Annotated in this window: 50 protein-coding genes and 1 pseudogene (1 of these 51 running past the window's edge); 31 read left to right on the top strand and 20 right to left on the bottom strand. The window is 59.2% G+C overall.

Translation table 11 applies throughout. The features are described 5' to 3' along the window. The 3 genes in view from gsiB to iaaA are tightly spaced (at most 32 nt apart) and all read right to left on the bottom strand, a layout consistent with a single transcriptional unit that may run on beyond the window. Positions 1-1,012, bottom strand: partial view of a glutathione ABC transporter substrate-binding protein GsiB gene (gsiB, locus tag ABLV54_RS16575; RefSeq protein ID WP_050532937.1) — the 5' portion only. The gene continues 530 nt to the left of window position 1, outside the view; the window shows 1,012 of its 1,542 coding nt (coding positions 1-1,012); its start codon is at positions 1,010-1,012; the stop codon falls past the left edge of the window. A 32-nt stretch (positions 1,013-1,044) separates the two neighbouring features. Next, complete coding sequence (gene gsiA, locus ABLV54_RS16570; RefSeq protein ID WP_050532938.1) at positions 1,045-2,904, bottom strand: glutathione ABC transporter ATP-binding protein GsiA; 1,860 nt, start codon at positions 2,902-2,904, stop codon at positions 1,045-1,047. Between the two features lie 16 nt (positions 2,905-2,920). Further along, a complete protein-coding gene (gene iaaA / locus ABLV54_RS16565) occupies positions 2,921-3,862 on the bottom strand; it encodes a beta-aspartyl-peptidase (RefSeq protein WP_023288966.1) in 942 nt (313 codons plus the stop codon). A 235-nt stretch (positions 3,863-4,097) separates the two neighbouring features. On the opposite strand from iaaA, the gene moeA reads away from it, so the two are divergent. From moeA to ABLV54_RS16535, 6 genes are all read left to right on the top strand, one after another. After that, complete coding sequence (gene moeA / locus ABLV54_RS16560) at positions 4,098-5,333, top strand: molybdopterin molybdotransferase MoeA (protein WP_050532939.1); 1,236 nt, start codon at positions 4,098-4,100, stop codon at positions 5,331-5,333. Further along, positions 5,333-6,088 (top strand): molybdopterin-synthase adenylyltransferase MoeB, encoded by a 756-nt coding sequence (gene moeB / locus ABLV54_RS16555; protein WP_050532940.1) that lies wholly within the window; start codon positions 5,333-5,335, stop codon positions 6,086-6,088. Before moeA ends, moeB begins: the two co-directional genes overlap by 1 nt. Before the next feature lie 156 nt (positions 6,089-6,244). Then, positions 6,245-7,144 (top strand): glycyl-radical enzyme activating protein, encoded by a 900-nt coding sequence (locus ABLV54_RS16550; RefSeq protein WP_101881548.1) that lies wholly within the window; start codon positions 6,245-6,247, stop codon positions 7,142-7,144. A gap of 5 nt (positions 7,145-7,149) precedes the next feature. Then, complete coding sequence (locus ABLV54_RS16545; protein ID WP_050532942.1) at positions 7,150-9,582, top strand: formate C-acetyltransferase/glycerol dehydratase family glycyl radical enzyme; 2,433 nt, start codon at positions 7,150-7,152, stop codon at positions 9,580-9,582. 179 nt (positions 9,583-9,761) lie between these two features. After that, positions 9,762-10,577 carry a Cof-type HAD-IIB family hydrolase gene (locus ABLV54_RS16540; RefSeq protein WP_023288961.1) on the top strand — a complete coding sequence of 272 codons (816 nt, stop codon included), beginning with the start codon at positions 9,762-9,764 and terminating at the stop codon, positions 10,575-10,577. Between the two features lie 140 nt (positions 10,578-10,717). Beyond that, a complete protein-coding gene (locus ABLV54_RS16535; RefSeq protein ID WP_044521849.1) occupies positions 10,718-11,983 on the top strand; it encodes a DUF1479 domain-containing protein in 1,266 nt (421 codons plus the stop codon). Here the strand turns inward: ABLV54_RS16535 and ABLV54_RS16530 are convergent. Next, a complete protein-coding gene (locus ABLV54_RS16530) occupies positions 11,980-13,053 on the bottom strand; it encodes a LacI family DNA-binding transcriptional regulator (protein ID WP_050533138.1) in 1,074 nt (357 codons plus the stop codon). The two genes, ABLV54_RS16535 and ABLV54_RS16530, sit on opposite strands and share 4 nt — an antisense overlap. A 300-nt stretch (positions 13,054-13,353) precedes the next feature. Here ABLV54_RS16530 and ABLV54_RS16525 point away from each other — a divergent pair, with 300 nt between their 5' ends. Continuing rightward, entirely contained in the window at positions 13,354-14,655 is a 1,302-nt protein-coding gene (locus ABLV54_RS16525) for an MFS transporter (protein ID WP_050532943.1), read from the top strand. Positions 14,656-14,670: 15 nt separating this feature from the next. After that, a complete protein-coding gene (locus ABLV54_RS16520) occupies positions 14,671-17,034 on the top strand; it encodes a glycoside hydrolase family 31 protein (RefSeq protein WP_101881546.1) in 2,364 nt (787 codons plus the stop codon). A gap of 375 nt (positions 17,035-17,409) precedes the next feature. Here ABLV54_RS16520 and ABLV54_RS16515 read toward each other — a convergent pair whose 3' ends face one another. After that, positions 17,410-19,002 (bottom strand): ABC-F family ATPase, encoded by a 1,593-nt coding sequence (locus tag ABLV54_RS16515; protein ID WP_023288955.1) that lies wholly within the window; start codon positions 19,000-19,002, stop codon positions 17,410-17,412. A 48-nt stretch (positions 19,003-19,050) separates the two neighbouring features. Here ABLV54_RS16515 and ABLV54_RS16510 point away from each other — a divergent pair. After that, a pseudogene (locus tag ABLV54_RS16510) lies at positions 19,051-19,966 on the top strand (tyrosine-protein phosphatase). A 177-nt stretch (positions 19,967-20,143) separates the two neighbouring features. Further along, positions 20,144-21,058: a L,D-transpeptidase gene (gene ldtB, locus ABLV54_RS16505; RefSeq protein ID WP_032428696.1), complete on the top strand. Its 915-nt coding sequence runs from the start codon at positions 20,144-20,146 to the stop codon at positions 21,056-21,058. 147 nt (positions 21,059-21,205) lie between these two features. Here ldtB and ABLV54_RS16500 read toward each other — a convergent pair whose 3' ends face one another. The 4 genes from ABLV54_RS16500 to mntR all read right to left on the bottom strand — a co-directional run bounded on the left by ABLV54_RS16500 (position 21,206) and on the right by mntR (position 25,120). Continuing rightward, a complete protein-coding gene (locus tag ABLV54_RS16500; RefSeq protein WP_044521840.1) occupies positions 21,206-21,922 on the bottom strand; it encodes a GntR family transcriptional regulator in 717 nt (238 codons plus the stop codon). A gap of 68 nt (positions 21,923-21,990) precedes the next feature. Next, positions 21,991-23,367, bottom strand: a complete 1,377-nt coding sequence (locus ABLV54_RS16495) for a glycoside hydrolase family 1 protein (protein WP_348814195.1) — start codon at positions 23,365-23,367, stop codon at positions 21,991-21,993. 170 nt (positions 23,368-23,537) lie between these two features. Then, positions 23,538-24,650, bottom strand: coding sequence for an anion transporter (locus tag ABLV54_RS16490; protein WP_048297121.1), 1,113 nt, complete (start codon positions 24,648-24,650; stop codon positions 23,538-23,540). Further along, positions 24,647-25,120 (bottom strand): manganese-binding transcriptional regulator MntR, encoded by a 474-nt coding sequence (mntR, locus tag ABLV54_RS16485; RefSeq protein ID WP_004886216.1) that lies wholly within the window; start codon positions 25,118-25,120, stop codon positions 24,647-24,649. The genes ABLV54_RS16490 and mntR overlap by 4 nt, the downstream gene beginning before the upstream one ends. 185 nt (positions 25,121-25,305) lie before the next feature. Between mntR and mntS the strand changes: the two genes are divergently transcribed. Together mntS and ABLV54_RS16475 are read left to right on the top strand one after the other, a co-directional pair. Next, positions 25,306-25,431, top strand: a complete 126-nt coding sequence (mntS, locus tag ABLV54_RS16480; protein WP_023288948.1) for a manganase accumulation protein MntS — start codon at positions 25,306-25,308, stop codon at positions 25,429-25,431. A 268-nt stretch (positions 25,432-25,699) separates the two neighbouring features. Then, positions 25,700-27,280, top strand: coding sequence for a phosphoethanolamine transferase (locus ABLV54_RS16475; protein WP_023288947.1), 1,581 nt, complete (start codon positions 25,700-25,702; stop codon positions 27,278-27,280). A gap of 97 nt (positions 27,281-27,377) precedes the next feature. On the opposite strand, the gene ompX is transcribed toward ABLV54_RS16475, so the two are convergent. After that, a complete protein-coding gene (ompX, locus tag ABLV54_RS16470) occupies positions 27,378-27,890 on the bottom strand; it encodes an outer membrane protein OmpX (RefSeq protein WP_004886207.1) in 513 nt (170 codons plus the stop codon). 351 nt (positions 27,891-28,241) lie between these two features. Here ompX and rhtA point away from each other — a divergent pair, with 351 nt between their 5' ends. From rhtA to ybiO, 6 genes are all read left to right on the top strand, one after another. Next, positions 28,242-29,129 (top strand): threonine/homoserine exporter RhtA, encoded by an 888-nt coding sequence (gene rhtA, locus ABLV54_RS16465; RefSeq protein ID WP_023288946.1) that lies wholly within the window; start codon positions 28,242-28,244, stop codon positions 29,127-29,129. A 237-nt stretch (positions 29,130-29,366) separates the two neighbouring features. After that, positions 29,367-29,870, top strand: coding sequence for a DNA starvation/stationary phase protection protein Dps (gene dps / locus ABLV54_RS16460; protein WP_004886200.1), 504 nt, complete (start codon positions 29,367-29,369; stop codon positions 29,868-29,870). A gap of 416 nt (positions 29,871-30,286) precedes the next feature. After that, positions 30,287-31,033 carry a glutamine ABC transporter substrate-binding protein GlnH gene (glnH, locus tag ABLV54_RS16455; protein WP_004886198.1) on the top strand — a complete coding sequence of 249 codons (747 nt, stop codon included), beginning with the start codon at positions 30,287-30,289 and terminating at the stop codon, positions 31,031-31,033. A gap of 125 nt (positions 31,034-31,158) precedes the next feature. Further along, positions 31,159-31,818, top strand: a complete 660-nt coding sequence (gene glnP, locus ABLV54_RS16450) for a glutamine ABC transporter permease GlnP (protein ID WP_050532947.1) — start codon at positions 31,159-31,161, stop codon at positions 31,816-31,818. Continuing rightward, a complete protein-coding gene (gene glnQ, locus ABLV54_RS16445; protein ID WP_004212183.1) occupies positions 31,815-32,537 on the top strand; it encodes a glutamine ABC transporter ATP-binding protein GlnQ in 723 nt (240 codons plus the stop codon). Before glnP ends, glnQ begins: the two co-directional genes overlap by 4 nt. 110 nt (positions 32,538-32,647) lie before the next feature. After that, the gene (ybiO, locus tag ABLV54_RS16440; RefSeq protein ID WP_044521827.1) at positions 32,648-34,843 is read left to right on the top strand and encodes a mechanosensitive channel protein; all 2,196 of its coding nucleotides are present in this window, start codon (positions 32,648-32,650) and stop codon (positions 34,841-34,843) included. Here ybiO and rlmF read toward each other — a convergent pair whose 3' ends face one another. Continuing rightward, positions 34,844-35,758, bottom strand: coding sequence for a 23S rRNA (adenine(1618)-N(6))-methyltransferase RlmF (gene rlmF, locus ABLV54_RS16435; protein ID WP_050532948.1), 915 nt, complete (start codon positions 35,756-35,758; stop codon positions 34,844-34,846). It abuts the gene before it with no gap. A 96-nt stretch (positions 35,759-35,854) separates the two neighbouring features. On the opposite strand from rlmF, the gene ABLV54_RS16430 reads away from it, so the two are divergent. The 4 genes from ABLV54_RS16430 (at position 35,855) to ybiJ (ending at position 37,707) form a co-directional block, all read left to right on the top strand. Next, positions 35,855-36,469, top strand: a complete 615-nt coding sequence (locus ABLV54_RS16430) for a flavin reductase family protein (RefSeq protein ID WP_023288943.1) — start codon at positions 35,855-35,857, stop codon at positions 36,467-36,469. A gap of 141 nt (positions 36,470-36,610) precedes the next feature. Further along, the gene (locus ABLV54_RS16425; RefSeq protein ID WP_048298642.1) at positions 36,611-36,871 is read left to right on the top strand and encodes a DUF1471 domain-containing protein; all 261 of its coding nucleotides are present in this window, start codon (positions 36,611-36,613) and stop codon (positions 36,869-36,871) included. Positions 36,872-36,894: 23 nt separating this feature from the next. Beyond that, on the top strand, positions 36,895-37,161 hold the full coding sequence (locus ABLV54_RS16420; RefSeq protein ID WP_023288941.1) for a DksA/TraR family C4-type zinc finger protein: 267 nt from the start codon (positions 36,895-36,897) through the stop codon (positions 37,159-37,161). 285 nt (positions 37,162-37,446) lie between these two features. Continuing rightward, positions 37,447-37,707 (top strand): DUF1471 family protein YbiJ, encoded by a 261-nt coding sequence (gene ybiJ / locus ABLV54_RS16415; RefSeq protein ID WP_004176772.1) that lies wholly within the window; start codon positions 37,447-37,449, stop codon positions 37,705-37,707. Between the two features lie 108 nt (positions 37,708-37,815). On the opposite strand, the gene ybiB is transcribed toward ybiJ, so the two are convergent. From ybiB to ABLV54_RS16375, 8 genes are all read right to left on the bottom strand, one after another. Then, entirely contained in the window at positions 37,816-38,784 is a 969-nt protein-coding gene (gene ybiB, locus ABLV54_RS16410; RefSeq protein ID WP_050532949.1) for a DNA-binding protein YbiB, read from the bottom strand. 29 nt (positions 38,785-38,813) lie between these two features. Continuing rightward, positions 38,814-40,970, bottom strand: coding sequence for an ATP-dependent DNA helicase DinG (dinG, locus tag ABLV54_RS16405; RefSeq protein WP_050532950.1), 2,157 nt, complete (start codon positions 40,968-40,970; stop codon positions 38,814-38,816). A gap of 192 nt (positions 40,971-41,162) precedes the next feature. Further along, on the bottom strand, positions 41,163-42,512 hold the full coding sequence (rhlE, locus tag ABLV54_RS16400; RefSeq protein WP_023288938.1) for an ATP-dependent RNA helicase RhlE: 1,350 nt from the start codon (positions 42,510-42,512) through the stop codon (positions 41,163-41,165). A 215-nt stretch (positions 42,513-42,727) separates the two neighbouring features. Continuing rightward, entirely contained in the window at positions 42,728-43,720 is a 993-nt protein-coding gene (locus tag ABLV54_RS16395; protein ID WP_050532951.1) for a transketolase family protein, read from the bottom strand. Next, entirely contained in the window at positions 43,720-44,565 is an 846-nt protein-coding gene (locus ABLV54_RS16390; RefSeq protein ID WP_348814194.1) for a transketolase, read from the bottom strand. The genes ABLV54_RS16395 and ABLV54_RS16390 overlap by 1 nt, the downstream gene beginning before the upstream one ends. Positions 44,566-44,578: 13 nt before the next feature. Then, the gene (locus ABLV54_RS16385; RefSeq protein WP_044521813.1) at positions 44,579-45,328 is read right to left on the bottom strand and encodes a glucose 1-dehydrogenase; all 750 of its coding nucleotides are present in this window, start codon (positions 45,326-45,328) and stop codon (positions 44,579-44,581) included. A 50-nt stretch (positions 45,329-45,378) separates the two neighbouring features. Next, positions 45,379-46,713, bottom strand: coding sequence for an MFS transporter (locus ABLV54_RS16380; RefSeq protein WP_050532952.1), 1,335 nt, complete (start codon positions 46,711-46,713; stop codon positions 45,379-45,381). Between the two features lie 288 nt (positions 46,714-47,001). Next, positions 47,002-47,139, bottom strand: a complete 138-nt coding sequence (locus ABLV54_RS16375; RefSeq protein WP_032428692.1) for a hypothetical protein — start codon at positions 47,137-47,139, stop codon at positions 47,002-47,004. On the opposite strand from ABLV54_RS16375, the gene ABLV54_RS16370 reads away from it, so the two are divergent. The 6 genes from ABLV54_RS16370 to ABLV54_RS16345 all read left to right on the top strand — a co-directional run bounded on the left by ABLV54_RS16370 (position 47,131) and on the right by ABLV54_RS16345 (position 53,873). Next, on the top strand, positions 47,131-48,054 hold the full coding sequence (locus tag ABLV54_RS16370; RefSeq protein WP_044521808.1) for a LysR substrate-binding domain-containing protein: 924 nt from the start codon (positions 47,131-47,133) through the stop codon (positions 48,052-48,054). The genes ABLV54_RS16375 and ABLV54_RS16370 overlap by 9 nt on opposite strands. A gap of 73 nt (positions 48,055-48,127) precedes the next feature. Continuing rightward, the gene (cecR, locus tag ABLV54_RS16365; RefSeq protein ID WP_023288932.1) at positions 48,128-48,787 is read left to right on the top strand and encodes a transcriptional regulator CecR; all 660 of its coding nucleotides are present in this window, start codon (positions 48,128-48,130) and stop codon (positions 48,785-48,787) included. Next, entirely contained in the window at positions 48,787-49,782 is a 996-nt protein-coding gene (gene hlyD, locus ABLV54_RS16360) for a secretion protein HlyD (RefSeq protein WP_023288931.1), read from the top strand. The genes cecR and hlyD overlap by 1 nt, the downstream gene beginning before the upstream one ends. Then, positions 49,775-51,514, top strand: a complete 1,740-nt coding sequence (locus ABLV54_RS16355) for an ATP-binding cassette domain-containing protein (protein WP_023288930.1) — start codon at positions 49,775-49,777, stop codon at positions 51,512-51,514. The genes hlyD and ABLV54_RS16355 overlap by 8 nt, the downstream gene beginning before the upstream one ends. Continuing rightward, positions 51,504-52,637, top strand: a complete 1,134-nt coding sequence (locus tag ABLV54_RS16350; protein WP_050532953.1) for an ABC transporter permease — start codon at positions 51,504-51,506, stop codon at positions 52,635-52,637. The genes ABLV54_RS16355 and ABLV54_RS16350 overlap by 11 nt, the downstream gene beginning before the upstream one ends. A gap of 129 nt (positions 52,638-52,766) precedes the next feature. Further along, positions 52,767-53,873 (top strand): ABC transporter permease, encoded by a 1,107-nt coding sequence (locus tag ABLV54_RS16345; RefSeq protein ID WP_023288928.1) that lies wholly within the window; start codon positions 52,767-52,769, stop codon positions 53,871-53,873. On the opposite strand, the gene ABLV54_RS16340 is transcribed toward ABLV54_RS16345, so the two are convergent. After that, on the bottom strand, positions 53,835-54,245 hold the full coding sequence (locus tag ABLV54_RS16340) for a YbhQ family protein (RefSeq protein ID WP_012542390.1): 411 nt from the start codon (positions 54,243-54,245) through the stop codon (positions 53,835-53,837). The genes ABLV54_RS16345 and ABLV54_RS16340 overlap by 39 nt on opposite strands. Before the next feature lie 131 nt (positions 54,246-54,376). Here ABLV54_RS16340 and ABLV54_RS16335 point away from each other — a divergent pair, with 131 nt between their 5' ends. From ABLV54_RS16335 to ABLV54_RS16325, 3 genes are read left to right on the top strand one after another with little or no spacing between them, the layout of a single operon-like run. Continuing rightward, positions 54,377-55,138, top strand: a complete 762-nt coding sequence (locus tag ABLV54_RS16335) for an endonuclease/exonuclease/phosphatase family protein (RefSeq protein WP_023288927.1) — start codon at positions 54,377-54,379, stop codon at positions 55,136-55,138. After that, on the top strand, positions 55,135-56,379 hold the full coding sequence (gene clsB / locus ABLV54_RS16330; protein WP_032455208.1) for a cardiolipin synthase ClsB: 1,245 nt from the start codon (positions 55,135-55,137) through the stop codon (positions 56,377-56,379). The genes ABLV54_RS16335 and clsB overlap by 4 nt, the downstream gene beginning before the upstream one ends. After that, positions 56,376-57,341: a lysylphosphatidylglycerol synthase domain-containing protein gene (locus ABLV54_RS16325; protein ID WP_023288925.1), complete on the top strand. Its 966-nt coding sequence runs from the start codon at positions 56,376-56,378 to the stop codon at positions 57,339-57,341. Before clsB ends, ABLV54_RS16325 begins: the two co-directional genes overlap by 4 nt. Positions 57,342-57,671: the final 330 nt, after the last annotated feature.

Below are 57,671 nucleotides of genomic sequence, written 5' to 3'. Positions count from 1 at the left end.
GCAGCTGGCGCGCTTTCGCCGGATCGTAAGGCCACGCGGGATAGCTCTGGGCGTAGGCAATCGACGGCGGCACCACGCCGGTCGCCGGGGTGGCATAGCCGGCAAACGCCACCTTGACCAGCGCCTGGCGGTTGATGGCGTAGTTGATCGCTTCGCGCACCTTCGGATTATCGAACGGCTTCTGCGTCACGTTCATGCTGATGTAACGCTGCATGATCGACGGACTGGCCACCAGCTCCAGTTTGCTGTTTTTCGCCAGCAGCGGCGCCTGCTCATAGGGGATCGGGAAGGCGAACTGCGCCTCGCCGGTCTGCAGCATCGCCGCCCGGGTATTGTTATCGACCACCGGTCGCCAGGTAATGGAATCCAGCTTCGGCAGCCCCGGCTGCCAGTAGCCATCGAACTTGCTGACCTTCACGAAGTCGGTCTGGTTCCAGGTATCGAGCTTATACGGCCCGGTGCCGACCGGGTGGAAGCCGATGTCTTTGCCATATTTTTTCAGCGCCGCCGGCGAAATCATCGCCGTCGCCGGATGGGCGAGAATATTAATAAACGCCGAGAACGGCTGCTTGAGGGTAATTTTCACCGTGGTTGGATCGACCGCCTCGGTGCTGGCGATATTTTTATACAGGTTATAGCGCTTAAGATGGTTTTCCGGGTTGCTGGCGCGGTCGAGGTTAGCCTTGACCGCCTCGGCGTTAAAGTCGGTGCCATCCTGGAATTTCACCCCGCTGTGCAGCTTGATGGTGTACACCAGGCCATCCGGCGATACGGTGTAGCTCTCGGCAAGGACATTTTGCAGCTTCATCTCTTTATCAAGGCCGAACAGGCCTTGATAAAAGGACTTCGCCACCGCCTGCGACAGGGTATCGTTGGCATCATAGGGGTCGAGCGTCGTGAAGTTAGACCCGACCGCCACCACCACATCTTTGGCGGCAAAAGCGGGGGCGCTCGCCAGGGCCGCCGCGATACTCAGCGCCAGCCACCATTTGCGTGAAACAGGTTGTGTCATCGTGTTCTCCTGAAAAGGTGCGTTATGTGTTGTTATGCTCTGCCCAGCACATCGGCGGCGTCGCGGGCGACGAAGTGGCCCGGCCCAACCTGCTGCAATGGCGGGCTGGCGATCTCCTCGCCCCGCTTATAAATATTGCCCGGAACGTCATCTGACAGCAGGACCCGTTGCGGATGACGGTAGGCCGGGTCGGCCACCGGTACGGCGGCCATGAGCTTACGGGTATAGGGGTGCTGCGGGTTTTCAAACACCGCGCGGCGCGGGCCGATTTCGACAATCCGGCCGCGATACATCACCGCCACGCGGTGGCTGATGCGCTCCACTACCGCCATATCATGGGAAATAAACAGAAACGCGATGCCCATTTCGCGCTGCAGGTCGAGCATCAGATTGATAATCTGCGCCCGAATGGAGACATCCAGGGCCGACACCGACTCATCGGCAATCACCACCTTCGGATTAAGCGCCAGCGCGCGGGCAATGCAGATCCGCTGCCGCTGGCCGCCGGAAAAGGCGTGGGGGTAGCGCCAGGCATGCTCCGGCTGCAGCCCCACGCGCTTTAGCAGCCAGGCGACCCGCTCGCGCGCCGCCTCCCTGTCCAGCAGGCCATGCACCCGCAGCGGCTCCATAATCGAATCGCCGACTGTCTGGCGCGGATCGAGCGAGGCGTAAGGGTCCTGAAAAATAAACTGAATATTGCGCCGCAGGGACTGCAGCTTGCTGCCGGAGAGGGTATCGATCCGCTGACCATCGAAGGTAATGGTGCCCCCCTGGGTCTCAACCAGCCTCAGCAGCGCCCGGCCGGTGGTCGACTTGCCGCAGCCGGACTCCCCCACCAGCGACAGGGTCTCTCCCGGCCAGAGATCAAAACTCACCTTCTCCACCGCATGCACTTCGCGCGTCACGCGATTGAGAAGTCCGCCGCGCACCGGGAAACGGGCCACCAGATCGCGCACCTGCAGAATAGGCTCCCCCACCACCACCGTGTCTGGCGTGTCTGTCTCCGCCAGCGGCTGCCCCGGTAGCGGAAAGCGGCGAGGCAGATCCTGACCGCGCATCTCCCCCAGCCGGGGGACCGCCGCCAACAGCGACTGCGTATAAGGGTGCTGCGGGGAACGGAAAATCTCCTCGACGCTGCCGGTCTCCACCGCCTCGCCGCGATACATGACCAGCACCCGATCGGCGATATCGGCCACCACCCCCATGTCGTGGGTGATAAAGATTACCCCCATCGCCATCTCCTTTTGCAGGACGGCGATAAGTTGCAAAATTTGCGCCTGAATGGTGACATCCAGCGCCGTGGTCGGCTCGTCGGCAATCAGCACCGCCGGCCGACAGGAGAGCGCCATGGCGATCATCACCCGCTGGCGCATACCGCCGGAGAGCTGGTGCGGATAGCGTGAGAGCATCTCTTCCGCCTGGGGAATACGCACCTGGTCGAGCATCTTTTTCGCCGCGCGCAGCGCCTCTTCGCGCCCCAGCCCCTGGTGCAGGCGCAGGGATTCGGCGATCTGCTCGCCGATGGTGAATACCGGGTTCAGCGAGGTCATCGGCTCCTGAAAAATCATCGCCAGATCCGCGCCGCGTACCCGGCGCATTTCGGCCTCCGATTGCTCATTGAGCGCGATCACCTGCCGGTTGCGCCGTCGCAGCCACAGCCCCTCGCTGCTCACCTCGCTGCTGGCGGCGTCAAGCAGACGCATCAGCGCCAGCGCGGTGACCGATTTTCCCGAACCGGACTCCCCGACAATCGCCAGCGTCTCGCCGCGGCGCAGGCTGAAGGAAAGCTGACGCACGGCCTGCACCTCTGGCGCATCCTGCTGGCGGAACGCCACGTTCAGGTTGCGCACCACCAGTACTTCGCAGGTATCCGTTTCGTGAGTTTGCGGCACTCTCCTCTCCCTTGTTCTATTCGCGATAAATGCCAATGGTCGGCGTATCGCCGGCATAGCACCAGGCGCGGTACATGCCTTCGCTGTTAAACGGTAAAACGACGTTGCCTTCGCGATCGACGGCAATCAGCCCGCCGCTGCCGCCGAGGGCCGGCAGCTTCTCCATCACCACCCGCTCGCAGGCGGAATAGAGACTGAGCTGACCGTACTCCATCAGGGCGGCGATATCGTAGGCCGCCAGGGTACGCATAAAGACTTCGCCGGTGCCGGTGCAGGAGACCGCCACGCTGGCGTTGTTGGCGTAGCACCCCGCGCCCGGCAGCGGGCTGTCGCCGACGCGTCCGGGCAGTTTGTTGGTCATGCCGCCGGTGGAGGTCGCCGCCGCCAGATTGCCGGCCAGATCGAGCGCCACCGCCCCGACGGTGCCCATTTTCTGCCGTTCGTCGAGCGGAGCGGCGTGATGGTCAAGGATGATCTCCCCGCCCGCTTTCGCCTCCTGCAGCTGCAGCAGACGCTCGGGGGTGGAAAAGAGATCGTTATCGACGCGCGCCATTCCGTGGGAGAAGGCGAAATTTTCCGCCCCCTCGCCGATCAGCAGCACGTGCGGGCTCTCCTCCAGCACCAGACGCGCCGCCAGCACCGGATTACGTAGATGTTTGACCCCGGCCACCGCCCCCGCCTGCAGGCTGTAGCCGTCCATCACGCAGGCGTCCAGCTCGTGGGTTTGATCGTGGGTAAATACCGAGCCCATCCCGGCGTTAAACAGCGGACACTCTTCCAGCAGACGGACGGCCTCGGTCACGGCATCCAGCGCACTGGCGCCCGCAGCCAACATTTTCTGCCCGCTTTCGACGATAGCCGACAGCGCCGCCACGTACTCCCGCTCCCGCTCCGGCGTCATCTGCGCGCGAGAAATCGCCCCTGCGCCGCCGTGAATTGCTATAACCGCCTTGCCCATTTCGCCAGTCCTTAACGATGAAGTGGATAGCCCCCGCCCTGTCGTACCGCGTCGCGGCGCCGGTCACGTCAGGAATAAGGGTATTGATATCATTATATTGCTGAATGCCTTATACAATTTTTGAATATAGAAAGAGCGGCGGTCGATGTAAAGCCTCGTACCCAGGTGGCATACAGCCCGCGCCGCTTTTCTGCCATAATAGGCGTTTTCGCCGTTTTGCCCGCAGGAGTGACCCATGGATTTTACCGCCGGACTGATGCCGCTCGACACAGCCCTCACCCAGATGCTCGATCGTATTACGCCGCTGAGCGCGACGGAAACTGTACCGCTGTTGCAGGCCTTCGCGCGCGTCACCGCCCATGACATTATCTCCCCGCTGGATGTCCCCGGCTTTGATAACGCGGCGATGGATGGCTATGCCGTCCGGTTGAGCGACCTCAACGACGGCGCGGCCCTGCCGGTCGCCGGGAAGGCCTTTGCGGGCCAACCGTTTCACGACGCCTGGCCCACCGGCACCTGTATCCGCATCATGACCGGCGCGCCGGTGCCTGCGGGCTGCGACGCGGTGGTCATGCAGGAAGAGACCGAACAGACCGACGTCGGCGTGCGCTTTACCGCGCCGGTGAAAGCCGGGCAGCATATTCGCCGCCGCGGGGAAGATATCGCCCACGGCGCGGTGGTCTTCCCGGCGGGAACGCCGCTGACGGTAGCCGAGCTGCCGGTGCTGGCCTCGCTGGGCATTGCCGACGTCGAGGTGGTGCGCAAGGTTCGCGTCGCGGTCTTCTCGACCGGCGATGAGCTGCAGCTGCCGGGTCAACCGCTTGGCGACGGCCAGATTTACGATACCAACCGCCTGGCGGTGCATCTGATGCTCGAACAGCTGGGCTGCGAGGTCATTAACCTCGGCATTATTCCTGACGATCCGACGCAACTGCGTGAGGCCTTTATCGCCGCCGACCAGCAGGCCGACGTGGTCATCAGCTCCGGTGGCGTCTCGGTGGGCGAAGCCGACTACACCAAAACCATTCTTGAAGAGCTGGGGGAGATCGGCTTCTGGAAGCTGGCGATCAAGCCGGGCAAACCCTTCGCCTTCGGCAAGCTCAGCAGCAGCTGGTTCTGCGGCCTGCCGGGCAACCCGGTTTCCGCCACCGTCACCTTCTGTCAGCTGGTACAGCCGCTGCTGGCGAAGCTCTCCGGTAAGCACGGTCCGCTTCAGGCGACCCGCCTGCGGGTGCGGGCCGCCGCGCGGCTGAAAAAGTCCCCGGGCCGCCTCGATTTTCAGCGCGGTATTCTGCAGCGCAACCCGGACGGCGAGCTGGTGGTGACCACCACCGGTCATCAGGGCTCGCACATTTTCAGCTCTTTCAGCCTCGGCAACTGCTTTATCGTGCTGGAGCGCGAGCGCGGCCACGTTGAAGCGGGCGAATGGGTCGACGTCGAACCGTTCAGCCATCTGTTTGGGGGGCTGTAATGGCCGTGGAGCTGAGCGATGAAGAGATGCTGCGCTATAACCGGCAGATTGTTTTGCGCGGTTTTGATTTTGACGGCCAGGAGCGGCTAAAGGCCGCTCGCGTGCTGGTGGTCGGCCTCGGCGGACTTGGCTGCGCCGCCGCGCAGTATCTGGCCGCCGCCGGGGTGGGACAGCTCACCCTGCTCGATTTCGACACCGTCTCGCTCTCCAATCTGCAGCGCCAGACGCTGCACAGCGACGCCGCCATCGGCCAGCCGAAGGTGGACTCCGCCCGCGAGGCGCTGGCGCGCATTAATCCGCACGTTCATCTGGCGCCGCTCAATGCCTTACTGGACGAACCGGCGCTGGCGGCGCAGATTGCCGGGCACGATCTGGTGCTCGACTGCACCGACAACGTCGCCATTCGTAACCAGCTCAACGCCGGCTGCTTCCGCCACCAAACCCCGCTGGTTTCCGGGGCGGCGATCCGTATGGAGGGGCAGATCAGCGTCTTCACGTATCAGGAGGGCGAACCCTGCTACCGCTGCCTGAGCCGCCTGTTTGGCGAAAACGCCCTCACCTGCGTCGAAGCCGGCGTGATGGCCCCGCTGGTGGGCACTATCGGTTCCCTGCAGGCGATGGAGGCCATTAAGCTGTTGACCGGCTACGGCACGCCCGCCAGCGGGAAAATCGTAATGTACGACGCCATGACCTGCCAGTTTCGTGAAATGAAGCTGATGCGCCACCCGCAGTGCGAGGTATGCGGTACCCGCTAACGTTCAGCCGCCGGCGAGGGTCGTCGCCGGTGAAGTTGTGACCTCTGCCGTTATTCTATCCCCTGGCGATTATCGCCATCCCGCTTGTTGATTTGCGTCAATACAACTTTCATTCGAAAGTGTTTTTATATTCATACGCAAACAAGAGGGTAAGCCATGATCTTCAATATCCAGCGCTATTCCACCCATGACGGCCCAGGGATCCGCACCGTCGTCTTCCTGAAAGGCTGCTCGCTGGGCTGCCGCTGGTGCCAGAACCCGGAGAGCCGCGCCCGCAGCGAAGACCTGCTGTATGACCCGCGCCTGTGCCTGGCCGGCTGCGAGCTGTGCCAGCAGGCGGCGCCGGCGGTTATCACCCGCACCCTCGAGGGTCTGATCATTCACCGGCAACACGTTAACGACAGCCATATCGCCGCGCTGCGCGACTGCTGCCCCACCACCGCGCTCATGGTGTGCGGCGAGGAGAAGAGCGTCGAGGAGATCATGGCGACGGTGCTGCGCGACAAACCCTTTTACGATCGCAGCGGCGGCGGCATCACCCTTTCCGGCGGCGAACCCTTTATGAACCCGGCCCTGGCGCAGGCGCTGTTGGAGGCCAGCCATCAGGCGGGTATCCATACCGCTGTGGAAACCTGCCTGCACGTACCGTGGAAATACATTGAGCCGGCTTTACCCTTCATCGACCTGTTTCTCGCCGACCTGAAGCACGTCGACGAGGCCGTTTTCCGGCAGTGGACCGACGGCAGCGCCCGCCGGGTGCTGGACAACCTGCAGCGCCTGGCGCAGGCGGGGAAAAACATCATTATTCGCGTGCCGTTAATCCAGGGATTCAACGCCAGCGAAGCCGACATTACCGCCATCACTGATTTTGCCGCCGACCGCCTGCGGGTCAGCGAAATCCATTTCCTGCCCTACCACACGCTGGGAATGAATAAATACCAGTTACTCAGTCAGCCCTACACCGCACCGGATAAACCGCTGGATGCTCCCGAGCTGCTCGCCTTTGCGCAGGATTATGCGCGGAGCAAGGGGCTAACGGCGATCTTACGAGGATAACCCCTATGACTACCCTGAAACTCAACACCCTCAGCGCCCGTATCCAGGCCCATAAAATGGCGCTGGTGCATATCGTCAAGCCGCCGGTCTGTACCGAACGCGCCCGCCACTATACCGAGATGTATCAGCAGCATCTTGATAAGCCGATCCCGGTGCGCCGCGCCCTGGCCCTCGCTCACCACCTGGCAGAGCGCACCATCTGGATCAAGCACGATGAGCTGATCGTCGGCAACCAGGCCAGCGAAGTGCGCGCCGCGCCGATCTTCCCGGAATACACCGTCAGCTGGATCGAGAAAGAGATCGACGATCTCGCCGACCGCCCCGGCGCCGGCTTCGCGGTCAGCGAAGAGAACAAGCGCGTGCTGCACGAAGTGTGCCCGTGGTGGCGCGGCCAGACCGTGCAGGACCGCTGCTACGGCATGTTTACCGATGAGCAGAAAGCGCTCCTCGCCACCGGCATTATTAAGGCGGAGGGCAACATGACCTCCGGCGACGCCCACCTGGCGGTCAACTACCCGCTGCTGCTGGAGAAAGGACTGGACGGCATGCGCGCGAAAGTCGCCGAACGCCGGTCGCGCATCAACCTGACGGTGCTGGAAGACCTGCACGGCGAACAGTTCCTGAAAGCGATTGATATTGTGCTGGCGGCGGTCAGTGACCACAGCAAACGCTTTGCCGCGCTGGCGCGCGAGATGGCGACGGCAGAATCCCGTGACGCACGCCGCGATGAGCTGCTGGCGATTGCCGAAAACTGCGACATCATCGCCCATGAGCCGCCGAAGACCTTCTGGCAGGCGCTGCAGCTGTGCTACTTCATTCAGCTGATCCTGCAGATTGAATCCAATGGCCACTCGGTCTCCTTTGGCCGCATGGACCAGTACCTCTATCCGTACTACCGCCGCGACGTTGAGCTGCAGCAATCGTTGGATCGCGAACAGGCCATTGAGCTGCTGCACAGCTGCTGGCTGAAGCTGCTGGAGGTCAACAAGATCCGCTCCGGCTCCCACTCCAAGGCCTCAGCCGGCAGCCCGCTGTATCAGAACGTCACCATCGGCGGCCAGAACCTGGTGGACGGCCAGCCGCAGGACGCGATCAACCCGCTGTCGTACGCCATTCTGGAATCCTGCGGTCGTCTGCGCTCGACCCAGCCGAACCTCAGCGTGCGCTACCACGCCGGAATGAGCAACGACTTCCTCGACGCCTGCGTCCAGGTGATCCGCTGCGGCTTCGGCATGCCGGCGTTTAATAACGACGAAATCGTGATCCCGGAATTTATCAAGCTGGGAATCGAGCCGCAGGATGCCTACGATTATGCGGCCATCGGCTGCATCGAAACCGCGGTCGGCGGCAAATGGGGTTATCGCTGCACCGGCATGAGCTTTATCAACTTCGCGCGGGTGATGCTGGCGACGCTGGAAGGCGGCCGCGATGCCACCAGCGGCCAGGTGTTCCTGCCGCAGGAGCACGCCCTGTCGAAAGGCAACTTCACTAACTTCGACGAGGTGCTGGCCGACTGGGACCGCCAGATCCGCTACTACACCCGTAAGTCGATTGAGATTGAGTATGTGGTCGATACTATGCTGGAAGAGAACGTCCACGATATTCTCTGTTCGGCGCTGGTGGACGACTGCATCGAACGGGCGAAGAGCATTAAGCAGGGCGGCGCTAAGTATGACTGGGTGTCCGGCCTGCAGGTGGGCATCGCCAACCTCGGCAACAGCCTGGCGGCGGTGAAAAAGCTGGTCTTCGATCAGGGCGTTATCGGCCAGCAGGAACTGGCGAAGGCGCTGGCGGAAGATTTTGACGGCCTGACCCACGAGCAGCTGCGCCAGCGGTTGATCAACGGCGCGCCGAAGTACGGTAACGATGATGACAGCGTGGACGCGTTGCTGGCGCGGGCCTACCAGACCTATATCGACGAGCTGAAGCAGTATCACAACCCGCGCTATGGCCGCGGCCCGATCGGCGGCAACTATTACGCCGGCACGTCCTCTATCTCCGCCAACGTTCCGTTCGGCGCGCAGACCATGGCGACGCCGGATGGCCGTAAAGCGCACACTCCGCTGGCGGAAGGGGCCAGCCCGGCCTCCGGAACCGACCATCTGGGACCGACGGCGGTCATCAGTTCGGTGGGTAAACTGCCCACCGGGGCGATCCTCGGCGGCGTGCTGCTAAACCAGAAGCTGAATCCGTCCACTCTGGAAAACGCGTCCGACAAGCAGAAGCTGATGGTGCTGCTGCGCACCTTCTTCGAGGTGCATAAAGGCTGGCATATCCAGTACAACATTGTCTCGCGCGACACGCTGCTGGAGGCGAAGAAACATCCTGATCAGTACCGCGATTTGGTGGTGCGCGTCGCCGGGTACTCGGCGTTCTTTACCGCTCTGTCGCCGGATACCCAGGACGATATTATCGCCCGTACCGAGCATACGCTGTAGCCCTTCAGGCCCGCTGGCGCGACGCTTAGCGGGCCTCCCCTGTCCTGCTGGCCGGGAAAGGCAATGCCGCCTCCCGGCATTTTCTGAATGCGTGAACTTTCATTCGAAATAAATTTGTGCTCCCCATCACATTGTAATTAGAATGTTACTGGTCGAAGTTAAGCCAGGAGCATCCCCTTATGACCGTTAAAGTTATCGTCACCGATATGGACGGAACTTTTCTCAATGACGCCAAAACCTACGACCGCTCACGGTTTCTGGCGCAATTCGCCCAGCTGCAGCAGCGCGGCATTGAATTCGTTGTCGCCAGCGGCAACCAGTACTATCAGCTGATCTCCTTCTTCCCGGAGATCCGCGAGCAGATCTCGTTCGTCGCCGAAAACGGCGCGCTGGTCTTTGAGCATGGTAAGCAGCTGTTCCACGGCGAACTGACCCGCCACGAATCGCAGGTGGTGATTGGCGAATTACTCAAAGATCCGCAGCTGAACTTCGTCGCCTGCGGCCTGCACAGCGCCTACGTGAGCGATAACGCCCCGGACGCCTTCGTCGACCTGATGTCAAAGCACTACCACCGTCTGCAGCGGGTAAGCGACTATCACGCCATCGACGATACGCTGTTCAAATTTTCTCTGAACCTGCCGGACAGCGAGATCCCGCAGCTGATCGATAAACTGCACGTCTCGCTCGACGGCATTATGAAGCCGGTCACCAGCGGCTTTGGCTTTGTCGATTTGATTATTCCCGGTCTGCATAAAGCCAACGGCATCAGCCGCCTGCTCAAGCGCTGGAACCTGTCGCCGCAACAGTGCGTGGCCATCGGCGACAGCGGCAACGACGCCGAAATGCTGAAGCTGGTGAAATACGCTTTCGCCATGGGTAACGCCGCCGACAGCATCAAAGCTATCGCCGGATATGCGACCGACGATAATAATCATGACGGCGCGCTGAACGTCATTCAGGCCGTCCTTGATAACCGCGCTCCCTTCAACGCCTGACCGCTCTCCGGGGCTGCGCGCCCCGGCTTGTCCATTTTGTGCGCCACAGCAAGATTTTAAACTTGCATTAACTCCATTTTAACTTAAATTAACGTTTGTAAGATTTAATACTTTCGAATGAAAGATACAGCGAGGTTATTATGGCTGCTCTCCCGACCCACGAAACACTCCCCGCCGACCACAAAGCGGCGATTCGCCAGATGAAGCAGGCGCTGCGGGCGCAAATCGGCGACGTCCAGGCGGTGTTCGACAAGCTCTCAGCGCGCATCAGCGAGCGCCTGCAGGAGATTGAGACGCTGAAAGCCGCAGGCCAGGAGGTCTGGCCAACCATTCCGTTCCGCGATATCGCCGAGGGAACCGTGAGCGATGCCCAGCGCGCGGCCATTAAGCGCCGGGGCTGCGCGGTGATCAAAGGCCACTTTCCGCGCGAACAGGCGCTGGCCTGGGATACCGCGATGCTGGAATATCTGGATCTGAACCATTTCGACGAGGTCTACAAAGGGCCAGGCGACAGCTTCTTCGGTACGCTTGAGGCTTCGCGGCCGGAAATCTATCCCATCTACTGGTCGCCCTCGCAAATGCAGGCCCGCCAGAGCGATGAAATGGCGGCGGCGCAGTCCTTCCTTAACCGCCTGTGGCGCTTTGAGCAGGACGGCAAGCGCTGGTTCGATCCGGACGTCAGCGTCATTTACCCCGACCGCATTCGCCGCCGTCCGCCGGGAACCACCTCGAAAGGGCTGGGCGCGCATACCGATTCCGGTGCGCTGGAGCGCTGGCTACTCCCCGCCTACCAGCAGGTCTTCGCCAACGTCTTTAACGGTCATGTCGACGCTTACGATCCATGGGACGCCGCGCACCGTACTGAAGTGGAAGAGTACACTGTCGACAACACCACCAAGTGCTCGGTGTTCCGCACTTTCCAGGGCTGGACCGCGCTGTCGGATATGATCCCGGGTCAGGGACTGCTGCACGTGGTGCCGATCCCCGAGGCGATGGCCTATGTGCTGCTGCGCCCGCTGCTTGACGATGTGCCGGAGGATGAGCTGTGCGGCGTCGCGCCGGGCAGAGTGCTGCCGATCTCTGAGCAGTGGCACCCGCTGCTGATCAAAGCCCTCAGTTCGATCCCGGCGCTGAACGCTGGCGATTCCGTCTGGTGGCACTGCGACGTCATTCACTCGGTGGCGCCGGTGGAAAATCAGCAGGGCTGGGGCAATGTGATGTACATTCCGGCGGCGCCGATGTGCGAGAAGAACCTCGCCTACGCGCAGAAAGTGAAAATCGCTCTGGAAAAAGGGGCCTCGCCGGGTGATTTCCCGCGCGAGGACTATGAGGCCAGCTGGCAGGGGCGCTTCACCCTGGAGGATCTGAACATCCACGGCAAACGGGCGTTGGGTATCGCGGTTTAATCGTCATACAGCCCCTGCGGCTCCACAGCGGTATGGCCTTTGCCCGGCCGGATCCGCCGTACCGAATCACGCACCACCAGCGTGCCGTGCAGCAGCAGCGAACCGTGCGGCGCCTCCGGGCGCAGCAGGCGCTGCTGCAGGAGGTGCACCGCCTCGCTGCCCAGCTCATCCCGCGGCACATGCACTGCGGTCAGCGGCACCTCCTGGATCGCCGCCAGATTAAACCCGTCGATGCTCATCACCGAGACATCCTGCGGCACCCGCAGGCCGCGCTTTTGCAATGCGCTGACCGTGCCGGCGGCCATGAAATCGCCGCCCACCAGGAAAGCGGTGGGCAACGGCTTGCCCTGTAAGCCATCAAGCCAGGCCCCCACCTGCTCTTCGGTCTCTCTGGCGCTAAAGTTGGCGACGCTGATGAGATCCCGGCTGGCGGTAAAGCGCAAATTGCGCGCGCGCCACGCCTCCTGGATCCCCCCCAGCCGCAGCTCCATGGTATAGCGGCGCAGGCACATGACGTTCATCACCACGCGATGCCCCATATCAAACAGATAGCGGGCGGCGCACAGGCCAATCAGACGATGATCGGGGGCAATGGACGGCAGCCGCATCCCTTCATCCCGACAGTTGATCAATACGCAGGGTTTGCCCAGGTCCGCCGCCAGGCCATGAATATGCGGATCGTCGATCCCCAGCAGCACCGCGGCCTGGGTCTCCGCTTCGTTCATGCGGGCAAGAAACAGATTGGCGTCGCTGTCGTTCTCGTCCAGCGCGCAGTAGCGCAGGCGCACTTCATGCGCCGCCAGCGCGTTATTGATGCTCTGGATCACCCGGTAGTAGAAGATATCCGACCGCTCATCGAAGGCGCGCTGTGGGGCAAACACCAGCAGATTATTGAGCAACAGACGTCCGGCGGCCAGTCCCTGCATGACCCCCAGCTCGCGGGCGCACTCCAGCACCGCCCGGCGCGCCTTGTCGCTGGTATTCGCCTTCCCGGCCAGGACGCGCGAAACGGTACTGGCCGACAGCCCGGTGCGGGCGGCGATTTCGGCGACGCGCAGCTTTTTATCCATTTTGTGATCCAGCTCCGATTGGAAAATGAAAGAATTTTCATAATCGCCAAAGCGCTCCCTGTAAGCAAATGACAGCGCAAAATTTGAGATCCCGGTCATTTCATGAAAAAACTTGCATAAATAGCGCTTTGCCCGACGTTTTTTCTCCCTTAGCCTGAATTGGTCCAACATCTCCCATACTAGTTATACCAATGGTGTTGAGATAAAAAAATAGACTATTCAAATAGTTAACAACACTACGTGACCGCTCACGGATTGAGAACGTCACTTTCCCCCTACTAACGTCATGTGGAGTGTGCTATGAGTCAAGGCCTCAACAATGATATCGCGGTCAGCAAAACGCGCCGGGTGGTAAAAAACCTGCGCTGGTGGGTGCTGGTCCTGTTTTTACTTGGCGTCACCGTCAACTACATCACACGCAACTCGCTGGGGATTATCGCCCCGGAACTGAAAGCGACGCTCGGTATCACCACCGAACAATATTCCTGGATCGTCGGCGCGTTTCAGTTGGCTTACACGATTTTCCAACCGCTCTGTGGCTGGCTTATCGACGTCATCGGCCTGAAGCTCGGGTTTATGATCTGCGCCACCCTGTGGGCGCTGGCCTGCATCGCCCACGCCGCGGCCGGCAGCTGGCTGCACCTGGCTATATTGCGCTTCTTTATGGGCGGGGCCGAGGCGGCCGCCACCCCGGCCAACGCCAAGACCATCGGCGAGTGGTTCCCGAAGTCTGAACGGCCAATCGCCGCCGGCTGGGCTGGCGTCGGGTTCTCCATCGGCGCCATGCTCGCCCCGCCGATCATCTACTTCGCCCATGCCTCCTTCGGCTGGCAGGGGGCGTTTATGTTTACCGGCGCGCTGGCCCTGCTGTGGGTGGTGCTGTGGTGGGCCTTCTATCAGAACCCGGAAAAGCACCCCAATCTCAGCAAAAGCGAGCTCGAGTACATCAAGCAGGATAACGAAGCGCCGCCGGTGAAACAGCCCTTCTTTACCGCACTCAAAACCGTCTCGAAGAATAAACGTTTCTACGGGATCGCCATTCCCGCATTTATGGCCGAGCCCGCCTGGGCGGTGCTGAGCTTCTGGGTACCGCTGTACCTGGCCAAAGAGCACGGCATGGACCTCAAGCAGATTGCCATGTTCGCCTGGCTGCCGTTCCTTGCCGCCGACCTCGGCAGCGTGGTCAGCGGCTACCTCACCCGCCTGTACGTTCGCTGGTTCGGCTGTACGCGAGTCAACTCGGTGATCGCCAGCTCGGTGACCGGCGCGTTTCTGATGATCTCCCTGGCCCTCGTCGCTATCACCCGCGATCCCTATATCACCATCGTCCTGATCTCCATTGGCGGCTTCGGGCATCAGATCATCTCCTGCATGCTCAGCGCGCTGGTGGTGGAGTCGTTCGACAAGGGACAAATGGCGACGGTGAACGGTATGCGCGGATCCGCGGCGTGGATCGCCAGCTTCCTGTTCTCGTTATTAATCGGGGTGACCGCCGACAAAATTGGCTTCAACCCGCTGTTCATCGCCATGGGTTTCTTTGACCTGATTGGCGCCGTTTTCCTGGTGGCATTTATTGCTGAACGTCGCGCCAAGCGCGCCTGAGAGTGGATGTAAGATATGAAGACGTTGAAACACTGGAGTTTGCATCAACAGCTGGAGCATCACGTTGAACTGACGGTCGATGGCCAGCACACCCTGTGCCTGTACGTACTGGAAGAGAATCTATTCCGCGTGCTGCTGAAACGCCAGGGCCAGCTGGCGCTGGATCGCACCTGGAGCATCGCTCCGCAGCAGGATGTACCGTGGGAAGGCCGCGCCCGGGATGACCTCAGCGGTTTTAGTCTCCCGGCCTGGCAGCTGACCCAGGAGGGCGATACGCTGACCATCGCCACCCGTCAGCTGCGCGTCACCGTCCATCAGCCGCTGTGGCTGGAGTGGAGCTATCGCGACGATGCCGGGGAATGGCAGCTGCTTGCCAACGACCGTCCCACCAGCGCCTATCTGGCCAATGCCCACGGCGACGGCGTCGCCCACTATCTGAGCCGCCGCAAAGACGAGCGTTTCTATGGCCTGGGCGAAAAGGCCGGCGACCTGCAGCGCACCGGTAAGCGTTATGAAATGCGCAACCTTGATGCCATGGGCTACAACGCCGCCAGCACCGACCCGCTGTATAAACATATTCCGTTCACCATCACGCAACGCAGCGACGTTAGCTATGGCCTGTTTTACGACAACCTGAGCAGCTGCTGGCTGGATTTGGGTAACGAAATCGACAACTATCATACCGCCTATCGCCGCTGGCAGGCGGAAGCCGGCGATATCGATTACTACCTGTTCACCGGTAAACAGGTGCTGGATGTGACCAAGGCCTTCGTCCGTCTGACCGGTAAAACCCTGTTCGGGCCAAAATGGAGCCTCGGCTACAGCGGCTCGAGCATGCACTATACCGACGCGCCGGATGCGCAAAATCAGCTGATGAACTTCATCCGCCTGTGCGATGAGCACGCTATTCCGTGCGATTCGTTCCAGCTCTCTTCCGGCTATACCTCGATTAACGGCAAGCGCTACGTCTTTAACTGGAACTACGACAAGGTGCCGCAGCCAAAAGTGATGAGTCAGTCGTTTCACGACGCCGGGCTGAAGCTGGCCGCCAATATCAAACCCTGCCTGCTGCAGGACCATCCGCGCTATGGCGAGGTGGCGGAGCGCGGCCTTTTCGTTCGCGATTCGCAAACCGACGCTCCGGAGCGCTCCAGCTTCTGGGACGATGAAGGATCGCACCTCGACTTCACCAATCCGCAAACCGTGGCCTGGTGGCAGGAAGGGGTCACCAGCCAGCTGCTGGAGATGGGCATAGACTCGACCTGGAACGATAATAACGAGTATGAGGTGTGGGACGGCGAAGCGCGCTGCTACGGCTTTGGCCGCGAAATCGCCATCAAGCATATTCGCCCGGTGATGCCGCTGCTGATGATGCGCGCCTCGATGGAAGCCCAGCAGCGCTTTGCGCCGGAAAAGCGCCCGTATCTCATCTCTCGTTCCGGCTGCGCCGGGATGCAGCGCTACGTCCAGACCTGGAGCGGCGATAACCGCACCAACTGGGATACGCTGCGCTATAACATCCGCATGGGGCTGGGCATGAGCCTTTCCGGGCTGTTTAACGTCGGCCACGACGTCGGCGGTTTCTCCGGCGATAAACCGGAGCCGGAGCTGTTTGTGCGCTGGGTACAAAACGGCGTGATGCACCCGCGCTTTACCATTCACTCATGGAATGACGACCAGACGGTCAACGAAGCCTGGATGTATCCGGCCGTTACCCCGGCCATTCGTTCCGCGATTGAGCTGCGCTACCGCCTGCTGCCCTATCTGTATACCCTGCTGTGGCAGGCGCATGCTGACGACGAGCCGATGTTGCGCCCGACCTTCCTCGATCATCAACACGACGCGCAGACCTTCGCCGAATGCGATGACTTCCTGCTGGGCCGCGACCTGCTGGTGGCCAGCGTGGTCGAGCCTGGCGCCCGTCAGCGTGAGGTGTGGCTGCCGGATAATCAGGCCGGCTGGTATGATTTCTACAGCCACCAATGGTTCGCCGGCGGCCAGTGGGTCACCCTCGACGCGCCGCTGGAAAAGCTGCCGCTGCTGGTCCGCGCCGGGGCCGGATTGCCGCTCAGCGAGCGCATCCGTCATGTTGCGGCGCAACAGGACGATCGTCGCGAACTGCAGCTGTTCCCGCTGAAAGGCGTAGGGACCTCTTCGGGTCTGCTGTTTGAGGATGACGGCGAAAGCTGGGGCTATAAACAGGGCGATGCGCTATGGCTGGAGTGGGAAATGGCGTGCGACAGCAGCACCATCAACCTGAAGGTCAACGCCCGCGGCAATTATCGCCCGGCGTGGAAAGCGCTGAAGCTGTCATTACCGGCGGGAGAAAAACGCAAACTGCTGGTGAATGGCGTCGAAGGAACGGAGTGGAGGCTCTGAGCATATGCCGGGCGGCGGCTTACGCCTCGCCCGGCCTGGATTTAATAATGTTCCCGGATGGCGCTACGCTAATCCGGGCTACAAACTGGTGGCCTCAAAATCCCCGGTGGCGCTACCGCTTACCGGGGCTACAGCACTGTGCGGTTTGGTAGCCCGGGTAACGGACAGTTTCAGTAACCATGGGTACAAGATAGAGCTCTTAAGCTCACAATGGCACGGACCGTAGGCCGGATAAGGCGCAGCCGCCATCCGGCGCGAAAGTGGCTCTTTACACGCGGTTATTGCCCGGCGGCGCTACGCTTGCGCGGGCCTACAGATCACATGCCAGGCGTAGCCCGGGTAAGGCGTAGCCGCAACCCGGGTAACGAAGCGGGATTACTCGATACCTTTGCTGCGCAGGTAGTCTTCGTAGTTGCCGCTAAAGTCGATCACCCGTTCCGGGGTAATCTCCAGCACGCGGGTGGCCAGCGAGCTGACGAACTCACGGTCGTGGGAGACGAAGATCAGGGTACCCTGATACATCTCCAGCGCCATGTTCAGCGATTCGATGGATTCCATATCCAGGTGGTTGGTCGGTTCATCCATTATCAGGATGTTTGGCTTCTGCATCATCAGCTTACCAAACAGCATGCGGCCCTTCTCACCACCGGACAATACTTTCGCCGGCTTCTTGATGTCATCCTGGCTAAACAGCAGTCGACCAAGGATACTGCGCACCGCCTGCTCGTCGTCGCCTTCCTGTTTCCACTGGCTCATCCACTCGAAGACCGTCAGGTCGTTTTCGAACTCGTACTCATGATCCTGCGCATAGTAGCCGAGTTGCGCGTTTTCAGACCATTTCACGGTGCCGTTGTCCGGCTGCAGTTCACCCACCAGGGTTTTCAGCATCGTGGATTTACCCACGCCGTTGGCGCCCAGAATGGCAATCTTCTCGCCCACTTCCAGCAGCAGATTGACGTTTTTGAACAGCGGACCGTCTTCAAAGCCTTTGGTGAGGGCTTCCACTTCCAGCGCGTTACGGAACAGTTTCTTGTCCTGCTCGAAGCGGATAAACGGGTTCTGACGGCTGGAGGCTTTAACCTCTTCCAGCTTGATTTTGTCAATCTGACGCGCGCGCGAGGTGGCCTGACGCGATTTAGAGGCGTTGGCGCTGAAGCGGCTAACGAAGGACTGCAGGTCGGCAATCTGCGCTTTTTTCTTGGCGTTGTCCGCCAGCAGACGTTCACGCGCCTGGGTGGCCGCCGTCATGTATTCGTCGTAGTTGCCCGGATAGACGCGCAGCTCGCCGTAGTCCAGATCCGCCATGTGGGTGCAAACCATGTTCAGGAAGTGACGGTCGTGCGAGATGATAATCATGGTGCTGTCGCGGTCGTTCAGCGTCTGCTCCAGCCAGCGAATGGTGTCGATGTCCAGGTTGTTGGTCGGTTCATCGAGCAGCAGAATGTCCGGGTTAGAGAACAGCGCCTGCGCCAGCAGGACGCGCAGCTTCCAGCCTGGGGCGACTTCGCTCATCGGGCCGTAATGCTGTTCAACCGGAATGCCCACGCCCAGCAGCAGTTCGCCCGCGCGCGCTTCAGCAGAGTAGCCATCCATTTCGCCATATTTCACTTCCAGGTCGGCCACTTTATAGCCATCTTCTTCGCTCATCTCGGCGAGGGAATAGATGCGATCGCGCTCCTGCTTCACTTCCCACAGCTCGCCGTGGCCCATGATGACCGTATCCAGCACGGTGAACGCTTCAAAGGCGAACTGATCCTGACGCAGCTTACCGATGCGCTCGTTCGGGTCGAGAGAAACGTTGCCCAGCGTCGGTTCGAGATCGCCGCCGAGGATCTTCATAAAGGTCGATTTACCGCTGCCGTTGGCGCCGATCAGACCATAACGGTTGCCGCCGCCAAATTTAACGGAGATATTTTCGAACAGCGGCTTACTGCCAAACTGCATGGTAACGTTGCTGGATACTAGCACGGGGATATCCTGAAAAAAGAGTATGAGGGGTGTGATACAGCAGACATTATGCCAGTAAATGACGCACTTTTCACGGTCTGCGGTAAATTCCGCCGCGGCGCTTGTGCTAAGGTCGTTGTCAGATGCGCCAGAGACCTGCGCGCAAACCGTTATTCTGTACGTGATGATGAGGAGTCCCATGACCACCAGCCAACCGCGACATCCGGCCTTTTTATCCCTGCAGGGCGGCATTAATTTTCGCGACCTGGGCGGCCAGCGCGCCGCCGACGGACGCCGGGTACGCAGCGGCAAGCTGCTACGCTCCGGTGCGCTAAACCGGCTAACGGCAGAGGATCTCGACCACCTGGATACCCTGCCGCTCAGCCGGGTGCTCGACTACCGCGACCCCGGTGAAGTACAGCGCACGCCGGACAAACTGAGCCCGCTCACCCACTATCTCAACGCGCCGGCCAATCCGCCGATCAGCGAGGTCAACGCGAAGGTCACCGAGCTGAATGCCGCCACCCTTAATGCGCTGAACGGCGAGCAGTTTATGCTGCAACTCTATCGCCAGCTGCCGTTTAACAATCCGGCCTATCGCCAGCTCGCCGCATGGCTGACGACCCCTTTCGACGGCGCCTTGCTGCAACACTGCGCGGTCGGTAAAGATCGCACCGGCGTCGGCTGCGCGTTAACCCTGTTCGCCGTCGGATGCGACAGCGAGACGGTGATGGAGGAGTATCTCCTTACCCATGGCATGCTGACGCAGGTGGAGGCCTGGATGCTGGAGATGCTCGGCAACGACCTGACGCCCCAGGGGCGCCAGAGCCTGGCGGACATCCTGACGGTGAAAGAGTCCTATCTCGCCGCCGCGCTGTCGGCTATTCAGCAGCGCTATGGCAATGTCGACGCCTGGCTGGCGGAAGAGTACCAGCTGACCGCCCCGGTCCGCGCGGCGCTGCAGGCCCGGCTGCTGGAAGACTAACCCTCGTCGCCCCGAACGCCAGGGCGCGGCAGCCGAGGCGACAGGGAAAAAAATGTGATTTCGTACACATCTGATTTACCTGTTCAGCGGAATGCACATATAATGCGCTCCCATCTACTGTCTCAATCATTAACAAAGGCCTGTGTGGCGTTGATTTCGCACACGACATTAAAAACTATGAAATTATCTACACTCTTAGCGGCAGCCTTCGCCATCGTAGGCTTTTGCAATACAGCGTCTGCTGTCACCTATCCTTTGCCAACCGATGGCAGCCGTTTGGTTGGTCAGAACCAGGTCATCACCATTCCGGATGATAACAAGCAGCCGCTGGAATACTTCGCGGCGAAATATCAGATGGGGCTTTCCAACATGCTGGAAGCCAACCCGGGGGTGGATACCTATCTGCCGAAGGGCGGTAGCGTCCTGAACATCCCTCAGCAGCTGATCCTGCCGGATACCGTCCATGAAGGGATCATCATCAACAGCGCCGAAATGCGTCTGTACTACTACCCGAAAGGCACCAACACCGTGATTGTTCTGCCGATCGGTATCGGCCAGTTAGGCAAAGACACGCCAATCAACTGGACCACCAAAGTCGAACGTAAGAAGGCTGGCCCGACCTGGACGCCGACCGCCAAGATGCATGCGGAATACGCTGCCGCCGGCAACCCGCTGCCAGCCGTCGTACCGGCCGGTCCGGATAACCCGATGGGCCTGTACGCGCTGTATATCGGCCGTCTGTACGCCATCCACGGTACCAACGCTAACTTCGGTATCGGCCTGCGCGTGAGCCATGGCTGCGTACGTCTGCGCAACGATGACATCAAATTCCTGTTTGAGAACGTGCCGGTCGGCACCCGCGTGCAGTTTATCGATGAGCCGGTAAAAGCCACCACCGAGCCGGACGGCAGCCGTTACATCGAGGTTCACAACCCGCTGTCGACCACCGAAGCGCAGTTCCAGGGCGGCGAGATCGTGCCGATCACCCTGACTCAGCCGGTACAGGCGATCACCAGCCAGTCTGATGTCGATCAGAACGTGGTCGAGCAGGCTATCCAGAACCGCTCCGGTATGCCGGTGCGTCTGAACTAAGTTCTGCATGACAAGAAAAACGGCGGGCCTGATGCCCGCCGTTTTTTTTATCGGTGTTGTGCCGGGCTGCGGCTGACGCCTTGCCTGGCGACTGAACCTGACAACACCCTGGCCCTGCTAAGCGCTGCGCCAACCGGGGCCCCCGGTCTAGCCGTTATTCACCAGAATAATCCCGCCATGGTCGTAGCGATAGTGGCAGTGGGCGTACTCCAGCGGCGTGCCGTCTTCCAGATAGATAACCTGCTCCACCTCCAGCACCGGATCGGTGGGCTCGCAGTGAAGATGCTGTTTATCCAGTTCATCCGGCTTCATCGCCCGCACCACGCGGTAAGATCCCATCAGCTTCAGCCCCAGCGTCTCCTGGATATAGCGAAACACCGAGCTTTCCAGATGGCTTTTATTGAGCCCCGGCACCAGCCCCACCGGCATGACCGTCAGATCCAGCGACACCGGTTCCCCGTTGAGCAACCGCAGGCGAACAAAGTCATACACCGGGGCATCGGCGTCGATCAGCAGCGAACTCTGCTCCTTGTCAGTGGGAAAACGCACCTCAAAGCGCACCACTTCGCTTTGTACCTCGCCAAGATGCTCCCAGGTTTTGGTGGCGCCGAAATAGTCGCTGCCGGGCAGCTCCCACTGCGACAGCTGAAGGAAATTTTTCCGCACAAAGGTGCCCTGCCCTTTGCGGGTATAGATCAGCCCTTCGACGATTAACTGGCGCATCGCCTGCTGGATGGTCATCCGGCTGGTGCTGAACTCTGCCGCCAGCGCAAACTGGTCAGGTAACGGCGCGCTGGCAGGATACTGCTGGCTGATGATCCGTTTTTTTATTTCCCGCGCGATTTGCAGATACTTCGCCGTCATTCCCCGGTCCTTATACATTCAGTGAGTGGCTGGCGGGCAGGATCCACGGCCTGACCGCCAGAACACCATTACATCACGTCGCCATTGCTGTGGATCACCTGCTTCAGCCACGCATAGCTCTTCTTCGGCACCCGCCGCAGATCCTTGAGGTCATGGTTCTCGCGATTGACGTAGACCACGCCGTAGCGCTTACGCATATCGCCCTGCGAGCTGAGGATGTCGATTAATCCCCAGCCGAGATAGCCGATCACCTGCGCCCCATCCTCAAACATGGCCGCTTTCATGGCGTTGATATGGTCGCGATGGTAGGCGATGCGGTAATCGTCGGCAACCGGATGTTCACCGTCCCACGACTCAATCACCCCGATGCCGTTTTCAATCGGGAAAACCGGCAGGCGCCAGTCGTTATAATAGCGGGTGATAATGGTCCGGAAGCTCAGCGGATCGATCTGCCAGTTCCATTCTGTCGCGTTCAGGAACGGGTTATCCTGATTGCCAAACAGCATATAGTTGTTAACCGCCGTTCCCGGCGGGATCGCATCGCTGTTCAGCGTCCGGCTGGCGTAATAGCTGAACGCCAGATAATCGACCTTCACCGTCGCCATCAGCGCGAGATCCTCTGGACGATAGATATCATCGAACCCTTCGGTGGCGACAAAATGCATCACTTCCGGGCTGTAGCCCTCCCCGGCGTAAGCCCGCAGCAGGTTCTGGTTTAAAAACTCGTCCAGCTGCTGGGCGCACAGGATATCGCGTGGTTTGCAGGTCGCCGGATAAACCAGGGCGTGGGCCAGCATCCCGCCCATCAGACACTGCGGCTTCGTCTGATGCAGGTGATCGGTCAGATGGACGTGCGCCATCATCACATGATGCTGGATCAGGTACAGCTCGCGCAGGGTCTTCTCCCCCTGCAGGTAGCCGGAAATCAGAAACGCTTCCGGCGAATGGTACAGATTCTGTTCATTAAAGGTGAGCCAGTATTTCACCTTGTCGCCATAGCAGGCGATCATCTTCTGGCCATAGCGAATAAAGGCGTCCATCACCCGGCGGTCGGTAAATCCGTTGTAGCGCTCCGCCAGCGAGAGCGGCATATCGAAGTGGTACAGACAGATCATCGGCTCGATGCCGCGGGCGATCAGTTCATCAATAAACTGATGGTAGAAGGCGATGCCCTCTTCATTGAACTCGCCGTCTCCCTCAGGGCACACCCGGCTCCAGGCGATCTGAAAACGGTAGCAGTTCATGCCCAGATCCTGCATCAGATCGAAATCTTCCCTAAAGCGATGATAGGAGTCGGTCGCCACCTTCCAGTCGGAAGCGAATTCTGCCGGTTGCCGGATATCGTACACCGACATCCCCTTGCCGCCCTCGTTCCACGCCCCCTCCGTCTGCATGCTGGAGACGGAATTACCCCATAAGAAATCTGCCGGTAGTCTGTTCTTCATCCTGCGCCTCGATATATGACTAGTCATTTAAACTTCATGACTAGTCATATATCGAAAAGCGAACGGATGCGCAAAGCCAGGGATCGTTTTCTGTGAGCCGGGCAAAAAAAAGATCGCCCCGGAGAGCGATCCTGTCGAACGACGTGGAGGGCGGCGGACTGCTGCGGAAATCAGGCGCAGAGTTTGAAGAGCCAATAGCCGGTGAGGGCCGCCCACAGCAGCATGGGAATGGAGTAGAGATGGAAACGCCACCAGATCCGCCGATCGCCAGCCATGCGCAGGGCGATGATATTGGCCAGCGAGCCCGGCAGCAGACCAAAGCCCCCCACGTTAACCGCCCAGGCGAGCAGGATCGACGGTGGGACATAGTTGAGCAGCAGAATGGTCGAGGGCACATTGCTGATCACCTGCGACAGGCCGATGGCGGTCAGCCACAGTCCACCGCCGGAGAGCGTCCCGACCCCGCTCAGCACCTGGTGCAGCGCCGGAAGCTGGGTCAGCAGATGGACGTCGATAAACATCACCATAAACACCAGCAGCAGCGACCAGTCAACATGGACGATCACCGCCCGGGCCAGCGCCAGAAAGCCCAGCAGCACCAGCGCCAGTCCCCACAGCGCCTGATCCATCTCCAGCGCCGTCAGGAACACCAGATAGAGCCCCAGACAGCTCCAGACGAGCTTAGGCTGCCACGATGGCGCCATATCGCTGCTCTGGTAGGTAAGCCGCTTTGCCGGGAAACAGAGCCAGCACAGCGCCAGCAGGGTCAGCATCATTGCCGCCGCCAGGGGCAGCATCTGGCCGATAAACCCGGGGAAAGAGAGACCGGAGCGTCCCCACAGCAAGATGTTCTGCGGGTTGCCGATCGGCGTCAGCAGCGACCCGGCGTTCACCGCCAGCGCTTCGAAAATAATCAGCCGGTTTACCGGGATGGCGCACCACTTCTTCAGGGTCAGGGTCAGGGGCACCACAATAAACAGCGCGACGTCGTTGGTGAGGAAGGTGGACAGCAGCGCCGCCGCCAGCACCATAAACATAGCCAGCTGACGCTCGGTGACAAAGCGGCGGGCCATTTTACGCCCCAGCACGTCAAAATAGCCGCTCAGTTCAATCCCCTTGGTCAACAGCATCAGGCCGCTGAGGGTGATGATGGTATGCCAGTCAATGGCCGCCGGCCAGCTTGCCGGGACAAACGGCACCATCACGCTGAGCACGCAGGCGATAATCAGCAGCAGATGGAGAAAACGGTCGCGCAGCAGCGACTGGACGAAGGGAAGAGTCATGCTTCCTGAGATCCCTGTGTTTGGGTAAATTTCAGGAACATCGCCAGCGTCTCTTCGCTCACGTGATGCTCCATCCCTTCGGCATCACGACGGGCGATCTCCGGACTGACACCGATCGCCAGCAGGAAGTTCTCCACGATTTGATGGCGCTCGCGGCTCTCCTGGGCCAGCTTCTCACCCTCCGCGGTTAAGAATATGCCGCGCCACGGGATCTGTTCGATAAGGCCGACGCTGGCCAGCCGTTTGAGCATCTTGGCGACGGTGGGCTGCGAGACCCCCAGCCGGGCGGCCATATCCACCTGACGCGCCTCGCCCACCTCGCGGATGAGGTCGGAAATCAGTTCAACATAGTCGTCAATCAGCTCGCGCCGATGCGCTTCCCGCACCTGGCGGAACCCTTCAACGTGCTCTTCAACATTTACTAACTGCGTCACTTTTTTTGTTATTGGCTTACCTGCGCGACGGTTCATTGTGCTTCCTCATTCGTGTGACGCGTCAAGCATCATATAAAAAGATCCACATTGTAATGGATTGCGCCAAGAGCACAAAAATTTAACGTTTTAGCCATAGCTATAAAATATAGCCTGTGCTATATCTGTATATAATGCAAACATCCATCAGGGAATGATGGAGCGAACAGGCAGGAGGAGAGCAGATGAACGAATTCAAGAGGTGCTTAAACGTGTTCAGCCATTCACCCTTTAAAGTACGCTTAATGCTGCTCGGTATGCTGTGCGAGATGATCAACGGTAAACCGCAGCAGGACAAACCCCATCGCTAAGGCGGCGTCGCGGTACGCCGCTTCATTTTTCCGTCATCATCTGCCGCTAAACTGACCGGTTTATCCCGTTTCCCCCACCTTTTTTCAAGTTTTGTAAGCGTCCTCGCAAAACAATCTGTTATGTCTGGTTGACCTTACCATTTACAAGCCCTATCTTTGCACAGCCCTGCCACATTCGCGGCTCGCAGAGACCCTCTTCACGCACTGTCCAGCAGGTTTTACCCCTTGAAGCCAGGGGATGCGCATGGCCTCTTTTTGATTGTTTACTATGAATGTCACCACCCTGAAAGATACGCTGGTCGCCCGCCGACTGGCACTGAACCCATGGACAGGATTCTACTTTTTACAATCGCTGTTGATTAACCTGGCGCTGGGCTATGAATTTAGCCTGCTCTATACCGTGGCATTTACCTGCGTGTTACATCTTCTGTGGCGTGCCTTTCCGCGCGTGCAGAAAGGAGTGGTCGGCGCTTATTCTCTGCTGGCGGCCCTCTACTACCCGTTTGGCCAGGCTTACGGCGCGCCCAACTTCAATACCTTGCTGGCGCTGCACGCCACCAACGTGGAAGAGTCCACGGAAATCCTCACCATCTTCCCGTGGTACAACTATCTGCTGGCGGTATTTATCTTCGCGCTGGGGATCATCGCGGTCCGCCGCAGGATCGTCGAGCAGACCCGCTGGGGAAAAATGGAGACCCTGGGCCTGCTGTTCAGCATCGGGATCTTCTTTCTTCAGCCGGTGCAAAATCTCGCCTGGGGCGGTGTATTCAAGGTGATCGATACTGGTTACCCGGCCTTCCGTTTTGTCAAAGACGTGGTGGTGAATAATAACGAGGTGCTGGACGAGCAGGCGCGGATGGCGCAGCTGGCCGGCATGAAAGATAGCTGGCACGTGCTGGCGGTGAAGCCGAAGTACCATCTCTATGTGGTGGTGATCGGTGAAAGCGCCCGCCGCGACGCCCTCGGCGCCTTCGGCGGCCACTGGGACAACACGCCGTTTGCCAGCTCGGTGAACGGGTATCTGTTTAACAACTACGTCGCCGCCAGCGGCTCGACGCAAAAATCCCTCGGCCTGACCCTTAACCGGGTGGTCGATGGCAAACCGCAGTTTCAGGATAACTTTGTCACCCTCGCCAACCGCGCCGGTTTCCAGACCTGGTGGTTCTCCAACCAGGGGCAGATCGGCGAGTACGACACCGCTATCGCCAGTATCGCCAAACGGGCGGATGAAGTGCAGTTCCTGAAAAACGGCGATTTCGAAGCCAATAAAAACACCCAGGACGAGCAGTTACTGAAGCTGACCGAGCAGGTGCTCTCCACCCAGCGTACCCAGCCGCAGCTGATTGTTCTGCATCTGATGGGCTCGCACCCGCAGGCCTGCGACCGGACCAAAGGCAAATATACGGTTTTCGTCCAGTCGAAAGAGACCTCCTGCTATCTCTACAGCATGACGCAAACCGATACCCTGCTGGCTAAGCTCTACAGCCAATTGCAAAATTCCGGCGACACCTTTTCCCTGACCTACTTTTCCGATCATGGTCTGGCGTTCAAGGAGCGAGGCAAAGAGGTGCAGTATCTGGCGCACGACGATAAGTTCCAGCAGAACTTCCAGGTGCCGTTTATGGTGCTCTCCAGCGATGACAAAGCGCATAAAGTCATTAAGGCGCAGCGCTCGGCAAATGATTTCCTCAGCTTCTTCTCGCAATGGACCGGCATCAAGGCGGCGGAAATCGCCCCGCGCTATCGGTTTATCTCTGAGCAGAAGGCCGGCCCGGTGTATATCACCAACTTCCAGCTGCAGAAGGTGGACTATTCACACCTCGGCAGCGATGAGTTCACCATCAACTAAAACGACGCGGTCAGCGCCGGCCAACCGGCCGGGCTGGCGGTCAGCAGGCAAAAAAAAATCCGCCCCAGGAGGCGGATTTTTTATATCACCGGAGTGATTAGAAGCGGTAACCCACGCCAGCGATCCAGGTGCCGACGTCAACGTTACGAATACGAGACTGCTCGTAGGAGAAGTCCAGGGCAACGTTTTCGATCGGGTTGAACTGCAGACCAGCACCGTAGGAGAAACCGTAGTCGCTCATATCGGATTTATTAGGGAAGTTGTTGTTCTGGAATTTACCGTAACCAACACCCACTACGCCGTAGATGCTTGCCCAGTCGTTCAGACGGTAAGCCGGACCAGCGGTGATGCCGTAGTACTGACCTTTGTTGTAAGTACCGTTGCTGTTATTATCCTTTTCGGTGTAGGTGAAGGAACCGATAACGCCCAGCGGGTTGTTATCTTGCTCGTAACGGTATTTCAGGTTGAAACCGCCAGCTTTGTTCGCTTTACCCTGCATGTCGCTCTGCGCGTAACCGCCGGTTACGGTAGAAGTTGCAGCAAATGCAGTGGTACCTACGGATGCAGCCAGAACAACGGCCAGTGCTGAAAGACGTGCAATTTTATTCATAACCACCTCAAATGTGTTTCTAATAAGTCCTAAGCCTTAAATATATCAAAAACTTTTGGGAAACTCTTTGGAGTTTACATTGTCTAACATACTTTTTCATGTAACCAAAAGTTTCCATATTTCTATAACAATATGGAAAACAAGAGTTTTTGGCGTTAACTTACAGTTTAACGCTCATTAAGAAATTCGCAAGCATCCAGATTAATCCTAATCACCTGGTGAATTTCTCAGCAACTTTCGCCATTGTACTGTTTTTGCGCCTGTTTTTTTCAACATTAGCTCAACCGCCAGCAGCTAATTCCAGTACACTGGAACTTTTACCCCTTTTGACAAAAATTGACAGGAGAAAGGATGCCCGGTCCATCCCGAAAAGCGGCGGCATGGTTGCCGATAGTGGTGATTTTAATCGCTATGACCTCGATTCAGAGCGGCGCATCGCTCGCCAAATCGCTGTTCCCGGTGGTCGGCGCCCCGGGAGTTACCGCCCTGCGCCTGGCGCTCGGGACGCTGATCCTGGTGGTGGTGTTCAAGCCCTGGCGGCTACGTTTCTCTCCGGCGCAGCGCGTGCCGCTGCTGCTGTACGGCCTGGCGCTCGGGGCGATGAACTATCTGTTTTATTTATCCCTGCAGCGTATTCCGCTCGGCGTGGCGGTGGCCCTCGAGTTTACCGGCCCACTGGCGGTGGCGCTTTTCGGCTCGCGCCGCCCGCTGGATTTTGTCTGGGTGGCGCTGGCGATCCTCGGGCTGTGGTATCTCCTGCCGCTGGGGCAGAACGTGGCGCAGGTGGATTTAACCGGCGCGCTGTTCGCTCTCGGCGCCGGGGCCTGTTGGGCGGTCTATATTCTGACCGGCCAGCGCGCGGGTGAGGAGCATGGTCCAGCCACGGTGGCGATGGGGTCGCTTATCGCCTCGCTGGTCTTTGTCCCGTTAGGTATGGCGCAAGCCACCGATACGCTGTGGCAATGGTCGCTGCTGCCCCTGGGGCTGGGGATTGCCATTCTCTCCACCGCACTCCCCTACTCTCTGGAGATGATGGCCCTGACGCGCCTGCCGACGCGCACCTTCGGTACGCTGATGAGCCTCGAGCCGGCGCTAGCCGCCCTGTCCGGTATGATCTTCCTTGGCGAAACCCTGAACCTCTCCCAGACCCTGGCGCTGGGCGCCATTATCATCGCCTCAATGGGCGCCACGCTGACCATGCAGCGGCAAAGCAAAATCAAGCAAGTCGATATCAATTAACATTCTGTTACGGCGGCGGCCCGCGTCAGCTGCGGGCCTGCCAGCCTTCGCTAACCTTCTGATTGGACTTGTTTTTTCAAATAGCCAACCACTTTGCGCTATCGGAGTGATATGGCCTGCCGATGCCTCAAACTTTAAAACCCTTGCTATACTTAGTCCCGAAGTTACTTGGGACAACGCTCCACATCATTCAGTTTTGAAGTGTGACGAGCATCAATATCAAGAGGATATGAAACGATGAGTACCGCTAAACTGGTTAAATCAAAAGCATCTAATCTGGTCTATACCCGCAACGATGTCGCTGACAGCGAAAAGAAAGCGACCATTGAGCTGTTGAATCGCCAGGTGATCCAGTTCATTGACCTGTCCCTTATCACCAAGCAGGCACACTGGAATATGCGCGGTGCGAACTTTATCGCCGTGCACGAAATGCTGGACGGTTTCCGTACTGCGCTCACTGAGCATCTGGATACCATGGCGGAGCGCGCCGTGCAGCTGGGCGGCGTCGCCCTGGGCACCACTCAGGTGATCAACAGCAAAACCCCGCTGCAGAGCTACCCACTGGATATCCATCATGTTCAGGATCACCTGAAAGCGCTGGCTGACCGCTACGCGGTAGTGGCTAACGATGTGCGCAAAGCGATCGGCGAAGCTAAAGACGAAGATACCGCAGATATCTTCACCGCCGCTTCCCGCGACCTGGATAAATTCCTGTGGTTTATTGAAGCGAATATCGAGTAAGGCTTTGCCGTCGGCCGCAGCGCGGTCGACGGCGCCTTTGCTTTTTCCACCCAGCCCTTGTTGTTTTTCCCTCCTCCGTTTTCCCTCACCCGCTGGCCCTGCACCATTTCAGGGCGCCAAATTGATGAAAATGCGCACAAAAGTAAAACAATTGTAATAATCACCTCACACAATCGTTACGGCGAGATTGTTTTCCCATCAGGGTTTGCGCTAAAAATGGGCTCGTTATTCAGCGACCTCAGGATGCACCAAAATAACGCCCCGTTATGGTGCACTCTTTACCTGAAACGATCGATATTGTGCAACGGCTACCGCTTCGTTTGTTGAAAAACAACAGCTTGTAAAAGTGGCACGATTTTTTCATTAGGCTAGTCGTTCTCGCAGGGGATCGTCCCGTGGATATAAAAGGAAATGCTATGAAGTCTGTATTTAAAGTTTCACTGGCTGCACTGACCCTGGCTTTTGCGGTTTCTTCCCATGCCGCCAATAAGACCCTGGTTGTCGCCACCGATACGGCGTTCGTCCCGTTCGAATTTAAGCAAGGCGATAAGTATGTGGGTTTTGACGTTGACCTGTGGGCGGCCATCGCCAAAGAGCTGAAGCTCGACTACACCCTGAAGCCAATGGACTTCAGCGGCATTATCCCGGCGCTGCAAACCAAAAATATCGATCTGGCGCTGGCGGGGATCACCATTACCGACGAGCGTAAAAAAGCCATCGACTTCTCTGACGGCTACTACAAGAGCGGCCTGCTGGTGATGGTCAACGCCAATAATAACGACATCAAAGATGTGAAAGATCTGAACGGCAAAGTGGTCGCGGTGAAGAGCGGCACCGGCTCCGTTGACTACGCGAAAGCCAATATCAAAACCAAAGATCTGCGTCAGTTCCCGAACATCGATAACGCCTACATGGAGCTGGGTACCGGCCGCGCGGATGCGGTCCTGCACGATACGCCGAACATCCTCTACTTCATCAAAACCGCGGGCAACGGCAAATTCAAAGCGGTAGGTGAATCACTGGAAGCGCAAAACTACGGTATCGCCTTCCCGAAAGGCAGCGACGAGCTGCGTGAGAAAGTGAACGGTGCGCTGAAAACGCTGCGCGAGAACGGCACCTACAACGAAATTTATAAAAAATGGTTCGGCACTGAACCAAAATAATAAAAACGTACATCGCCGGGCGCAGGCCCGGCGACTTCACAACGGTCTTCCGGCACAGACGTTGCGGGAGACAGTATTTTGGCGGAGGCTTTCCTCTGCTCTCGACACGGTAACAGGAACGTATTATGCAGTTTGACTGGAGTGCCATCTGGCCTGCCATTCCGATTTTGTTGGAAGGCGCCAAAATGACGCTGTGGATTTCCGTCCTCGGCCTGGCCGGCGGCCTGATCATCGGTCTGGTGGCCGGTTTCGCCCGCTGCTTCGGCGGCTGGATCGCCAACCACATCGCGCTGGTGTTTATTGAAATCATTCGCGGCACCCCGATTGTGGTGCAGGTTATGTTCATCTACTTTGCGCTGCCGATGGCCTTTAGCGATCTGCGCATTGACCCCTTCTCCGCGGCGGTAGTGACCATCATGATTAACTCGGGCGCCTATATCGCGGAAATTACCCGCGGCGCGGTGCTCTCCATTCATAAAGGCTTCCGCGAAGCGGGCCTGGCGCTGGGCCTGTCGCGTCGCGAAACCATTCGCCACGTGATCCTGCCGCTGGCGCTGCGCCGCATGCTGCCGCCGCTGGGCAACCAGTGGATCATCAGCATCAAGGACACCTCGCTGTTCATCGTCATCGGCGTCGCCGAACTGACCCGTCAGGGACAGGAGATCATCGCCAGCAACTTCCGCGCGCTGGAAATCTGGAGCGCCGTTGCCGTGATCTACCTGATCATCACCCTGGTCCTGAGCTTTATTCTGCGTCGTCTTGAAAGAAGGATGAAAATCCTGTGATTGAATTTAAAAACGTCTCCAAGCACTTTGGCCCGACCCAGGTGCTGCACGATATCTCTCTGAAAATCAATCAGGGTGAAGTGGTGGTCATTATCGGCCCGTCCGGCTCCGGTAAATCGACGATGCTGCGCTGCATCAATAAACTGGAAGAGATCACCAGCGGCGATCTGATTGTCGATGGCCTGAAGGTCAACGATCCGAAGGTGGACGAACGTCTGATTCGTCAGGAAGCCGGGATGGTGTTCCAGCAGTTTTACCTGTTCCCGCACCTCACGGCGCTGGAAAACGTGATGTTTGGCCCGCTGCGGGTACGCGGCGCCAGCAAGCAGGCGGCGGAGAAGCTGGCGAAAGATCTGCTGGCGAAAGTCGGTCTGGCAGAGCGCGCGCATCACTATCCGTCTGAACTCTCCGGCGGCCAGCAGCAGCGTGTGGCCATCGCCCGCGCGCTGGCGGTGAAGCCGAAGATGATGCTGTTTGATGAGCCCACCTCCGCGCTCGACCCGGAACTGCGTCATGAAGTGCTCAAGGTGATGCAGGATCTGGCGGAAGAGGGCATGACGATGGTGATTGTGACCCACGAAATCGGCTTTGCCGAAAAAGTGGCCTCGCGACTGATCTTTATCGACAAGGGACGAATTGCCGAAGACGGCAACCCACAGGAGCTGGTGAACAACCCGCCAAGCCCGCGTCTGCGGGAATTCCTGCAGCACGTCGCCTGACCCACAACGGCTCTCTCCGTCGCGGAGAGAGCCGCTTTCCAGATTCCTCTTCCCTCCCCTTCCGCCATCGGCTTCTATACTTACCCGTTTACGTTGCAACGGAGGTGCCCATGCCGTGGATCCTGCTTTTGCTCGCTGCGCTGTTTACTCCCCCGCTTTCCGCCGCCGCCCTGCCCGGCGTGCCGACCGCTAATGCCGATAAAACCAGCGCCAGCGAACCCGATGTAGAACAGAAAAGAGCGGCCTATGCCGCGCTGGCCGACGTGCTGGCCAACGACTCCGCCCGCCAGGAGCTCATTGACCAGCTGCGTAAAGCGGCCGCCACGCCGCCGCCCGACAGCACCCCGACGCTGACGCCGCCGGCGGTGAAAGAAGAGACCACGGTGCTGGAGAACGTCACGCAGATCAGCCGGGAATATGGCGATGAGTTCTCATCGCGCTTCTCCCAGCTGTGGCGCAATATTACCGGCTCGCCGCATAAGCCCTTTAATCCGCAAACCTTTACCAGCGCCGCCTGGCATTTTTTACTGCTGGCCGGGCTGGTGTTTGCCTTCTGGTGGCTGGTACGCCTCGCGGCGCTGCCGCTGTATCGTAAAATGGGCGAATGGGGACGGCATAAAAACCGCGATCGCGGAAACTGGCTCCAGCTGCCGTTGACCATCGCCGGGGCGTTTATCATCGATCTGCTGCTGCTGGCGCTGACCCTGTTTATCGGTCAGCTGTTGAGCGATCGCCTGAATGGCGACAACCCTACTATCGCCTTCCAGCAGAGCCTTTTCCTCAACGCCTTCGCGCTGATCGAATTCTTTAAAGCCATCCTGCGGCTCATTTTCTGCCCGCGCATCCCGGCGCTCAGGCCCTTTAACCTCAGCGACGAGGCCGCCTCCTACTGGAGCCTGCGCCTGAGCGCCCTCAGCAGCCTGATCGGCTACGGCCTGATCGTCGCGGTGCCGATTATCTCCAACCAGGTGAATGTTCAGGTCGGCGCGCTGGCTAACGTCGTCATCATGCTGTGCATTACGCTGTGGGCGCTGTATCTGATTTTCCATAACAAAGCGGTGATTACGCAGGGACTGATCCATCTGGCTGACCGCTCGCTCTCCTTCTTTAGCCTGTTTATCCGCGCCTTCGCTCTGATCTGGCACTGGCTGGCCTGCGCCTACTTTGTGGTGCTCTTTTTCTTTTCCCTGTTCGACCCAGGCAACAGCCTGAAATTTATGATGGGCGCCACCCTGCGCAGCCTGGCGATCATCGGCGGCGCGGCGCTGGTGTCCGGCATTCTGTCGCGCTGGATAGCCAAAACCATCACCCTCTCCCCTGCCACTCAGCGCAACTATCCTGAGCTGCAAAAGCGGCTGAACGGCTGGATCTCCGCGTCGCTGAAGGCAGCGCGTATTCTCACCGTCTGCGTCGCCATCATGCTGCTCCTGAGCGCCTGGGGGCTGTTTGACTTCCGCGAATGGCTGCACAACGATGCCGGGCAAAAAACGGTGGATGTGCTGATCCGTATCGCCCTTATCCTCTTCTTCTCCGCTATCGGCTGGACGGTGCTGGCCAGCCTGATCGAAAACCGGCTGGCCTCGGATATCCATGGCCGCCCGCTGCCCAGCGCGCGGGCCAGGACGCTGCTGACGCTGTTTCGCAACGCGCTGGCGGTGGTGATCAGCACTATCACGGTGATGATTTTGCTCTCGGAGATTGGGGTCAATATCGCGCCGCTGCTGGCGGGCGCCGGGGCGTTGGGGCTGGCCATCTCGTTTGGCGCGCAAACCCTGGTCAAAGACATTATCACCGGCATTTTTATCCAGTTTGAGAACGGGATGAATACCGGCGACCTGGTCACCATCGGTCCCTTGACCGGCACGGTGGAACGGATGTCGATTCGCTCAGTGGGGGTGCGCCAGGATACCGGCGCTTATCACATTATCCCCTGGTCCTCGATCACCACCTTTGCCAACTTCGTGCGCGGCATTGGCTCGGTGGTGGCCAACTATGACGTCGACCGCCATGAGGATCTGGATAAAGCCAGTCAGGCGCTGAAGGCGGCGGTGGACGATCTGCTGGCCCAGGAGGAGATCCGCGGCCTGATCATTGGCGAACCGTCGTTCGCCGGGCTGGTGGGGCTGAGCAATACCGCCTTTACGCTGCGCGTCAGCTTCACCACCCTGCCGCTGAAGCAGTGGACGGTGCGTTTTGCCCTCGACACCCAGGTGAAAAAGCACTTCGACCGCGCCGGGGTTCGCGCCCCGGTACAAACCTGGCAGCAGCTGCCGATGCCGGGCGCCGATAGCCCGGCCGCGGAGTAGTTAGAACGGACGGCGGCGTTTGGCGTCGTCCATAAAGCTCCAGGCGATAAAGCGGCTCTGCTTTTGCCCCTGGGCCATCTCTTTTTTCACCACTTTCACTGCCCCGACCTCGGTCAGCAGGCGGTAGAGCGGCGGCAGATTGTCGCCGCGCGACACCAGCGAGGTAAACCATTTCACCTGGCGGGCGAAGGCCTGACTTTCGCGGATCATCTGCGAGATAAAGGCCACTTCGCCCCCTTCGCACCACAGCTCCTGCTGCTGACCGCCAAAGTTAAGCCCGCTGTCGGCGCCGAGTCCGAGATTGCGGCGCTTGCGCTCACCGCCCGCCCGGGCGCTCTCTGCGGAGTCATGGAACGGCGGATTACACAGCGTGGCGTTATAGGTCTCGTTTTTGTGGATCACGCCGTGGAAGATAGCCTGGCTCTCTTTTTGCCGACGCAGACGGATCTGCCGGGTCAATCCCGGGTTGCCATTGACAATCGCCTGCGCGCTGGCGAAGGCTTCCGGGCTGATTTCGCTGCCGGTAAAGCGCCAGCCGTACTCGTGAACGCCGATCAGGGGATAAATGAGGTTGGCGCCGGTGCCAATATCGAGGATTGTGGCTTGCTTCGGCACTTCGCCGCTGTCCCCGGCCAGCAAATCCGCCAGATGATGAATATAATCGGCCCGCCCCGGCACCGGCGGACAGAGAAAACCATCAGGAATGTCCCAGTGTTTGACCGCGTAGAAATGCGCCAGCAGCGCTTTATTCAACGCCTTTACCGCCTGCGGATTGGCAAAATCAATGGTCTGCTCACCCAGCGGATTGAGCGTAATGTATCCCTGCAGGTCAGGATGCGCCTGGCAGAGCGCGGGCACGTCGTAGCGTTGATGGTGGCGGTTACGCGGGTGTAACCCCGGTTTCTGGGCTTTCATGACAATCTCCTTTGAACAGCCGCGTAAGATACCCGTTGACGGCCGCTCGGTAAATAAGGGAGTCTGGATATCTCCTTTATCCGTGACAGGTGCAGCATGTACTTTTATCAACCTTCGCAGGGCCACGGCCTGCCGCATGACCCGCTCAACGCAATAATCGGGCCTCGCCCGATAGGCTGGATCGCCTCGCAGGACGCCGAGGGCCAGCGTAATCTGGCGCCATACAGCTTTTTTAACTGCTTTAACTATCGCCCGCCGATCATTGGTTTCGCCAGCAGCGGCTGGAAAGACAGCGTGCGAAATATCGTCGAAACGAAGGAGTTCGTCTGGAACCTGGCGACGCGCCCGCTGGCCGCCGCGATGAACGAAACCTCCGCCTCGATCCCGCACCATGAGGATGAATTCGTGCGCGCCGGACTCACCGCCGCCGCCAGTCGCCTGGTCAAGGCCCCCCGGGTGGCGGAGAGCCCGGTGAACTTTGAGTGCCGCCTGTCGCAATGTATTCAGCTCACCACCGCCGACGGCAACCTTGTCGATACATGGCTGGTGCTCGGCGAAGTGGTCGCCGTGCATATCGATGAATCACTGCTGGAGAACGGCATCTATCAAACCGCCCGCGCTCAGCCGATCCTGCGTGCCGGGGGGCCGAGCGCCTATTACAGTATTGATGACAGCCTGCGTTTTGACATGATCCGCCCGGATGCCCGCTAAATAATATCCCTGGCGCGGGGACCGCTACCCTGCGCCGGTTGCGGGCGAAACGCCTTGTTTTTGCATAAAAAATTCCCTATCGCGCGGTCTGGAAAGGCCTACACTTAAGCTATGTCCCATGCTGTTTATGAGGATATGCTGATGAAAATCACCTCGCTGCTGTTCGCCGCTGCGCTTGCCGCTCAGGCCGACGCGGCCTCTTCCCTGCCGCCGCCCCCCGTACTGCCCTATGGCGGGCCGCTGCGTCCTGTCGGCACCGTCTCCGCCTCCGGCGCCCGCACCCTTGACGACCTGGTGGCCGCCCTCGCGGATAAGGCCCACCGTCGTGGGGCGATAGCCTGGCGGGTCAATGCCGCCAGCAGCGGTAACCGGCTGTACGGTTCAGCTATAATTTATCAATAACCCTTTTTTACAGGAGGCAGACAATGGCATCAGGTTGGGCAGGCGACGGCGCCGTACAGGATCAGATCGACAGCACCATTGACGATGCGGTGGCTCGCGCCCGCCGCGAGCTTCCGCACGGCGAAAGCAACAAATTTTGTGATGAATGCGGAGAGCCGATTCCGGAGGCGCGTCGACAGGCGATACCCGGGGTGAGATACTGCGTGAAGTGCCAGCAGGAGAAAGATTTACATAACAATACATTTTCAGGATATAATCGCCGTGGTTCCAAGGATAGCCAGCTACGCTGACTTTCCTTTACCGTTCATGACAGCCTTTCGCATTATCTTTTCGCGCACACTTTTTGGCGATAAATGTCGCAATATGTGCCCTTAAGCGTGCCGGTCCCCCTCGCTCCGCCATCAGACGAAAAGAATGAGAAATAATTTATTAATAATCAGTAAATTATTAATCATTCAAAAAATTAGATGAAGACTGTGAATTTCCTTCGATTTTATCTCCCGCAAAAAAGCGTGATACTTATCACATCGACGGAACATCGTCCCCTGAACAGAACAACCTGCGAGAGATTAACTATGAAAAACATCAAATATGCTGCCGCTGCCATCGCTCTGACCGCCCTTTCCTTCGGCGCCTTTGCCGCCGAGCCGGTTACCCCCGCTCAGGCTGAAAGCATGAATAAGATCGGCGTGGTGTCTGCGCAAGGCGCAACCACGTTAGATGGTCTGGAAGCGAAACTGGCTGCTAAAGCCGAAGCCGCTGGCGCAACCGGCTATAGCATCACTTCCGCTAACACCAACAACAAACTGAGCGGTACCGCGGTTATCTATAAATAATCGCAGCTCAACCCTGTAAGCCACTGAATTAACCCTGAAAAGACCTTTAATACCCTTGCCTTGCCCGTCCGAGCCACCGGACGGGCTTTTTTTATTCTGCCGAGCCAATCACCAGCAGTCGTTGACGCGGCTGAGCCCCTGCTCCAGGGTTGAGACCTCCCCGGAGGCCAGCAGACAGCAGGCAAGCTGGATCTTCAGCGAGTGGGGTACCGGTTCGACGCCGGCGACGCAGCGCTCGATCCAGCGCGCGGTCACTTCGGGATCTTTTGAGGCCGGCAGAATGACTTCCTCCGCCGCGGCCTCGGTCTGACGGTCGCACAGCGCCCGCACGCCCTGGTCATCGATCAGGCTGATCTGCGGGCAGCGCTGCGGGTTGGCGTACACTTCGCCTTCGGTACCGTGCATCAGCAGCGCGCGGCCACCGGTCTCGCGAAAGAAGCTCGCCACCCTGGGAACATATTCCGGATGCGATACGCTGGAGAGACGTAACGCCTCCCCTTCGCCAAACGGCGTGGCCAGTTTGGCCAACGTATGGGCGCTGTTGCGCACGCCCATCCGCCAGCGCATCGCCAGCTGTTTCTCCAGCGGCGGGCAGAAGGCGCCCACCGGGATATACACCGGTTCATGCCCCTCCAGCTGCGCCTGAGCCTGGCCGGCATGCCGGGTAGCCGGAATGTCCAGCAGGGTAAAAATGGTCTCGGTCAGCACCCGGGTCGGATCGTGACTGACGCCGTGAACCACGACCGGAAACCCCAGCTTGTGCAGGAGCATCGCCAACAGCGGCGTCAGGTTCGCCTGCTTGCGCGCGCCGTTGTAGCTGGGGATAACGATCGGCATCGGCTTGCTTGCCGGCGGGGTCAGGCGCAGAGTATACTGCTGCATCGCGGCGTAAAAGCCTTTCATCTCCGCTTCGCCTTCGCCTTTGATGCGCAGGGCGATTAATATTCCCCCCAGCTCCAGCTCCGGCACCTCGCCGTTCAGCATCCGCGCGTAGAGCGCACGGGCGGTCTCTTCATCCAGGTCGCGGGCATGATTCTTACCGCGGCCCACCTCTTTTATAATTTTGCTGTACTCCATGGCTCCCCCTGTTGCGTCACGCGCCGGCGTCAACGACGTTTGCGGCCTGTCTGTTTTGCTGTCTGTTTTGCTTTACGTTTTACTATAACCTCCGGGACGCCCGGCTGCTCTATGGGAAAAACAGGTAACGCGTTCAGTAGACGCGCGCCGTAGTTTTTGGTCAACAGACGCTTATCGTAAATCACCACCTCTCCCCAGCAGTGATGGCTACGGATCAGACGCCCCACCTGCTGAATAAGATTAAAGGAGGCGCTGGGCAAACTCTGTACCTCGAAGGGATAACGATTGAGGCTTTTCAGCCATTCGCCTTCGGTGATCACTACCGGGCTGTCGATGGGCGGAAAGGCGATTTTATGGATATGCACCTGGCTTAACAGATCGCCTTTTAAATCGAGACCTTCGGCGAAGGACTGCAGGCCCACCAGCACGCTGCGCTCGCCGCTTTCCACCCGTTTGCGATGCAGCTCCACCAGCCGGTAGCGCGGCTGGTCGCCCTGCACCAGCAGCATCAGGCGCAGATCGGTCACATGCTCCAGGAAGCGATTCATCGCTCGCCCGCTGGCGAACAGCACCAGCATCCCGAGATGTTTCTTGCTCTCCACCTGCTGGCGAAAATAGGCCGCCATCTCGGCGATGTGCTGCTCTTCGTTATCCATCAGCGGTTCATAGCGCATTTGAGGAATAATAATTTTCCCCTGCTCTACGTGGTTGAACGGCGAATCCAGCGCCACGAAGCGGTCGCCCGCTTTCTCCTTCAGGCCGCTCATCTCCTGCAGGCGCGAGAAGCTGTTTAGAGAGCGCAGCGTCGCTGACGTCACCACGATATGCGGCACGCTGCGCCACAGCAGTCGTTCAAGCTGATCGCTGACGCGGATGCCGACGCAGTGGAACCAGACGTGGATCTGGCCGTCGCGCACCACCCGCGTCGCCCATTTGGTCACCGGCGCGCCAGAGGACTGCGCCATCGACGCCAGACGCCACAGCTTGCTTTGGCTTTCAAACATGCCGAGGGCGCGGTTCATCTGCAGCAGCACCCGATGCAGGCGCACCACGTCATGGCTGCCGGTCTTTTCGCTGAGATCGTTAAGGAACAGCTCCGCCAGCCCGCGCAGCGTCTCGGTGAGCTTCGCCAGCCGCTGGCAGATCTCCATCACCTCCTGCGGCAGTTCGCCCATCGGGAAGCGATGCTCCGCGTCCTGACCGGCGGGCATATAGAGATTGAGAATATTATTCAACGACGCAATCAGCTCGAACAGCTCTTCGCAATGGCCGGCGAGCCGCTCCGCATTGGCCAGCGGCGGCGTGGTTTTCGGGCGGAACTGCTCCATGCAGGTAGCCACCAGCTTGCAGAACAGATCCAGCTGCAGGCGAAACCAGGGGGCGGTGATCTCGGCGCTCATCTCCAGCGCATCGCGGGCGACGTCCGGCAGATGATGGCCTTCGTCGAGGACCAGCAGCAGGTTTTTCGGCTCCGGCAGCACCGCCTCGCTCTCCATCGCCGCCATCACCAGCGCATGGTTGGCCACCACCACTTCCGCCTCCTGAATTTCCCGCCGCGCCACAAAGAACGGACACTCCCGATAGTAGTGGCAGTTGCGGTTCAGGCAGCTGGCCTTATCGGTGCTCAACCGGCTCCACAGCCCATCGTCGATGGCTTTGTCGGTATGGTCGCGCAGGCCGTCCCAGCGGTAGCTGTCGAGATCCTGCTTCAGCGTCGCGCACAGCTTCTGCTCGGCCTGGTTGTTCGGGGTGAGATCGTCGTCGAGGAAGGCCAGCAGATTCTGCTGCGTCGGCTCGGTGCTGGCCAGCGCCGTCAGATTGCGCGGGCAGACGTAGCGTCCGCGACCGAAGGCGGCGGTGAAGCGCAGGTCGGGGATAATCTTGCGCAGCAGCGGCAGGTCTTTACTGTAGATTTGATCCTGCAGGGCGACGTTGGCGGTGCTGACCACCAGCGTTTTTTGTTCCTCACGGGCGATGGCAATGCCGGGGATCAGATATGACAGCGTTTTACCAACGCCGGTCGGCGCTTCGATAGCCAGATGCCGGCCCTCATCCCCGGCGAGGGTTTTCGCCACATCAGCGATCATCTGCCGCTGCGGGGGGCGGGGAATAAAGTCCGGGATCTGTTCCTGAAGCGCCTTATACCAGGCGGCGATTTGCGCTTTCAGCGCAGCGGTCAAAGCCATGAGAAAACCTGAATACTGTATAAACAGCCACTATTGTGCCATTTTTGCCCGCCCGGAGGTATTGCTTTCTGCTCAGTGTGGAAGCGTGCTCGACAAATAGTGTAATGGAAAGAAAAAGGCCCGCCGCCGCGTAGCGGACAGACGGGCCTGAGCCGTACTTAACCGCATTCTCGCGGTCCGGGCATCAGCCTGTTATTCGCCAGCCGGTTTACGCGGGCGACGGCGGCGCGGCGGTTTGCCGTCCTGAGTGCGCGCTTTCGGCGCCTCGCCGTCCTGACGACGCGGGGCGCTGCTCTGGCTGCGCGGCTGTCCGCTGCGCCCCTGGCCCTGGCCGCCGCGTCCCTGACCACGACCGCCGCCGCGCTGCTGGCGACCGTTCTGGATAGGTTCGGCTTTAATGGACGGATCCGGCTCATAGCCGGCAATCGCGATGCGCGGGATCTCTTTCTTCAGCAGGCGCTCGATATCGCGCAGCAGCTTGTGCTCATCCACGCACACCAGCGACAAGGCTTCGCCGGTGGCCGCGGCGCGACCGGTACGGCCGATACGGTGGACATAATCTTCCGGCACGTTCGGCAGCTCGTAGTTCACCACGTGCGGCAGCTCTTCGATATCCAGACCGCGGGCGGCGATATCGGTCGCCACCAGCACGCGAATGCCGCCGGATTTAAAGTCGGCCAGCGCGCGGGTACGCGCCCCCTGGCTCTTGTTGCCATGGATCGCCGCGCTGCGGATGCCGTCTTTGTTGAGCTGCTCCGCGAGGTGGTTGGCGCCATGCTTGGTGCGGGTAAAGACCAGCACCTGCTGCCAGTTGCCTTCGCCGATAAGCTGCGACAGCAGCTCGCGCTTACGGTTTTTGTCAACAAAATGGACGTGCTGGGTGATCTGCTCGGAGGCCGTGTTGCGACGCGCCACTTCCACTTCCAGCGGGTTGTGCAGCAGTTTCTCAGCCAGGCCTTTGATCTCGTCGGAGAAGGTCGCCGAGAACAGCAGGTTCTGCCGACGCGGCGGCAGTTTAGCCAGTACGCGGCGGATGTCATGGATAAAGCCCATATCCAGCATGCGGTCCGCTTCATCCAGTACGAGGATTTCCACTTTATCGAGGCTGACGGCGTTCTGGTGTTCCAGGTCCAGCAGACGGCCCGGGGTGGCGACGAGGATATCGACGCCGCCGCGCAGCTTCATCATCTGCGGGTTGATGCTCACGCCGCCGAACACCACCAGCGAGCGAACATTCAGATATTTGCTGTAATCCCGCACGTTCTCGCCCACCTGCGCCGCCAGCTCGCGGGTCGGGGTCAGGATCAGCGCGCGCACCGGGCGACGACCCTTCGCGTGCGGCTCGTTCTGGATCAGGCGCTGCAGCAGCGGCAGAGTAAAGCCCGCCGTTTTACCGGTGCCGGTCTGGGCGCTGGCCATCAGGTCGCGGCCCTGCAGTACCGCCGGGATCGCCTGCTGCTGGATAGGGGTCGGCTCAACGTAGCCCTGCTCAGCGACAGCGCGCAGGATATCGGGATTCAGGCCAAGGGAATCAAAAGACATAACAACTCCGAACCGCCCCGGCCCGGTGAAGGGCGTAGTTTTCAGGGAGATTATTGCGATAAGAGATGGCAAAAACCACAATGCCATGAAGGGGCGCAGTCTAGCAGATTTTGTGACAGGCCGCATAAAATCTGCAAAAGAATGCCGCCCCTGGCTGGCGGGGGGAAGAAGGCCGCTGAGGGCGCTCAGCGGCCAGGCGGGTCGCCGCAGCGCGGTTAACGCAGACGATACTTAATTTTTTCAACGATCTTCGCGGTGGAGATGCCGTAGCGATCGTGGAGGGTCGGCAGCGCGCCGGCTAACAGGAACGCGTCAGGCAGCCCTACGGTATCCAGCTCGCAGCGAACCCCATTGCGCATCAGCAGGGCGGCCACCGCCTCTCCTAACCCGCCGACCGCGGTGTGGTTTTCGGCGGTGACCACCAGGCGACCCGGCTTCGACGCCTGTTCAATAATCGCTTGTTCATCCAGCGGTTTGATGGTCGGCACGTGCAGGACCGCCACGCTGATATTATCGTCCCGCAGCTTTTCAACCGCCTCCAGCGCGCGCATGGTCATTAGCCCGGAGGAGATAATCAACACGTCGTTGCCGTCCTCCAGCAGCTTCGCTTTGCCCAGTTCGAACTGATAGTCGTATTTATCCAGCACCAGCGGCACCTTCCCGCGAAGCAGGCGCATATAAACCGGGCCATGATGATCGGCAATGGCCGGTACCGCCTGCTCAATCTCCAGCGCATCGCAGGGATCGACGATGACCATTCCAGGGATACCACGCATGATCGCCAGATCTTCGGTGGCCTGATGACTGGGGCCATAGCCGGTCGTCAGGCCCGGTAGCGCCGCGCAAATCTTGACGTTCAGATGCTCTTCAGCGATCACCTGATGAATAAAATCATAGGCGCGACGGGTCGCAAAGGCGGCATAGGTGGTGGCGAAGGGAATAAATCCCTCCTTCGCCATGCCTCCCGCCGCCGCCATCAGCAGTTGCTCCGCCATTCCCATCTGGAAAAAGCGATCCGGGAAGGCCTGGGCGAAAATATGCAGGTCAGTATATTTTGACAGGTCCGCGGTCATACCGACGATCGCCGGGCGCTGCGCCGCGAGTTTCGACAGCGCGACGCCGAAGGGCGCAGAGACGGTGGCCTGGCCTTCATCGGCAATCGAAGCGATCATCGCCGACGTTTTTAAACGGGGTTTACTCTGGCTCATTACAGCACTCCTTCCGGTTTGTTAGCGTCCAGCACCGCAATCGCTTTTTGCCATTCGTCGGCATCGACGCGAATAAAATGGTTCTTATCGCGGGTTTCGAGGAACGGCACCCCTTTGCCCATCAGCGTGTCGCATAAAATGACCCGCGGCTGGTTGCCGGAATAACTTTTCGCGTTGTCAAAGGCGGCCATCACCGCCGACAGATCGTTACCGTCCACGCGCTGCACGTACCAGCCGAAGGCGGCCCATTTATCCTGCAGCGGCTCAAAGCCGAGGATTTTGCGTGAATCGCCGTCGGCCTGCTGTTTGTTGACGTCGACAAGGTTAATCAGGTTGGTCAGGCCATAGTGAGCCGCCGACATCGCCGCTTCCCAGGTCGAACCTTCATCCAGCTCCCCATCGGACATCGAGTTATAGACCCAGGCCTTGCTCTGTTTCTGCCGCAGGCCGAGCGCCATGCCGACGGCGATAGACAGCCCCTGCCCCAGCGAGCCGCCGGACATCTCCATCCCCGGGGTGTAGGTCGCCATGCCGGACATCGGCAGGCGGCTGTCGTCGGAGCCGTAGGTTTCCAGTTCCGCTTCCGGAATAATGCCCGCCTCCAGCAACGCGGCATAATAAGCGATAGCGTAATGGCCATGAGAAAGCAGGAAGCGATCGCGCCCCTCCCACTCAGGATCTTCCGGGCGATAGGTCATGGCGTAACTGAAGGCGGTAGCCAGCACATCGGCATACCCCAGCGCCTGGCCAATATAGCCCTGCCCCTGAACTTCCACCATTTGCAGGGCATAGCGGCGGATACGCCACGCCGCCGCGGCGACTTTTTGTGATTCGGTGATGTTCATCTCTGTGCCTCGCTTAGTGAATTAACATGCCGCCGTTAACGTCCAGGGTGATACCGGTGGAGTAGGAAGAGAGGTCGCTGCCGAGGAACAGCGCGGCGCGGGCGATGTCCACCGCGTCGCCGAGGCGGTTCATCGGAATGCCGGCAAGAATATTGGCCGTCATGTCGTCCGTCAGCTTGCCGGCGGTAATGTCGGTCTGAATTAGCCCCGGGGTGATGCAGTTAACGCGGACGTTGTCCGGGCCAAGCTCGCGCGCCATCGCCCGCGCCAGGCCGAGCACGCCGGCTTTTGCCGCGCTGTAGTGCGGACCGCCGAAAATACCGCCGCCGCGCTGGGCGGAAACGGACGAGATGCAGACGATGCTGCCGGATTTTTGCGACCGCATCGTGGGGATCACCGCCTGTGACATCAGCAGCGTGCCGCGCAGGCTGACATCGAGCACCGCGTCATAGTTGGCGCGCTTGATGTCCATTAGCTTCAGCGGCTGGGTGATCCCGGCGTTATTGACCAGCACATCGACCCGGCCGTATTTCGCCAGAATCTGTTCGATGGCCGCCTGCACCTGCACTTCGTCGGCGACGTTCGCCGCCAGGCCGAGATGGCCTTCGCCCAGCGCCGCCGCGGCGGTTTTACTGGCTTCGCCATTGAGGTCGATAATGACCACTTTCGCGCCGTTTTCGGCGAATAATTTCGCGGCCGCAAAACCCAAACCGCGTGCGGAGGCCGCGCCAGTAATAATGGCGACTTTATCTTTTAATAACATAGTTTCACTCCATGACATTACGTCATATTAATTAACAGGTTCTATTTTCGTTATTGTGGCTCATCGAGGAAAAGAATCACCACCAAACCGATTGCGGCGCAGATACCAAAATAGGTAAAGACAGAATTAAAGCTCCCCGTTTTATCCAGTAAGAAACCGGCCACCATCGGCGCCACAAATCCGCCGAGGTTGCCGCCGCTATTAATAATGGAAGAGGCGATCGGATAGGTTTTGCTGTCCGAAACGGCCATACCGTAGGCGGTAAAAGCCGGCCAGCCGATATTCAAACAGAAACCGACAAAGAATAAACCAATACAGACCGCCAGACTGCTTGCCGGTATATTCAGCATAATTAACATCATGACTACGGTTGATACCGCTGTGAATATCATGGTTGGTTTACGCCGGCGGCCTAATAATTTATCCGAAATCCATCCTCCGCCAATCGCGCCAATAAAGCCGCCGATGCACGGCATACTGGCCACGAAGCCCATACTCATCACATCGAAACCGCGCTCTTTCACTAAATACAGCGGGATCCAGGTTAATAATCCATATAACACGCTGACCATCATAAAATATGCGAGGCAGTCTCCGAGAATATTTTTTGAGGTAAATAATTCCTTCGCCGTATCCACAGGCGGCATTTTTTTCACCCGGATAATTTTATCCAGCCAGGTGAAGCGATCGGCGATTAATATATTTTCACGTACACCGTCATTATGATGGCTGTCCCGCCCGGCATTAATCTCTGCCAGTTCGCTTTGAGATACGAATCCGCTTTCCGCGGGCTTTGACTTCACCAACAGGTACCACGCTATCGCTGCTACGATCCCGGGAATAGCAAAGGAGAAAAAGACCCACCGCCAGCCCCAGGTCACCGCAATCCACACCGCCAGCGGCGGCACGATAATCGGGGCAAACATGGTCGCCGCGATGTAAACGCCGGTTGCCGTGGCTTTCTCTTTCGGCGGAAACCAGTTGTTTATCGTCGACGCCAGCCCCACCGGGCAGGGACCTTCGCTTAGTCCCAAGCCCAGCCGCACCAGCTTCAGGCCAAATACGGAGCTCACCGTGCCCATCAGCCAGGTAAAAGCGGAGAAGCCGAAAATAGATAGCGAAACCAGCCCTCGAGTGCCGCGTCTGGCGATGAAAAAGCCGGCCGGGATCTGGCTGACCGCATAGCCGAGGAAAAACATACTGGCAATCGCTCCGGCCTCAAAATTATTGATATGAAATTCATCAATGATAAACGGCAGTACCGCGCCGATATTCGTTCTGTCGGCGTAATTGATGGCATACACCAGGAAAATCATCGTCAAAACCACATAACGATATTTTGTTTTCCTGGCGTCAGTACAGACCAGCGTATCTATACGTGACATAGGGTTTCCTCATCTTATACCTCATCCACTTCGCCGTAGGTTGCCGCCTGGGTTCGCCGCGTTTCACGCGCCCTGGCGCAACAAGAGAGACATGTCTTTTCGCACAGCGAAACAGGTGGTTAGGTGTTTTATTATTGCGACCCAAGCGCATCGCAGTTTGTGATCAGGCCTGTGAGGGGAATATAACAACCCAAAAATGAAAAGGTATTCAAAAAAGCTCAATTATGATTGAGAAAAATTGAGTTAGTGACTCCCCGCAAATTTTAGCGTTTACTGAGAGGGGCGATTTTAACGAGATAAATTGTTAAGCCCATCACAAATTAAAAGGTTATTTTCGCTTTTCCCTATGCTGTTCATCACGGCTGCGCCACGCTGTTCGCCATTTTCTTTTATTCGCGCCCCGCGCAGGATGCCGCCATGAGTCAACCGCTGCCCAATAAAAATCTGCCGATGCCCTCTTTACGCAATATCCAGGCTTTTATTGAAGTCGCCGCAACCGGCAGCCTCAACCTGGCCGCAGAGAACCTCAACATTACCGCCTCGGCGGTCAGCCACCAGATAGCCAGTCTGGAGCACTTGCTGGGAAAAAAACTGTTCTCCCGCAGCAGCAAAGGCGTGATGTTAACCGCAGTGGGAGAAAAATATCTCAAAGAGGTCTCCGGAGCGCTGAATATGATTGGCCAGGCCACCAGCCAGGTGATCAACGATATTCATCAGGATTATTTACGTATTCACTCAGCGCCGAGCTTCGGCCTGCTGTGGCTGATGCCGCGGCTGGATAAATTCCGTCAGGCGTGGCCGGAGCTAAAAATTAGCCTGACCTGCTCTTACGAAAGCATTCAGTTCTCCCGGGATAATATTGATATCGATATTCGCCACGGGCTGTCGCAGTGGCCGACGCTGCTGGTCAGGACCATTAAAAATGAGTGCGTCCTTCCCTACAGCGCCTCCTCTTATTTAGCCCGCCATGCGGTTCGCGCCCCGGAAGATCTGCTGGCCTGCGATCTGATCCATTCCGACAGCACCTTAATTAACTGGAGCAACTGGCTGTCGTGGCACAAGGTCCGCGGCTGGCACAAAAACTTTATCTTTAATTTCGACCGGTCGTACATGAGCATCGAGGCGGCCCGAATGGGGATGGGGGTGATCCTGGAAAGCAATCTGCTGGCCGGCGGCCACGTGCGTCAGGGGCAGCTGACGCCGGTGTTTGCCGACGAGCGGAGTATGCCGGTCGGCGCGCACCACTTCGTCCTTCCCCACGCCAATGAACAGAAGGAAAAGGTCCAGCGCTTCTTCGCCTGGGTCGCCGGGGAGCTACAGGAAGACGGTTTTCATATTTAGTCCTGGCAGGTGGACAAACCGCCAGTCGGCGCCTAAAGTTAATCAATCGATTGATTAATTTTTTCAGAGCGCGATGACCAGTAAAGGCGAACAGGCAAAAAGCCAGCTTATCGCGGCCGCTATCGCCCAGTTTGGCGAGTACGGCCAGCATGCCACCACCCGCGATATCGCCGCCCAGGCCGGGCAGAATATCGCCGCTATCACCTACTATTTTGGCTCGAAAGACGACCTGTATCTCGCCTGCGGCCAGTGGATCGCCGATTTTATCGGTGACAATTTTCGCCCGCACGCCGAAGCGGCGGAGGCCCTGCTCGCCGGAGAGTCGCCGGATCGCCAGGCGATCCGCGCCCTCATCCTCAGCGCCTGCCATAACATGATCCTGCTGCTGACCCAGGATGATACGGTCAACTTGAGCAAATTTATTTCCCGGGAACAGCTGGCGCCCACCGCCGCGTACCATCTGATCCACCAGCAGGTGATCGCCCCCCTGCACCACTATCTCACCCGGCTGATCGCCGCCTGGACGGGTCGCGATGCCGGTGATACGCAAATGATCCTCCATACCCACGCCCTGCTGGGCGAGGTGCTCGCTTTCCGTCTCGGGCGTGAAACCATCCTGCTGCGCACCGGCTGGACGCAGTTTGACGCGCAAAAAACCGAACAGATTTTTGAGGTCATTACCTGTCATATCGATTTCATTCTGCATGGGTTATCGCAAAGGAGTTTGGGCTGATGAAAAAACCCGTCGTCGTCATTCTGCTGATCGTGATTCTTCTCGCCGCGCTGGGCGGCGGCTGGTGGTGGTACCAGAGCAGCCGGCAGCAGCCGCTGACTCTGTATGGCAATGTCGATATCCGCACCGTCAATATGAGCTTCCGCGTCGGCGGCAGACTGGCCTCGCTGACCGTCGACGAAGGCGACAGCATCCGCGCCGGGCAAACCCTCGGCGAGCTTGACCGTGCCCCCTATGAAAACGCCCTGCTGCAGGCGCAGGCCAACGTCTCCACCGCCCAGGCGCAGTATGACCTAATGATGGCCGGCTACCGCTCGGAAGAGATTGCCCAGGCCGCGGCGGCAGTGAATCAGGCGCAGGCCGCTTACGACTACGCGCAAAACTTTTATCAGCGCCAGCTGGGTTTACGCGCCAGCAGCGCCATTTCCGCCAACGATCTGGAGAACGCCCGCTCCTCGCGCGACCAGGCGCAGGCAACGCTGAAGTCAGCGCAGGATAAACTGCGTCAATACCGCGCAGGCAATCGTCCGCAGGAGATAGCCCAGGCCAAAGCCAGCCTCGAACAGGCGCAGGCGGCGCTGGCCCAGGCTAAACTGGACCTGCACGATACCGTGCTGACCGCCCCTTCCGACGGCACGCTGATGACCCGCGCCGTCGAGCCCGGCACTATGCTCAACGCCGGCGGCACCGTGCTAACCCTCTCCCTGACCCATCCAGTATGGGTCCGCGCCTACGTTGACGAGAAAAACCTCGGCCAGGCGCAGCCGGGACAAGCAGTGCTGCTCTATACCGACAGCCGGCCGGATAAGCCCTATCACGGCAAAATCGGCTTTGTCTCGCCGAGCGCTGAGTTCACGCCGAAGACTGTCGAGACGCCGGATCTGCGCACCGATCTGGTCTACCGTCTGCGCATCGTGGTAACCGACGCCGACGGCGCGCTGCGCCAGGGGATGCCGGTGACCGTCTCCTTTGACAACGGGAACGGACATGAGTGAGGCCGTCATCGCCTTAAACGGCCTGAGCCGCCGTTTCCCCGGGATGGACAGGCCAGCGGTGGCCCCGCTGACCTGTACGATCCGCGCCGGCTACGTCACGGGGCTGGTGGGCCCCGACGGCGCAGGGAAAACCACCCTCATGCGGATGCTCGCCGGGTTGCTTAAGCCTGATGAGGGCAGCGCCAGGGTGATTGGCTTTGATCCGCTAAAAGACGACAGCGCTCTGCACGCGGTGCTCGGCTATATGCCGCAGAAGTTCGGCCTGTATGAAGATCTGACGGTGATGGAAAACCTCACCCTGTACGCCGATCTGCGCAGCGTCACCGGCGAGGCGCGGAAGAAAATTTTCGACCGCCTGCTGGAATTCACCGCCCTTGGCCCGTTCACCGGGCGGCTGGCGGGCAAGCTCTCCGGCGGCATGAAGCAAAAGCTGGGGCTCGCCTGTACCCTGGTGGGTGACCCGAAGGTGCTGCTGCTGGATGAGCCCGGCGTCGGCGTCGATCCGATCTCTCGCCGCGAGCTATGGCAGATGGTGCACGAGCTGGCCGGCGACGGCATGCTGATCCTGTGGAGCACCTCTTATCTCGATGAAGCCGAGCAGTGTCGCGATGTGCTGCTGATGAACGAAGGTAAACTGCTCTATCAAGGAGAGCCGACGGCCCTGACACAAACCATGGCCGGGCGCAGCTTTCTGGTCTCCAGCCCGCAGGAGAACAACCGCCGCCTGCTGCAGCGGGCGCTGAAGCTGCCGCAGGTTAGCGACGGCGTGATTCAGGGCAAATCGGTGCGTCTGATCCTGAAAAAGGAGGCGCGCATCGATGAGGTTCAGCAACATGACGATATGCCGTCGCTGCAGGTGACCGACACCGCGCCGCGCTTTGAAGACGCCTTTATCGACCTGCTCGGCGGCGCCGGGACCGCCGAATCGCCGCTGGGGGCGATTATCCATCGCGTTGACGGCAGCAAAGACGAAACGGTGATTGAGGCGCAGTCGCTGACTAAAAAATTTGGCGATTTCGCCGCCACCGACCACGTCGATTTCCAGGTCAAGCGCGGCGAGATCTTCGGCCTGCTCGGCCCCAACGGCGCAGGGAAATCCACCACCTTCAAAATGATGTGCGGCCTGCTGGTGCCCACCTCCGGCAAAGCGCTGGTGCTGGGGATGGATCTCAAGGTCAGCTCCGGCAAGGCGCGTCAGCATCTGGGCTATATGGCGCAAAAATTTTCGCTGTACGGCAACCTCAGCGTAGAGCAGAACCTGCGCTTTTTCTCCGGGGTCTACGGCCTGCGTGGCCGGGCGCAAAATGACAAAATTGCCCGTATGAGCGATGCCTTCGGTCTGAACAGCATCGCCCGCCACGCTGCCGACGAGCTGCCGCTCGGCTATAAGCAGCGGCTGGCGCTGGCCTGCTCCTTGATGCATGAACCCGACATTCTTTTTCTCGACGAACCCACCTCCGGGGTCGATCCCCTCACCCGTCGCGAGTTTTGGCTGCATATCAACAGCATGGTGGATAAAGGGGTGACGGTGATGGTCACCACTCACTTTATGGATGAGGCGGAGTATTGCGACCGCATTGGGCTGGTCTATCACGGCAAGCTTATCGCCAGCGGCACCCCGGACGCGCTGAAGGCCCAGGCGGCGGATGACAACCAGACGGACCCGACCATGGAGCAGGCGTTTATTACCCTGATTAACCGTTGGGATAAGGAGAATGGCCATGAGCAGTAATCTCCTCTCCTGGCGGCGGGTCCGCGCCCTGTGCGTCAAAGAGACCCGGCAGATCGTCCGCGATCCCAGCAGCTGGCTGATTGCGGTGGTGATCCCTCTGCTGCTGCTGTTTATCTTCGGCTACGGCATTAATCTCGACTCCAGTAAGCTGCGGGTGGGGGTTCTGCTGGAGCAGCAGAGCGAAGAGGCGCTGGACTTCGTGCATACCATGACCGGCTCGCCTTATATCGACGCCACGGTCAGCGATAATCGCCAGCAGCTGATTCAAATGATGCAGGCCGGGCGCATCCGCGCCATGGTGGTCATTCCCGTCGACTTTGACCGCCAGATGGCGCGCCCCGGCGCCGACGCGCCAATTCAGTTGATTACCGACGGCAGCGAGCCCAATACCGCTAACTTCGCCCAGGGCTACGTGGAGGGTATCTGGCAGATCTGGCAGCAGCAGCGGGCGGAAGATCGCGGCGAGACCTTTGAACCGCTGATCGACGTGCAGATGCGCTACTGGTTTAACCCGGCGGCCATCAGCCAGCACTTTATTATCCCCGGGGCAATCACCATTATCATGACCGTGGTCGGCGCCATATTGACCTCGCTGGTGGTGGCCCGCGAATGGGAGCGCGGCACCATGGAGGCGCTGCTGTCGACGGAGATCACCCGCGCTGAACTGCTGCTGTGCAAGCTCATCCCCTACTACTTCCTCGGCATGCTGGCGATGCTGCTGTGTATGCTGGTGTCGGTGTTTATTCTCGGCGTCCCCTATCGCGGTTCGCTGCCGATCCTGTTTGTCATCACCAGTCTGTTTTTGCTCAGTACCCTGGGGATGGGACTGCTGATCTCGACGATCACCCGCAACCAGTTTAACGCCGCGCAGGTGGCGCTGAACGCCGCCTTTTTACCGTCGATAATGCTGTCCGGGTTTATTTTCCAGATAGACAGCATGCCGGCGGTGATCCGCGCGGTGACCTATGTGATCCCGGCGCGCTATTTCGTCAACACCCTGCAAAGCCTGTTTCTGGCGGGCAATATTCCGGTGGTGCTGCTGGTGAATGTGCTGTTTTTGATTGCTTCGGCGGTGATGTTTATCGGCCTGACGTGGCTGAAAACCAAACGGCGTCTGGATTAGGTTTTGCCCGGTGGCGCTGCGCTGACCGGGCCTACGGTTTAACCAACATCGATTATACGGTTCGCCGATCCCGTGGGCCGGGCGTACGCAGTGCCGCCCGGCGTTGTTGAATGGGCCAAAGGAGCTATTATGTTTCACCGTTTATGGACATTGATCCGCAAAGAGCTGCAGTCGCTGCTGCGCGAACCGCAGACGCGGGCGATTTTAATCATGCCCGTGCTGATTCAGGTGCTGCTGTTTCCCTTTGCCGCGACGCTGGAGGTGACCAACGCCACCATCGCCATCTATAACGAGGACAGCGGTCGCCACGCGGTGGAACTCACTCAGCGCTTTGCCCGCGCCAAAGCCTTTACCCACGTCCTGCTGCTGAAAAGCCCGCAGGCGATCCAGCCGACCATCGATGAACAAAAAGCCCTGCTGGTGGTGCGCTTCCCGGCGGATTTCTCACGCAACCTCGACAACTATCAAACCGCCCCGCTGCAGCTCCTGCTCGACGGGCGCAACTCCAACAGCGCGCAAATCGCCGCCAACTATCTGCAGCAGGTCGTGAAAAATTACCAGCAGGAACTGCTGGAGGACAAAGCGAAGCCGAACAATAGCGAACTGGTGGTGCGCAACTGGTATAACCCGAATCTCGACTACAAGTGGTTCGTGGTGCCGTCGCTCATCGCCATGATCACCACCATCGGGGTGATGATCGTCACCTCGCTGTCGGTGGCCCGCGAGCGCGAGCAGGGCACCCTCGATCAGTTGCTGGTCTCGCCTCTCGCCACCTGGCAAATCTTTGTTGGTAAAGCGGTGCCGGCGCTGATCGTCGCCACCCTGCAGGCGACTATCGTGCTGGCGATTGGTATCTGGGCCTATCAGATCCCGTTTGCCGGCTCGCTGCTGCTGTTCTATTTCACCATGGTGATTTACGGTCTATCGCTGGTGGGCTTTGGCTTATTGATCTCATCGCTGTGCGCCACGCAGCAGCAGGCGTTTATCGGCGTGTTCGTCTTTATGATGCCGGCGATTCTTCTCTCCGGCTACGTTTCACCGGTGGAAAACATGCCGCAGTGGCTGCAGGATCTGACCTGGATAAACCCGATCCGCCACTTTACCGATATCACCAAGCAAATTTATCTGAAGGATGCGAGTCTGGAGATTGTGTGGGGAAGTTTGTGGCCGCTACTGGTCATAGCGGCCACCACCGGCTCAGCGGCGTATGCGATGTTCCGAAGAAAGATTGCGTAATTTTTTATCTTTCGCCAGCAGCGAGACCACCGCCGGGCCTGCCAGTATCACCAGCCCGGCGAGGGCCAGCAGCAGGTTGTTGTGCAGCACGCGCGACAGCAGCCACAGCGCTATCATGGCGGCGCCGAAGTACCAGGTGGTGGTGAGCTCCTCAAGGAAGTCTCCCACATCGCGCCAGCGCGCCTCGTGATGACGCTGCAGAAACAGCATCGCCAGCAGCGTGACGCTGTAGAGGACGCACAGCCCTAATCCGACGCGCACCAGCGCGCCGCTCATCCATCCCATCACCAGCACTGCCACGACCAGTAGATGCAACATAATCTGCCAGCAACTAAGACCTGTTGCGACGCGTACACGTTGTTGCCACTTCATGGCTTCTCTCCTGAAGGATTTTTCTCTGCTACTCAGAGTACCGCACTTTACGGAAAATTCCGTAACACCGCATCTTTTTGTGACGTCTACTACACTATTTTATTCAGGAAAGTGACATTTACTGGAGAATTATGGCTGAGCCAACGTCGGGATTTTCGTTGAACGTGCTGACAATTAACACCCATAAAGGCTTTACGGCGTTTAATCGGCGTTTTATTTTGCCCGAGCTGCGCGAAGCCGTTCGCAGCGTCAGCGCTGACATAGTTTGCCTGCAGGAAGTGATGGGCGCTCACGAAGTTCACCCGCTGCATATCGAAAACTGGCCAGATACGACCCATTACGAATTTCTCGCCGACACCATGTGGAGCGACTACGCCTATGGGCGCAACGCGGTCTATCCGGAAGGTCACCATGGCAATGCCGTGCTGTCGCGCTTCCCGATTGAATACTATGAGAATCGCGATATCTCGGTCGGCAACGGGGAGAAACGCGGCCTGCTGTACTGCCGCATCGTGCCGCCTCAGAGCGGCGTCACGATTCACGTCATTTGCGTTCATCTCGGACTGCGTGCCGACCAGCGGCAGGCGCAGCTGGGGATGCTGACGGAATGGGTCAACACCCTGCCCGCCGGCGAGCCGGTGGTGGTGGCCGGGGATTTTAACGACTGGCGTCAGCAGGCTAACCAGCCGTTAAAAGCCCAGGCGGGGCTGGAAGAGATTTTTACCCGCGCCCGCGGACGCCCGGCGCGCACCTTTCCGGTCAGTTTTCCGCTGCTGCGCCTCGATCGCATTTACGTCAAGAACGCCCACGCCAGCCGCCCGAAGGCGCTGGCCCTCAAACAGTGGCGGCATTTGTCCGATCATGCACCCCTTAGCGTGGAGATTCATTTGTGAAATGTCGTTGGCAGGAAGGCAACCGCATTACGCTACTGGAGAACGGCGACCAGTACTATCCGGCGCTGTTTGCGGCCATCGGTCGCGCCAGCCGGCGGGTGATCCTCGAATCCTTTATCTGGTTTGAAGATGAGGTCGGCCGGCGGCTGCACGCGGTTCTGCTGAAGGCCGCCCGCCGCGGCATCCAGGTGGAAGTGCTGCTTGACGGCTACGGCTCGCCGGATCTTAGCGATGAGTTTGTCGGCGAACTGACCGCCGCCGGGGTGATTTTCCGCTATTACGATCCGCGCCCTAAGCTGATGGGAATGCGCACTAACCTGTTCCGTCGCATGCACCGTAAAATCGTGGTGATCGACGACACCACCGCCTTTGTCGGCGGCATTAACTACTCCGCCGAACATATGAGCGACTATGGCCCGGAGGCGAAGCAGGATTACACGGTGCAGGTCGAGGGGCCGGTGGTGCTCGATATTCTGCAGTTCGAACTGGAGAATCTGCCCAACAGCGAAACCACCCGCCGCTGGTGGCGCCGTCGTCGCCATCAGCCGGAGATCAACCAGACCCCCGGCGAGGCGCAGGCGCTGTTCGTCTGGCGCGATAATCAGGATCACCGCGACGATATCGAACGCCACTACCTGAAGATGCTGACCAGCGCCCGCCGGGAGGTGATAATCGCGAACGCCTATTTTTTCCCCGGCTACCGTCTGCTGCATGCGATGCGCAATGCCGCGCGGCGCGGGGTGCGGGTGAAGCTGATCGTCCAGGGCGAACCGGATATTCCAATTGTGAAATTTGGCGCCCACCTGCTCTATCACTACCTCGTCAAAGGCGGCGTGCAGATCTACGAATATCGCCGCCGTCCGCTGCATGGCAAAGTCGCCCTGGCGGACGACCACTGGGCCACCGTCGGGTCGAGCAACCTGGACCCGCTCAGCCTGTCGCTGAATCTGGAAGCCAATCTGATCATCCACGACCGGGTGTTTAACCAGACGCTGCGCGATAACCTTAACGGGCTTATCGCCCGGGATTGCCAGCGGATCGATAAAGCAATGCTGCCGAAACGCAACTGGTGGCGGCTGGGGGTGAGCGTGATGGCCTTCCACTTTCTGCGCCACTTTCCGGCGTGGGTCGGCTGGCTGCCGGCCCATACTCCGCGGCTGGCCAGGGTTAGCCCGCCGGTGCAGCCGGAGATTGAAACGCAGGATCGCGTCGAGTCACCTACCAGGGATAATCCACTATGAGCAAATCGCACCCGCGCTGGCGGATGGCAAAAAGAGTGCTGACCGTGCTCTTTTTTATCGCCGTGATCGTCCTGCTGGTCATTTACGCGCAGAAGGTCGACTGGCAGGAAGTGTGGAAGGTGATCCGCGGCTACGATCGGCTGGCCTTGTTCAGCGCCATTGCGCTGGTCATCGTCAGCTATCTGATCTACGGCTGCTACGATCTGCTTGGCCGCGCCTGGTGCGGACACAAGCTAGCGAAACGCCAGGTAATGCTGGTGTCGTTTATCTGCTATGCCTTCAACCTGACCCTCAGCACCTGGGTCGGCGGCATCGGCATGCGCTACCGGCTGTACTCTCGGCTGGGGCTGAACAATAGCACCATCACCCGTATTTTTTCCTTAAGCATCACCACCAACTGGCTGGGCTATATCCTGCTCGGTGGGGTGATCTTTACGGCGGATCTGGTGAAGCTGCCGTCGCACTGGTACATCAGCCAGACCACCCTGCGGATTATCGGCGGAGCGATGCTATTTCTCACGCTGTGCTATCTCTTCGGCTGCGCGTTCGCCAAACGCCGTCACCTGACGATCAAAGGCCAGCGGCTGGTGCTGCCCTCCTGGCGATTCGCGCTGCTGCAGATGGGGGTCTCGGCGGCGAACTGGATGGCGATGGGGGCGATCATCTGGCTGCTGTTGGGCAGCGAGATTAACTATTTCCTGGTATTGGGAGTGCTGCTGGTGAGCAGTATCGCCGGGGTGATTATCCACATCCCGGCCGGGATTGGCGTGCTGGAGGCGGTGTTTATCGCCATGCTCTCCGGGGAAGAGATTTCGAAGGGGGCGATCATCGCCGCCCTCCTCGCCTGGCGCGCGCTCTATTATTTCCTGCCGCTGCTGCTGGCGACGGTGGCCTATCTGCTGCTGGAGAGTCGGGCGAAAAAGCTGCGGCAAAAGAACCAGCGCAAGCTGGCCCGCGAGTGAAATCGCCCGGCGGCGCTGCGCTTGCGCGGGCCTACGGGGTGTGAGCCTGTGAGGGGGGTCCTCCAGGCCGGGTAAGGCGCAGCCGTCACCCGGCAACATCACGGGTACTGCGCCTGACGTCTCGCCCGGCGGCGCTGCGCTTGCATGGGCCTGAACGCCAGCCGGACTGTTTCCGGGAGAGGGGAAGCACTGCCGTGGGGTTGTTTATGTTATCGGTGGCTTCAGCGTAGTATGCGCTCCCGGCTAGTCTTCTGCGTTATGTCTCTTACGGCGCGGGGAGCGCACAGGGGGCGGCCAGTCGCCGCCGCCCCCTGTACCCCCGGGCTCCGG

This window comes from Klebsiella sp. JB_Kp042, assembly GCF_040065275.1.
GTDB classification, from domain to species: domain Bacteria; phylum Pseudomonadota; class Gammaproteobacteria; order Enterobacterales; family Enterobacteriaceae; genus Klebsiella; species Klebsiella quasipneumoniae.
The sequence above is the reverse complement of the archived record's forward strand: the minus strand, read 5'-3'. Positions and strand labels throughout refer to the sequence as shown.

Bases quoted from the DNA above. Each gene is read 5' to 3' on its own strand.
- iaaA (WP_023288966.1), bottom strand. From the start codon at position 3,862: ATGGGCAAGGCGGTTATAGCAATTCACGGCGGCGCAGGGGCGATTTCT.
- moeA (WP_050532939.1), top strand. From the start codon at position 4,098: ATGGATTTTACCGCCGGACTGATGCCGCTCGACACAGCCCTCACCCAG.
- moeB (WP_050532940.1), top strand. From the start codon at position 5,333: ATGGCCGTGGAGCTGAGCGATGAAGAGATGCTGCGCTATAACCGGCAG.
- ABLV54_RS16550 (WP_101881548.1), top strand. From the start codon at position 6,245: ATGATCTTCAATATCCAGCGCTATTCCACCCATGACGGCCCAGGGATC.
- ABLV54_RS16545 (WP_050532942.1), top strand. From the start codon at position 7,150: ATGACTACCCTGAAACTCAACACCCTCAGCGCCCGTATCCAGGCCCAT.
- ABLV54_RS16540 (WP_023288961.1), top strand. From the start codon at position 9,762: ATGACCGTTAAAGTTATCGTCACCGATATGGACGGAACTTTTCTCAAT.
- ABLV54_RS16535 (WP_044521849.1), top strand. From the start codon at position 10,718: ATGGCTGCTCTCCCGACCCACGAAACACTCCCCGCCGACCACAAAGCG.
- ABLV54_RS16530 (WP_050533138.1), bottom strand. From the start codon at position 13,053: ATGGATAAAAAGCTGCGCGTCGCCGAAATCGCCGCCCGCACCGGGCTG.
- ABLV54_RS16525 (WP_050532943.1), top strand. From the start codon at position 13,354: ATGAGTCAAGGCCTCAACAATGATATCGCGGTCAGCAAAACGCGCCGG.
- ABLV54_RS16520 (WP_101881546.1), top strand. From the start codon at position 14,671: ATGAAGACGTTGAAACACTGGAGTTTGCATCAACAGCTGGAGCATCAC.
- ldtB (WP_032428696.1), top strand. From the start codon at position 20,144: ATGAAATTATCTACACTCTTAGCGGCAGCCTTCGCCATCGTAGGCTTT.
- ABLV54_RS16500 (WP_044521840.1), bottom strand. From the start codon at position 21,922: ATGACGGCGAAGTATCTGCAAATCGCGCGGGAAATAAAAAAACGGATC.
- ABLV54_RS16495 (WP_348814195.1), bottom strand. From the start codon at position 23,367: ATGAAGAACAGACTACCGGCAGATTTCTTATGGGGTAATTCCGTCTCC.
- ABLV54_RS16490 (WP_048297121.1), bottom strand. From the start codon at position 24,650: ATGACTCTTCCCTTCGTCCAGTCGCTGCTGCGCGACCGTTTTCTCCAT.
- mntR (WP_004886216.1), bottom strand. From the start codon at position 25,120: ATGAACCGTCGCGCAGGTAAGCCAATAACAAAAAAAGTGACGCAGTTA.
- mntS (WP_023288948.1), top strand. From the start codon at position 25,306: ATGAACGAATTCAAGAGGTGCTTAAACGTGTTCAGCCATTCACCCTTT.
- ABLV54_RS16475 (WP_023288947.1), top strand. From the start codon at position 25,700: ATGAATGTCACCACCCTGAAAGATACGCTGGTCGCCCGCCGACTGGCA.
- ompX (WP_004886207.1), bottom strand. From the start codon at position 27,890: ATGAATAAAATTGCACGTCTTTCAGCACTGGCCGTTGTTCTGGCTGCA.
- rhtA (WP_023288946.1), top strand. From the start codon at position 28,242: ATGCCCGGTCCATCCCGAAAAGCGGCGGCATGGTTGCCGATAGTGGTG.
- dps (WP_004886200.1), top strand. From the start codon at position 29,367: ATGAGTACCGCTAAACTGGTTAAATCAAAAGCATCTAATCTGGTCTAT.
- glnH (WP_004886198.1), top strand. From the start codon at position 30,287: ATGAAGTCTGTATTTAAAGTTTCACTGGCTGCACTGACCCTGGCTTTT.
- glnP (WP_050532947.1), top strand. From the start codon at position 31,159: ATGCAGTTTGACTGGAGTGCCATCTGGCCTGCCATTCCGATTTTGTTG.
- ybiO (WP_044521827.1), top strand. From the start codon at position 32,648: ATGCCGTGGATCCTGCTTTTGCTCGCTGCGCTGTTTACTCCCCCGCTT.
- rlmF (WP_050532948.1), bottom strand. From the start codon at position 35,758: ATGAAAGCCCAGAAACCGGGGTTACACCCGCGTAACCGCCACCATCAA.
- ABLV54_RS16430 (WP_023288943.1), top strand. From the start codon at position 35,855: ATGTACTTTTATCAACCTTCGCAGGGCCACGGCCTGCCGCATGACCCG.
- ABLV54_RS16425 (WP_048298642.1), top strand. From the start codon at position 36,611: ATGAAAATCACCTCGCTGCTGTTCGCCGCTGCGCTTGCCGCTCAGGCC.
- ABLV54_RS16420 (WP_023288941.1), top strand. From the start codon at position 36,895: ATGGCATCAGGTTGGGCAGGCGACGGCGCCGTACAGGATCAGATCGAC.
- ybiJ (WP_004176772.1), top strand. From the start codon at position 37,447: ATGAAAAACATCAAATATGCTGCCGCTGCCATCGCTCTGACCGCCCTT.
- ybiB (WP_050532949.1), bottom strand. From the start codon at position 38,784: ATGGAGTACAGCAAAATTATAAAAGAGGTGGGCCGCGGTAAGAATCAT.
- dinG (WP_050532950.1), bottom strand. From the start codon at position 40,970: ATGGCTTTGACCGCTGCGCTGAAAGCGCAAATCGCCGCCTGGTATAAG.
- rhlE (WP_023288938.1), bottom strand. From the start codon at position 42,512: ATGTCTTTTGATTCCCTTGGCCTGAATCCCGATATCCTGCGCGCTGTC.
- ABLV54_RS16395 (WP_050532951.1), bottom strand. From the start codon at position 43,720: ATGAGCCAGAGTAAACCCCGTTTAAAAACGTCGGCGATGATCGCTTCG.
- ABLV54_RS16390 (WP_348814194.1), bottom strand. From the start codon at position 44,565: ATGAACATCACCGAATCACAAAAAGTCGCCGCGGCGGCGTGGCGTATC.
- ABLV54_RS16385 (WP_044521813.1), bottom strand. From the start codon at position 45,328: ATGTTATTAAAAGATAAAGTCGCCATTATTACTGGCGCGGCCTCCGCA.
- ABLV54_RS16380 (WP_050532952.1), bottom strand. From the start codon at position 46,713: ATGTCACGTATAGATACGCTGGTCTGTACTGACGCCAGGAAAACAAAA.
- ABLV54_RS16370 (WP_044521808.1), top strand. From the start codon at position 47,131: ATGAGTCAACCGCTGCCCAATAAAAATCTGCCGATGCCCTCTTTACGC.
- cecR (WP_023288932.1), top strand. From the start codon at position 48,128: ATGACCAGTAAAGGCGAACAGGCAAAAAGCCAGCTTATCGCGGCCGCT.
- hlyD (WP_023288931.1), top strand. From the start codon at position 48,787: ATGAAAAAACCCGTCGTCGTCATTCTGCTGATCGTGATTCTTCTCGCC.
- ABLV54_RS16355 (WP_023288930.1), top strand. From the start codon at position 49,775: ATGAGTGAGGCCGTCATCGCCTTAAACGGCCTGAGCCGCCGTTTCCCC.
- ABLV54_RS16350 (WP_050532953.1), top strand. From the start codon at position 51,504: ATGAGCAGTAATCTCCTCTCCTGGCGGCGGGTCCGCGCCCTGTGCGTC.
- ABLV54_RS16345 (WP_023288928.1), top strand. From the start codon at position 52,767: ATGTTTCACCGTTTATGGACATTGATCCGCAAAGAGCTGCAGTCGCTG.
- ABLV54_RS16340 (WP_012542390.1), bottom strand. From the start codon at position 54,245: ATGAAGTGGCAACAACGTGTACGCGTCGCAACAGGTCTTAGTTGCTGG.
- ABLV54_RS16335 (WP_023288927.1), top strand. From the start codon at position 54,377: ATGGCTGAGCCAACGTCGGGATTTTCGTTGAACGTGCTGACAATTAAC.
- ABLV54_RS16325 (WP_023288925.1), top strand. From the start codon at position 56,376: ATGAGCAAATCGCACCCGCGCTGGCGGATGGCAAAAAGAGTGCTGACC.